Genomic DNA, 57,671 nt, shown 5'->3' on the forward strand with positions numbered 1-57,671 from the left:
TTTAAATTTTAAAAAGCGCGACATGGGGCAGATTTAAAAGCGAGAGAATTTTAGCGCTTCGCTTAGAATTTTATGTGTAAAGCTTACGTTTTAGCGCTTTGCCAGCGTTTTTGCTTATAAAACCGGCGCGCTAATCATCGCCGCTTTCATATACGCCGAGCTCTACGAGATTGCCTTCAGGATCGCGCAGATAGATACTTTGCATAGCGCCACGCGCGCCCATTCGAGGCACGACGCCAAGCTCTATTTGCGCCCCTTTGCTTTCCAGCTCCGTTTTGAGCTGCTGCGCACTTTGATCTTCGCAGATGAGGCAAAAATCCGCCGAGCCCGCGATAGGACGCGCTGCAAACGGCGCAAACTCGCCCGCGCGGGTGTGGATATTGATCTTTGAAGAGCCGAAACGCAGGCTGTGTTTGCCGCTCTCGCAAACATGCTCTAAGCCCAAAATCCCTTCGTAAAATTCCACACATTTTTGCAGATCTTCCGTAACTAGGACGAAGTGATCGATCTTCGTGATTTTCATCTCATCTCCTTGCGCGCTCACAAATCGCAAAATTTTTACGCCTCGCGGTGTAATTTTGGAATTTTACCGCGAAATTTTGTGACAAAATTCCAAATGCTCGTAGCGCGAAATCAAAATTTCGCAGCGACAATTTTACGCACGGAAAATTCTGCGTCGGTAATTTTAAAATTCTAAAAATTTAGCCTAAGTAAAATCGAATGCGCCGAAATTCCGTACCCCCGTAAAATAGAAGCGAAATTTAATCCCGCGATTTCAAAACTAGCGATTTTAAAATTCTCTTGCCTACCTCGACGCCCGGCTGATCGTAAGTGCTGACGCCCAGTATTGCTCCAGTAGCGCTGGTTAGCAGCTCGAAGTAGTAAAATAGCTCGCCCACGCTCTGTTCGCAAAGCTGTGGAACCTCGATTAGATCGACGCTGATACCCTCATTTAGCACGGCTTGCAGCGTAGCATCGCACTGAAGATTTAGCACCTCATCCAGTCGCATGCCATTTACGAAGTCGCAGCCCTCAAGACCTTGCAGACTGATACTAGGTACCGCGTCCGTAGTGCCGTTGTCCGTGAGCTTTAAGAAAGTCACGGTCTTATCCTTTACGCCGTCCATTATGAGCTGAAGGAAGCTGTGCTGATCGCGCGAGCCTACAAGCCCAACAGGAGTAAGTCCCTCGCGGCTAAAGCCGATCTTTTTACCTAGGCTTTCCGCCCAGAGCTGCACGTACCACTCGCCCAATGCGCGCAGCGCGTCGCCATAGCTAAAAAGGACATTGATTTTCGCACTTTTGTGCGTGGCGTAGTGATGGGCTTTTCGCAGAATTTTATTCTCCGCGATTTTAGCGGGATCGCCTGCTAAAATTTCATCCAGATACCGCTCTTTTGCGACGGCAGCCCCGCGCAACATCGCGCTTGCATCAAGACCTAACCCAACTGCGGGCACTAGCCCTACTGCACTTAACACGCTAAAACGACCGCCTACGTTAGCGGGCATATTTATCACGCAGGTGCCGTGCTCGCGCGCGAAGATATCAAGCGGCGAGCCTGCATCGGTGATGAAGATGAAATTTTTCGCTAGCGCTTTTAAATTTGAAATTCCAAAACGCTGCAAAACGACCTTAAAAAGCGAGATCGTTTCAATCGTGCCGCCCGATTTGGAGGATACTATGAAGATAGTGCGAGCAAAATTTAACCCTTCAAGCGCGCGGTTTACACTGTGCCCGTCGAGATTATCCAAAATTTCAAAGCGCAAATTCTTTCTTACGCGCGGACGCAGCATCTCATAAAGCGCTCGCACGCCTACGCTGGAGCCACCGATGCCCAAAAGCACGACCCCGTCGTAGCTTCGTGCGCTAAAAAATTCCTGCGCCCGCGCTATTTCGTCTGCGCCTTGCTGCGGCAGGCGGTAGTAGCCTATCTCGCCGCTTTCGTATTCGGCGCGGATCTTTGCCGCTACTTCTTCTAGCGCGCCCTCTTTTGCCAGCGGGAAAAACAGCTCATTTTTTACCATCGCCGAATTCTCGCTCGTAGAAATATTTGATCGCCTCCACGTAGCCTTTTACTGAGCCGCAGTCGAAGCGAGTGCCTTTAAATTTATACGCGATCACCACGCCGTTTTGAGCCTGTTTCAAAAGCGCGTCGGTGATCTGCACCTCGCCGTTTTTACCGGGTGCCGTCTGCTCGATGAGATCGAAAATATTAGGCGTTAGGATGTAGCGCCCGATGATGGCTAAGCTCGACGGAGCCTCGCCGGGCTCGGGTTTTTCGATCATATCCGAGACCATTATCAGATCGTCGCTGATGCTCTTTCCCGCGACGATGCCGTATTTGTTTACGTCTTGCGGCGGCACTTCCATCACAGCAACGACGCTGCAGCGGTATTTTTCGTAAATTTTAACCATCTGCGCAAGCACGCCTTGCCCGTTTTCGTTCACGCACAGATCGTCTGCGAGCACCACGCCGAAAGGCTCGTCGCGGATTAAAATTTTACCCGTATAAATCGCGTTGCCGAGCCCCTTCATCTGCTCTTGGCGCGTGAAAGAGAAGGTGCAGCGCTTCATAAGCGTCCTGATCTCGTCAAGCAGATACTCCTTGCTGCTGCCTGAAATTTGATCCTCCAGCTCGTAGCTGCGGTCAAAATAATCCTCCAGCGCGCGTTTGCCGCGACCCGTGACGAAAGCCATATTGTCCATGCCCGCCTCCAACGCCTCGTCCACGCCGTAGTGAATGAGCGGCTTGGTAAGGATCGGAAGCATCTCTTTAGGTAGCGATTTGGTCGCGGGCAAAAAGCGCGTGCCGTAGCCCGCCGCGGGGAATAAACAAGTCTGGATCATGAAGCTCCTTTGATCTTTTTTTGAACTTTTATTATAATGCAAAAAAGATAAAATTCCGCAAAGGAAAGCCTTGAAAACGATTGAAAAAGAGATCAGCGCCGCGCAGGAGATTAAAAAATCAAGCTTCATCGCCTATCTAGCGCCGCTAGCGAGCTTTGAGGCGCTGCGTGCGCGGCTGCGGCAGCAGCATCCCAAGGCGCGCCATATCGTCTGGGCGTATCGCGCGCTGAACGAGCCCGGGCAGATCGTAGAAAACTCAAGCGACGACGGCGAACCCAAATCGACTGCGGGCGCGCCGTGCCTAAACGCGCTTCGCGGTGCCGAGTTAATTAACGCCGGAGTGCTCGTGGTGCGTTACTTCGGCGGCATCAAGCTAGGCACCGGCGGGCTAGTGCGGGCATACGCCAGTAGCGCGAATCTCGCTATCGAGGCTGCCGCAGACGCCGCAGAGCTAGTGGAATTCGTGCTGCGTAAGAAGTGCATATTTTTCGTGCCGTTTGCGGCGGTGGCTAAATTTGAACATTTTTTTAAAAAATCGGGTTTCGTTTATGAGGCGAGCTTCGGTGCTGCAGGAGCGGAGTTTAGCGCAGAGCTTAGCGCGGAGGAATTTGAAAAATTTAAAGGCTTTGCAGATGCTCTCGCGCCGGCTCTTAAAATGCTGCACGAGCCGAAATTTTAAAATTTCAAAATTCTATAAAATTTAAAAGCTCGTCTCGGCTAAATTTGAAAGTATAAGCGGATTTTGCATTTTATCGTAGCGGAATTTTAAAGCTAAAGTGAAATTTCATCGTGCGAAACATAAAATCCGATAAATTTTAGAATTTTCAAAATTCTGTCGTAATTTAGCTTGCAAAATTTCGCGAAAATTCCGTCCGTAAATTTCAAAATCCCATAAAATTTTTAAAATTTCACGTGCTTTATCTTAGCTTCACGCACAGGCAGGCTTAGCAGAGCTGCAATAGCCGCTAGCGTCATATCCAAATACCACATATAATCATACGCGCCGTATGCTCGCACCGCAAGACCTCCGATATATGCGCCAAAAAATCCGCCGATTTGATGCGAAAGCATCGTAAATCCAAATAGGCTTGCTAAATATCGCGTCCCTAATAGCTTACCGACGGCAGCCGCAGTAGGCGGTACGGTCGCTAACCAGGTAAATCCTAATCCCACACTGAAGATATAAAACGTAAGGCTATCTTTGGGCGAGAGTACATAAGCACCAATAAGAGCGATACGCAGGGCATATATGCAAAATAAAATGACTTTACATCGCATTTTGGAAACACACCAGCCTACGAATAAGCTGCCTACGATGTTTGCGATGCCAATCAGTGCGAGCGAAAAGGACGCTACCTGCGCGCCATGCCCGCTTAGTGCTACTTCGCTAGGCAGATGCGTCACTAAAAATGCTACGTGAAAACCGCACGTAGCAAAGCTTAAATTTATCAAAATATAGCTTTTATCGCGCAGTGCTAAACGCAGCACTTCGCCTAAGCTGCGCTTATCTTCTTCATGCAGGCTGGTTTGCTCGCCAAATAAAATTTTACCGCCTGCTAAAAGCCTCGCAAGCGGCAGAATTAGCAAGCTAAGCCCTGCGAGCGTAAAAAATGCGCCGCCGTATCCCAAGGCAGGCGTTGCGATACAAAACCCAATCATCGGCGCAAATAAAAACTGCCCGAACGAGCCGCCTGCATTTAGCACTCCGCTAGCAACCGAGCGGATAGAAAATGGCAGGCGCTTTGCCATTAGGCTCATTAGAATCGGAAAACTACCCGCGCCAAGCCCCAGTGCAAGCCCAAAACCCATCGTTAATACAAGCGCGCTTCCACTACTAAATAACGGCACAAGAGTGCAACTAATCGCCAAAAGCACGCTGCCCCAAAATAGCACGACGTAGGCACCGAGCTTGTCTGCAAGTATCCCGCTAAGCGGTTGCGAAAAGCCCCATACCAGCTGCGTAGTCGCCATCGCGAAGCTTACTTGTGCGATGGATAGGGAATTTGCTTGCATTATAGGCTGCACGAAAAGACCTAATGACATACGAATACCCATCGTAATCATCAAAATCGCCGCGGCGCATAGGATCATTATCCAAACTGATTTCATATATATTCCTTTTAAAAAATAGAATTATAGCATAAAAATCGCGAATATATCGAGATTTTATAGATATATTTAATTGATGTATTTTAGTATATTATTTATGTAAGAGGAATTTACCGAGCTTTAATGGGCTTTGCATTAAAATTCCTTTTTCAAGGAGAAGCGATGATTTACGAAGATGAGATGATTTACGTGGAGCGTGAGGAGCATGAAGTGCCGTGGGTGAAGGTCTTTACGAAGGCAAAATTTAAGGAGCTTAGCGACTGCGACGAAGCGACGCTGGCGCATCTGTGGCGCGCCGTGCTTCAGTGCGAAAAGAGCCTGCGGGAGTTTTACGCGCCCGATAAAATAAATATCGCAAGCTTTGCCAACTACGTGCCGCGCGTGCATTTTCACGTCCAAGCGCGCTTTAAAAACGACAGCTTTTTCCCTGAGTCCGTCTGGGGTAAAAAAATGCGAAATGGCAAGCTCCATCTGCCGGAATTTAGCGAATTTGCAGAAATTTTAGCGGCAAATTTAAAGATGGAATTCAGATGATAGGCGCGCGATCCAAAAAATACCTAAGCCTTTTCGCGCTTGCTTGCTGCGTCGCCACCTTTGCGTTTTACCTGCGCTTTAAAAGCGAGGAAAACGAGATAAAAATCAAGCAGCAGTTCGATTTTAGCGCGAGTTTATTTGAAAAGATCGTGGACGAAGAGAAGTTAAACGCCTTTGCGATCTCGCTGATTTTGTCGCAGAATAGCGACGTGGTTCGCTGCTTTGAGAGCGGCAAACACGGCGAGTGCATGGACGTGACGAAAAAATATAAAGATATTTTGAGCGCAGTGCCCTTCTACACGGGCGTGAAGATACATTTTCATACGCAAAACACCAGAAGCCTGGCTAGGAGCTGGAGCGACGAATTTTACGACGACGATCTGAGCTCGTTTCGCCATTCGCTTTTGCAGATCCGCCATAGTCTGCTTCCAAAAGCGCTCGTCGAGATGGGACGGTGCGGGGTTTTCATGCGCGGAATTTCGCCGGTTTTTAGCGACGGTAAATTTATCGGAAGCGCCGAGATAATGCTCGATTTCGAGCACGTCATCGCGCAGATCAACCGCATGGGAAACGATATTTTTATCCTCGTAGATAAGAGGTTTGAGACCGACTGCTTCTACGATAAAATAGGCGTTATCAAGGACTTTATCGTCGTAAATAGCGCGCCGGATTACGACGTTTTGTCGATTTTGGCGACGCTTGATTTTGGGGCGCAGAGCTTTATCAAAAAGGACGGGCATTATTTTTACGTGAGGGCGTTTTCGGACGAAAACGGCACGAAACTGGGCTATATAATTTTGCACCGCGAAGGCTAGCGGCGGGATTTAAATTTAGGCGTTTTGCAGCTTGTCTGCTTTGTCGCAGCGGCGCAGCGTTTTAAATTTAATCGCAAGATCGCGGGAATTTACGCTGAAATTTTAAATTTCAAAAGGAGCGGCGGTATGAAATTTTATAAATCCGTTAAATTTAAAGCGCTAGCTGGAGCGCTGCTTCTTATAATAATACTTTGCGCCGCATTTATCCGTATAATTCCCGATTACTCCACTTCGCGAGGCTTCGCTTTAGTTACTATTTTTGGCTACAACAAATACAAGCAAGGATACTGCCTCAAAGAGGATAGAATTTTGCCGAAAGAGGAGCTGTATAGGCGCGCCGTCGGAGAATTTTTAGATAAAGAAATTATTGTGTTAAAAAAGATAGCGAGTTATAGAGAAAACGATGATATAAAACATAAGTATTCCACTGATTATTATGAAATGCAAGACTTGAACTTTGAGAATTATCTTAAAATTTTAAAAAACAGCAGCAATAAAGTAAAAACTATTGAGGATTTCTATATTACAGAACTAAAGGTGACCGTAACGGATCCGAAACAATATTTGAAAGTTGATGCTGTCGATAAAATAGTCGGTTTTACGAAGCCTTTGGTTTTGTGTTTTGAAGATAGTGTGTTTCTTATGTTGGATAAAAATTTTATAATTGGAGACAACTTTTTGCAATCCAAATCTATTTTGCTATTTGATAAAATTCCAACTGAATATAATTTAAGAACATACTATGAAAAATCTAGCAATTCGCCCAAATATTATTTCGATAATTGCGGCAACGTAAAATACGATGTAGAAAAAGAATACCTGGAAGGCAGGGAGCTTAAAGGCGGTTGAAAGACCACGCTAAAACAAAATTTTAAAAAGCCCTAGCCGCGCGAATTCTACTTCTAAATTTTAAAATTTACGCCTAAATTTCGCGTGCCGTTTTAGTCCAAAAGCTTCTGCTTAAACAGCGGGATTTTGTAGCAAAAGGTACTGCCTTCGTTCGGTTTTGAGCTGACGCTTTTTGCGATTCCGTAGCGCTTGCAAATTTTATCGATTATGTTTAGCCCCAGGCCGAATCCGCCAAGAGCCGCATTTTCGCGCGAGTATCTCTCCCAGATCGCGCTCGTATCCTTTATGCCGATGCCGAAGTCCTGCACGCTAAAGACCGCTATGCTCACCCCAATTTCTAGCGCGATGATGACCTTGCCGCCGGGGCGAGAGTATTTTATGGCGTTGCTTAGCGTGTTGTCGATGAGGCGCATCAGCGAGGTTTCGTCCATAAAAACGCTAACGTCGGGCGCTATTCGCGATTGCAGGCTTATGTTTTTGCTTTTTGCGACCAGATAGATGAAATTTATCCTAGCGCCCAAAAACTCGCTCATATCGATGCAGCGGCTTTTTAGGCTCATTTTGCCGCTTTTGATGAAATACTCCACGTCCTCGTAAGTAATGACCATCTGCTTGAGCGCGGATTTTATGCGCGCGGTGTGTTTGTCGCGCAGCCCAAGCATCTCGGTATTGATGAGCGCGACGCCCAGAGGGGTCTTTAGCTCGTGCATCGCGTCGTTGAAAAACGCCTTGATGAGGTTGCTTTGCTGCGCGTAGAAATTTTTAATGATTTTGTAGTTAAACAGCGCGATGATGAGCGCTACGAAAATCGTGATAAAGATCGTAGAGATCGCGATAAATTCTATCTTGGCATAGCTTATCTTTTTTGAGATGACGAAAAAATGCAGCTTGCCCTCATGTAGAAAATGGCGCTTAAAAAATACCCGCCCGCCGAATTTAAGCGTAATAAACGCAAAATCGGGCGGCTGGACGCTTAGGTTTGATCTTAAAATTTCGCCGTTTGCATTTAGGATCGCGTAGTCGTAGATTAGCTCGTCTTTTAGATTCAGATCCGCACCGGCTAGGGCTTCGCCGCTTTTTTGTATCAGCTCGGCGACGTCGGCGCTTTCCTCGATTTTGGAGTTTAAATAGATGATATAAAGACTCTCGCTTATAAAAGCGCCGATGATGAAGATCGCGCTAAAAAGCGTAAATTTAAACCCTTTAAGCATTGATCTTATATCCGAGTCCGCGGCTGGAGAGGATGAAGTCGTTACTCGTTTTGGAGCGGAGGTTACTGATATGCACGCGCACATCGACGCTGCCCGCCTCGCCGTCCCACACGTCAGCGATGAGCTCATCGACGCTTACGAATCTTTTGATATTGGCGAGCAGAAATTCTATGATTTTGATCTCTTTGGCGCTTAGCGATATCTCTTCGTCTGCGCGCTTTAAAATTTTTAAATTTGCGAAATAGTGAAATTTATCCGCGATCTTGACGGCGCCCTTTTCATCGCCGAAGTACTTTCGCATCAGCTCGCTTACTCTAAATTTAAGTTCGGCTAGGTGGAAGGGCTTTTTTAGGTATTCGTTGCAGCCTAGCTCGTAGCACTGGCTTAAATCGTCGATGTCGCCAAGCGAGGTCATCATCATCACGGGGGTGTTAAGGCCGAGGCTTCGCGCATATTTTAGCACCTCTTCGCCCGAAACCTCCGGTACTTTGATGTCTAAAATCAGCAGATGGTAGGCGCCCCCGGCGATCTTATCGCAGGCCGCGTCGCCGCTGGCGCATTCGTCCACTTCGTAGCCAAGCTCCTGCAGATACTCGCTTACGCTGATTCTATATTCAAAATCGTCTTCTAAAAGTAAAATTTTCAAACTCACTCCCTAAATCGGGAGCGAGGCTACGCTCCCGTGCAAATTTGCCCCGCATATACAACGAAGTAGCGAAGCAGAATGACGCCGCAAAGCACGACGAAAGAATTTAAAACTATAAACGCAGGCTTGTAGGCGTGGTTTTTCAGTGCCGTAAAGGCGATGATGATCGGAGCGATGAGCCCCGTGCCTAAAACGCCGATCCAGAAAATTTTGCCGTAAACCTCGTGCGTCAAAGCCTGCTGTGCCGCAAGCGCGCTCGTGCCGCCCTCAAAATACATCCCAACAAACAGAATGAATAAAAGCGGAATCTCAAAGAGTATCGCGCGCAGATCAAGCACCAAAAGGTATTTTATGCTATCTTTGTTTAACGAGCCTTTAAAAAATAGAAGCCCCACTAAAATGCTCGCCGCAATGCCGCTGGAAAAGCCGGATAGCAGAAATAAAATCGGCAGCACCGGAGTATTCCAAAGCGGAATTTTCATTACCGCGCTTAACAAAAAGCCCGTATATGCGCCCACGCAAAGAGCAAGGATAAATAAAGCTCGCTCGAAAGCTTTGGAGGCTTTGGCGAATGAGCTTAGTAAATTTACGATAGGGCGTAGGAACGCAAGTAGTTTAAATTTACAAATTTCCTCGCCGAATACGCATAGCGTAAATACAAAGCTAAACGGCACGTAGATCAAAAGCGCCAAAACACCGAGGCTCATCACCGAGCCAAAGTTAAATTTGATCAGCAAAAGATAAAAGCTAAATGGCTTGCCCAGATCAAAGATCAAGAGCAAAAGCCCCGCGCAGATCGCAAACGGCGCCGTGATCGCTCCCGCTCTAATCATCGCATCCCAGATGGAATTTTGCTCGCTTTCGTGGCGGTTCCATTTAACTAAAAGCGCCACCATCGTCGCTCCCGCGCTAAGACCCGCCAAAAATAGATAAATCGCAATCGGCCAAGGCCAGTAAATTTCAGAGTATTGGCTCATATCACCCCACATATTATTCATAGTGTCCTCCTTTTTTGTTTTTGATATTCGCTAGGCGCGGTTTGGTGTTTAGATACGCTTTGGGATATTCTACGCTTGTTTTGGCTAGCAGCTTACTTACCTCGGAATTTACGTCATTTACGTCGCCGAAAGTTAAAGCATCCGTTGGGCACACGCTTACGCAAGCGGGCTGCAAGCCTTTGTTTGTGCGGTTCGTGTAACAAAAGGTGCATTTGCCGATAGCGTGCGTGACGGGATCTACAAACCTTGCGTCGTAAGGACAGGCCAGGATGCAGTATTTGCAGCTGACGCAAAGCCTCTCGTCTATGAGCGTTACGCCGTCTTTGGTTTTAAAGCTCGCTCCCGTAGGGCAGACGTCCACGCAGGGGCTATCCTCGCACATAACGCAGCTGGCGCGCGAATAATCCAGCTTTAAATTTGGAAAAACGCCGCTTGTTTTGCCGTGCACTTGCAGCCTATAAACGCCGCTCGGCACGCCGTTTTCGTTTCTGCACGCAACCGAACAGGCTTGGCAACCTATACATAAATTTTCGTCGTGAATCATTATGAGTTTTTTCATAACCGCCCCTTTCAAATTTTAACTATATCGACGCCGACGTTGGTTACCATCGTGCTTACCACAGGACCCGCAGCGGGATCGAGAAGGACGCTTTGGTTCGTGCCTATGCCGTTCGTGCGCTTTAGCCCCGGGCTTACGTGCCCAAAGCCGTGGTATAAAAATAGGCAATCGTCCCTGATGCCTTGCGTGACGAAAATTTTAGCCTTTTGCTCGCCGAATTTATTTTTAAGCTTCACGATATCGCCCGTCTTTAGCCCCTCCGCTTTTGCAGAAGCTGGGCTGATCCAAACCGGCGATTCGCTCATCATATCGTTTAAAATTTTGACATTTTGAGTGTGTCCGTTGGTGTGAAGCGCGGTCTTGCCGGTCATTAGGCAGTATTTGTGTCCGCCAAATACGTCCATACCCTCGGTGTTTAAGCAGCCGTATCCCGCGAAAAGCTCCTCCACTTTCGGCGCGAAAAGCTCGATCTTGCCGCTCGGGGTTTTAAATTTCATCTGCGAGCTCATCTCGCCGTTTTCGTCCACGAACTCCGCCGCGGCAGGATATTTATCGATAAATTTAGCTACGAGCTTCGGCTCTCGGTAATACAGCTTCGGCACCTTGTAGCTTACGTAGCCGTTTTTGATTAAATTTGCGATTAGCTCGGCGTTGCCTTTGGCTTGCTGCATACGGTATTCGTCGATATTGTTCCAGGTGTAATCTTTATCGATCTTCATCACCCTTGCAAGCTCTCTAAAAATTTCATAGCCGCACTTTGTATCGCCCACCGGCTCGACGGCTTTGTTTCGCATCACAAATCCCGGCGCGGTGCCGCCTTTGTTTTGAATCGATTCATCGCGCTCCAAATAGGTGGATTCGGGCAAGATCACGTCGGCTAGGCACGCGAAGTCGCTCATATACACGTCGATTGCGAGCACGAAGTCTAGCTTTTTGATCGCTTCTACGCTCTTATCCACGCCCGCAACGTTGATGAGGTGGTTAAAGCGCGTGCTGACCCAACCTTTTACCGGATATGGTTTTTCGCTTAAAATCGTAGGCGCGATCTGCATCAAAACGCCGTGTTTGCGCGGCACGAAGAAATTTTCGCTACCTTCTTCGCCGCAGCCGTCGATGCGCGCGGTCTTTGGAATTTTAAAATTTTTATCCGGGTTCGAGATGGTAGGAAAAAGATCCTCTTTGCAAAGCGCGTTGAAGGTTTTGGAATCTTTAGAGAAGTAAATTCCGCCCTTTTTCTCGACGTTTCCCATTAGCGCGTTTGCGATCGCGATGGCGCGCGTGCGGATATATTCGGCTTTGGCTGTCGTGGTTTTGTGACCCCAGTCGATTACGACGGCTGGAGCCGCGGCGTAAATTTCATTTGCGATGCGTTCGACCTTATCCGCTTTGATCCCGGTAATGGCCTCTTGCCAAAGCGGCGTCGTATCCTTCACGGACTGCCTTAGCTCCTCTAACCCCACGGCGTATTGTTCGATAAATTTTTTGTCGTATTTGTTATCGCGCAACCAGACGTGAATCAGCGCCATCAAAAACGCCGCGTCGGTTCCCGGCTTTATCGGCAGCCACTCGTCGGCTTTGGAAGCTACGACGCTAAAGCGCGGATCGAGGACCAAAAGCTTTACATCCTCTCTACTTGCGGCTTTTGCGAGCTTTTTGGTTTTTGAGATGTCGATGCCCTCAAAGAGATTGTGGCCGAAATTTACGATGTATTTTGCGTCGCCGTAGTCTCTTTGCATATTGGCGCCGAAAGTGTGTGGCACGGCGATATTGTAAGTGACCGGGCAACAGGACCAGTGCGAGTAGATGTTCGGACTGCCGTAGGCACAGGCGAAATTCATCATCTGTGTGTGGTGCTCGCCCGTTTTAGAGGTGAAAACTACGCTTTGCGGGCCGTATTTTTGCGAAATCTCGCCAAGCTTCTGCGCGCAAATTTTAAGCGCCTCGTCCCAGCTCGCCTCTTTAAATTTGCCCTCGCCGCGCTCGCCCACGCGAATGAGCGGCTTAATGAGTCTTTGATCGTCGTAGAGCTGATTTATGCCCGCGCCTCCGCGCGCACAGACCGAGGTTTTGTTTGAAAAGCGATAGTTGCCCTCGATGAGAGCGCCGCGACCGTCTTTGACGGTCACTTCGATAGGACAGCGCGAGGAGCACATCTCGCAAACGCTGGCGACTTTCTTTTCCATCCCGCCGGTAACCGCGCTAGCGTTTAAATTTAGATTTAGCGTCGCTAGCGTGCCGATTGCGGTGGTGCTTTTTAAGAAATTTCGTCTATTCATAAAAACTCCTTACCTTTAAATTTTGGTAGGAATTCTAAGGCTTCATCGTAAAAATAAGGTTAATTTTGATAATGCAGCTTTTGGCTTAGACTTTTTCTCGAAAGATAAAATGCGTCCTGCGCCGTATTTTAAAGCCATAAAATAGCGCCAGCAGTAGCAAAATGCTAATTGCACCGCAGATCGCAAGGGCTACGCGAGCGCCCAGTAGCTCGGTAAAAAAGCCCGATATGAGCGCTCCAAATGGCGTACTACCTATTAGAAATAGCGCGTATAAGCTAAGCACACGCCCGCGAAATTCGTTGCTTACGTGCATCTGCACGGTGGAGTTGATGCTTGAGTTTGTGATTACGAAAAGAAACCCTGTCACGGCAAGCCCTGCCGCAGCCCATGCGAAGGAATTCGCAGCCCCAGTAAGAGCTAAGCTCACCCCCATAGCGATCGCGCACGATCTGATTTTGCGGATGCCAAGTTTATCAAAGACTGCTACGAAAAACGCGCCGCAAAAGGCCCCCACGCCCAGAGCCGACATCAAATATCCAAAGCTTCGCTCATCCGCACCCAGGCTAAGCTTAACAAGTGCCGAGATCGTTACATTATAATTTGGCACCAGCGTCGCTACTATAAGCACTATTATCATTAGCTCGCTTAGAATTTTTTTGTGCAAGACATACGAAATTCCAGCACCGATCGAGGCAAAAACGCCTCCGCTTCTGCTAGATAGCGCAGTAACGGATGGCGGAATTTTTATGAAAAACAGCGAAACGATGATGCCTAAAAAGCTAAGCGCGTTGAATAAAAAGCAAAAGCCCACGCCCCACAGCGCCATCACGATCCCCGCAAGTGCGGGTCCTGCAATACGAGCGACGTTGAAGGACATAGAATTTAACGCTATGGCGTTGGCTAGATCGCGGGGCGAGTCGATGAGGTCTTTTACCATCGACTGACGGCTCGGGGCGTCCATGCTGGTAAAGATGCCACTTGCAAAAGCGCAAAATAAAATTTTGCCGAAAGAATATAGCTCGCAAAAGCTCATAACCGCGAAAATTGAGGCGGTCACCGCCATGCCTATTTGAGCGAGCAAAAGGATCTTTTTGCGATTAAACTTATCGAGCAGTACACCGGAAAACGGCGTGAAAAGTAGCGCGGGCAAGAACCTCGCCGCAGCTACGAGGCTGACCTTAAAAGCGTCTGCGGTGATGCTTAGCACTAGCCACGGCAGCGCGACGCTTTGCATCCAAGAACCGATCAGCGAGAGGTTCATCCCGATCCAATAAATTCTAAAATTCGAGTATTTAAGCGATAGGAAGGGATTTTTCAACGCACTGCCTTTTGAAATTTTGATTTGAGATTATACATTAAATTTTAAAAATTCACTTAAAGATTTAATATTTATAAAAATTTAACGAAAATTTAATATTTCTGAAAAGAAAAATTTTATATACTCTGCAATAAATTTTTAAGCAAAGGATTAAAAATGCAAAGACCGACTCCGATTAATCAGGAAATCAAACTCGATGAGAAGCGCTATATCGTTTCCAAAACCGATCCGAAGGGCATTATCACGTTTGCAAATCCGTATTTTTGTATGATTTGTGGCTATAGTGAGCTTGAGCTTTTGGGGCAGCCGCATAACATCATCCGACATCCGGATATGCCGCGAATAGCGTTTAAGCTTATGTGGGATACGATACAACAAGGCAAGGATTTTACCGCCGTGGTTAAAAATTTAGCCAAAGACGGGCGCTTTTATTGGGTCATTACGGAATTTACTTCTAAAAAAGATCCCGTGACAGGGCAGATCACCGAATACACGGCATTTCGCAAGGCTCCACCAAGATCTGCGATCGAAACTATAGAGCCAATTTATAGGGCGTTGCTGGATGCTGAAAGAAACGGCGGTATGCAGGCTAGCCAGAAGGCGCTCGTGGACTTTTTAAAAAGCAAAGGTGAGACCTACGAGAGCTGGATCGCAAAGGTCTCAGGCAAATCAAATCCGCTCACCGCAATGTTTTTTAAGGCGATGAAAAAGCTTTTTAGCTAGTCCAGTTAAAATTTAGTGCAAACCCCGCGCAATGCGGGATTATTCGGCTTTGTGCGAGTAAGGCAAATAAAGCAGCGCAAAGCCATCCATTCATAAAATTTTGAAATTCTATGAAATTTTAAATTTAGCACCCAAGCTTTGAAATTTTACGTCCACATCAAACGCGCTACAGATCAAAGCCCCTCAAGCGTTATGTCGTAGAGCCTCTCGACAGTTTCATCGTTTAAATTTAGCGTCTTTTTGCTTCGTAAAAATTCTAAAATTTCATCCTGCGCAAAGCCCGCTCTTTGTGCGCAATGCTCGTGCGCAGGCAAAAAGCCGCGGCATAGCGCGATATTTTCTAAAATTTCTTCGTCGCATAAAAAACAATATGGCTCGTCGTGCAAGCGCCCCTCAAATTTTAAAATTTCGGCGTAGCTTTCTACGATTATGCGGCGCGGGTTTTGTTTTCCGAAGTGCGCAGCAGCGTGGTTTAGCAGCTCGTAATAGAATTTATCCAGATGCTCGGCATCTTTTAGATGTGCGTGCAAAAGCCGCATAAATTGCTGCCAAAATAGCAGCTTCTCGCGGTTTCCGAGCCACGCGTATCCTAGATGCATCACGCCGCTAAGGCGCGGCAGGAAGTTTTGATTTTGCGAGAGTTCGAAGTCGATTTTATAGCCCTGGATGATATTTGAATGGCGCGCGCCGTAAAAGCGATACGCACGCACGAGCGCGCTTTCGCTTAGCACGTCCACGATGCAGTCCTCGTCCCTAACCTTGGTCGTTTTTAATATAAATCCTTGCATTTTCCTATTTTATCGAAATTCACATATAAATTTAAATAAAGAATTTTAGGTTATAATCAGAAGTTTCATTTCATAGAATTTAAAGGAAATCATATGAATTTTGGAGATCTATTTTCAAAAATACGTAGAACGCAGCCCGCACCGAGCGAAGCTCCTACGCACTGGATAAAGTGCCCGGGATGTGGCGCACTGATGTATAGCAAAGAGGTCGAGCAAAATCATAGCGTTTGCCCCAAGTGTAACTATCACCTTCGTTTTGACGCGCAGGCTCGCATTGATCTGATCTGCGATGAAGGCTCTTTCGTGGAGTACGATCAAAATTTACAGCCCATAGATCCTCTAAAATTCGTCGATAAAAAATCCTACAAAAAGCGTATCTCCGAGAGCAAGGAAAAAACAGGCAGGTTTAGCGCGGTGATCGCAGGCGAGGGCGCTATAAGTCGCCAAAAAATTCAGCTCGTGGTGTTTGATTTTAACTTCATGGGCGGAAGCCTGGGCTCTGTGGAGGGCGAAAAGATCGTGCGCGCCGTAAAACGTAGTCTGGATAAAAACGAGCCGCTAATCATCGTAAGCGCAAGCGGCGGCGCTAGGATGCAAGAAAGCACCTTTTCGCTAATGCAGATGAGCAAAACCTCCGCCGCGCTTAAAATTTTATCCGAGCATAAAATTCCTTTCATCTCCGTTCTTACTGATCCTACGATGGGCGGCGTAAGCGCGTCGTTTGCATGGCTGGGAGATATCATCATCGCAGAGCCCGGCGCTCTCATCGGCTTTGCCGGGCAGCGCGTCATCAAGCAAACTATAGGCGCAGATCTGCCCGAGGGCTTTCAGAGATCGGAATTTCTGCTCGAACATGGATTAATTGATGCGATCGTGCCTAGAGCCGAGATGAGGCAGTATTTAAGCGATATAATCAACGTGCTTAGCAAAAACGCCGTGCAGATTGACGACACGAGTGACAAATCGCTACACGAAGAGGGAAGCGAAGAGTAGTGCAGATAACGGTAAATTCCATCCAAAAGGGCACGGACGAGTTCGCAGGCGCGATAAGTGATTATAAAAAAATGACGGCTAAATTTGCCGCGGTGCGAGATGAGACGTTTTTTAATGCTAATATCGCTCGCGCGCAAAGCACATCTGCTGAGCTAGCGCTTAAGGCGTATGATGAAGCTTATCTACCGCGCCTTAGCGGATACGTCGTAGCTTTGGATGAGCGCGGACAGGAGCTAGATAGCATGGAATTTGCGAGTATGCTAAAGGATAAAAGTAGCGTGTCATTTTTCATCGGTGGCGCTTATGGGCTTAGTGAAAATTTTAAGGCAAAAGCCGATAAAATAATCAGTCTTAGTAGGCTTACGTTAGCGCATAAAATCGCTAAACTTTTGCTCTTTGAGCAAATTTTTCGCGCGCTGTGCATTAACGCAAACCATCCATATCACAAATAAAGGGAAGTAATGAAGAAAAACGAGTTGAAATTTTACAAGAAAATTTTAGAAGAAAAAAGAGAGCAACTCATCGCCAATATTAATAGCTCTGTAAATGAAATTTCGGAATTGCGCGAAAATAAAGCTGCGGATGATTTTGACGTAGCGAGCATGAATACGGATTTAAGCATCGAATACTCGCTAAATGTTAATCAACAAAAGGCGTTTTTAGAGATCGAAAGCGCGCTTAAACGTATCGAAAACGGCACTTATGGGCTTTGCGAGAGCTGCGGCGAGCAGATAAGCTTAGAGCGTCTTAAGGTAAATCCGGAGGCGAGATTGTGCATTTCGTGCAAGGAACAGGCGGAAAAGCAAAATAGGAGTTAGCTATGAAAACCAAGCAATTCTTTTTATATTCGATCGTCTATATCGCAATCGTCGCGATTTTAGTTTTTACGCAGCAAAGCAGTAGTTATACACTGGGGCTTTTCGGTTTTACGCTTACGCTTCCTGTGGCGGTGTGGATCGTACTGCCGTTAATTTTATATATGATTTTGGCGATTTTTCATATCGTTTTTCATAGCTTTGCGTTTTACCGCACAAAAAGGGCGATTGCAAAGGATCTAAGTGCATACGATGCGATGAGTAAAGAGGTTTTGCTGGGTCTTGATACCAATAAAGACTTTAAAACCGAGTATTTTAAAGACCCGAGCGAGCTTACTAAAATTTTATCTCCGTGGTACGATAGCACCGGCATAGATGTCAAAAATGAGGATCTAAAAGAGGTCATAGGCGTTATCGAGAAGGTTAAAAACGGCGAAGTGGCGGATCTGCGAAAATATAAACTTCCTAAAGATAACGGACTATTTTTGCAAAACGAGCTCAATCGCCTCGACGCCGAGCCTGCGTATGCGTATGAAATTTTAAAAACTAAAGGCGTTTATAGCGAAAATATTACTAAAAAAGCCTATGCCGTAGCGCTTGCCAAAGGAAGCTACGATAAGATCAAAGCCTATAAAATTCCTCAAGATATAGCCGAGGTAAATATTTTAGTGGATCGCGCGGTGAATGACGCGAGCTTTGAGATCAGTAGCGAGGAACTTTTTGATCTCGTAAATAATGAAAAATTTAGCGAGCAGGATTTTATCGGCTTTGCTAAAAAGCTAAAAAATCATCTCGCTCCAGAGCAATACAAAGCCTTTTTCGAGCGGCTCAAAAACGAGAATCAAGAAGCGACCGAGGCATATCTGTACGCGCTATATGAGCTTGGCATGATCGACGAGTTTAGAGAGCAGCTAAGTCTTGCCGACGGCGACGAGTTTGAGAAGTTTAAAATTCTACTATTTTTGCGTGACAACGGCAAAAACGTCCCTGCGTCGCTGTTATTTTAGCTCGGTAATTTTACGAGTTCGTTTTATGCGGGTAAGAGAGGCTGCTTTTTACGATCTGCGCGGCTATCAAACACAGCCTGCGCGATAAAATTTAAAGTGCGGGTAAAATTCCAACTCGCGCAAATTTGAAATTTTAGAATTTATCGAAAGAATTAATGCGTACAAGCGGTAAAATTTAAAAGATTTGTTTGTGTAGTGCGCGCGTAAACGGATTTTGCATTTACGCGATGAAATTTAGAATTTAAACATAAAGCGCAAGACTTGCTAGCCAAATAAAAGTGCTGAAATTTTAAAATCCGCGCGGCGTTTTGCAAGCTGCTTGCTTCGTATCGCTACGCAAATAAAATTGGTGGCGATCATCCTTGCTGCCGTTTTGCCACCACTCAAATTAGCTAAGCTTAAAAATAAAATTCGCGCCTAAATGCGAATACGTAGCCTATGAAATTTAAAATTTTAAAGCTCGTGGCAAAACCCACTGCAAGCGTTGCGGCGTTAAATTTAAAGGTTTAAATTCAAACGAAATCAAAATAAGAAATTTAAAATGACGGAAGATTTTTTTAAAAGGGACCCCCTATTTTTGGCGCCTTTGGCGGGCTTTTCAGATCCGCCGCTGCGGGGCGTAGTGAAAAAATTCGGCTGCGACGCGACCGTAAGCGAGATGATAAGCGCAAATGCCCTTGTTTTCGAGGACGAAAAGACGCTAAAGATGCTCGAAAAAAACGCCGCCGAAACCCCTTTTTTCGTGCAGATTGCGGGTAGCGATGCTGAAATTATAAAAAAAGCGGTTTTGCTCATCAATAAATTTGACGGCATCGACGGCATCGATCTAAACTGCGGCTGCCCCGTCCCTAAAGTCGTAAAGCAGGGAGCTGGCTCGGCGCTGCTGCTTGATCTGCCCCGTCTATCGCTCCTGGTCGAGACTATCAAAAAGTATTCGAACAAAAAATTTACGAGCGCGAAGGTACGGCTGGGCTTCGGCGCCGTGGATATCGAAAATATCGCTCGCGCCGTACAAGGCGCAGGAGCCGATTTTATCGCGATTCACGGGCGCACCAGAGCGGGCGGATACAGCGCGGCGGTGGATTACGGCGCGATCGCAAGAGCCAAACGCGCGCTGCAAATCCCCGTGATCGCAAACGGCGACATAAACTCCGCCAATGCACCTGCAGTGCGAGACCTTAGCGGCGCAGACGCGCTGATGATCGGTCGCGCGGTCATCGGCAGGCCGTGGATCTTTCGCGAGATCAAAACGGGCGAACAGGCAAGTGACGCGCTAAAAAGGGAGGTCGTGCTCTATCATTTCGCTCAAATGCTAAGCCATTACGGTAGCCACGGCGTAGCGATATTTCGCAAGCATCTGCACGAATACTCCAAGGGGCGCGAAAATGCCGCAAGCTTTCGCGAGCAGATCAACCACGTCGCCGCCGAGAGCGAAATGACTCGGCTAATCGAGGAATTTTTTAGTTAAATTTAGAATTTTAGGAACTCTGATGATTATTTTAAAAATTATAGCCTGCGCGTTTTCGATGGGTTTTTGCTTGATGTGCATTTCAAGTTTAATGGGTTTTTTTATAGGGCAGATTTTTGACACATCTAGCGTCCGGTTTGACGATCCCTTGGAATGGCTACAGCAGAAGTGCGTATATTTCCTATTTTTGTGGATATTTTTCTGCGGGATTTGCGCAATACTTGCCGCAAAGTTAAAGGATTTTGGTAAGCTCACGGATTTTTTCGTAAATTTATTTTTGCCTACAGCAGCGGTTTGGATACTATCGCCATTTTTGGGGATGATGATTGTGGCGCTGATTGTTTCAGATTTGCATCTTGCCACGTTTTATTCCTCATTGCTTAGCGCATTAATATTTATCGTTCTTTTTATGATCGTCGTAGCCGAGGTCCTAAAGCAGATTTATCCGCCCAAGTCCTAACGCGCGAAATTTTAAAATTTAGCGCAGAGCTTTTATCTACCGCTTATATCGCAGCTCGCGCGTTAAAAGGCGAGGGCGTTAAAATTTAAGGAGAAATTATGCAAAATATCTACATCATCGGCGACGTGCACGGCTGCTACAGATCGCTTTTGGCGTTAATAGAGCAGCTGCCGCATAAATTTGATAGTAAAATTTGCTTCGTTGGCGATCTGATCGACCGAGGCCCTGCGAGCGCGGATGTGGTGGAGCTAGTGCGCACTCGCGGATATGACGCGGTGATGGGCAATCACGAAAAGCGCTTTGTGGGCAACGCAAAAACTGCATTAAGGTGCGCAAAGACGGGCAAATTTACGAGCTCAAATGACCTCTACGCATTTTTTAGCCTGGATGAAAGCTGGCTATTTAATAACGGCGGTGAGTCGACGCTAGCGTCGTATTATCGTCACGGAGGCGTGAAGCAATGCAAGGAGCATCTGCGGTTTGTCTCGCGGCTGCCGATTTACTTGGAGTATGATTTGCGTGATGAAAGCGGTCGCGCCCTCGTCGTATCGCACTCCGCAGTGGGTCGCGCGTGGGGGATCAGACACGATGCAGAGCGTGCGAAAAGCTTCACAGCTCACGTGCTAAGCGGACGCGGAGACGATAGCGCAAATGATGGAATTTTTAACGTCTACGGGCACACGCCGGTAAAAAAGCCCGTCATTACGGAATTTAGCGCAAATATCGATCTGGGCTGTGTTTATAAAAAGCATTGGGGCGAGAAGGCGAGGCTTTGCGCGCTGGAGTTTCCCTCAAAGAAAATTTTTACGCAGGAGTGCATAGATTTTTGAGTTTGTATCAGACCCATGCAGATTAAAATTTAAATTTAAGCGGGCTGTTTGAAAGCGAAATTTTAGAATTTAAAGGCGCGTTCTTGCAGCTCCCGTCGCGCAGTCAGGTCGCGTTGAAATTTTAAATAATATCCCTTAGCTTGCGTGCTTCATACATCCACGCCTCAAGCTCGTCCCAGCGCTCGTCACGAATCATCCCCACGCAAATTTCAAGCTCGTTTTTAAAAGCATCGATCGCGCCTAGCAGGTTTGTGCGGTTTTGCTTAAAAATATCGACCCACATCTGCGGCGAGCTTTTGGCGATACGGCTCATGCCCGAAAAGCTACCTCCGGCTAAATTTATGATATTGCGGCGATTTTCCTCTTTTAGCACGCTGTTTACGAGCGAATAGCTGATCGCGTGGGGCAGGTGCGAGATGAGCGCCACGTGGTGATCGTGGCTTTTTGCGTCCATAAATACGATCTTCATCCCCGCGAACGAAAAAATTTCGACCGCTCGTTTGATATGCACTTCATCCGCGCCGTGATCGTCGCAGATAACGACTACTGCGCCGTTTAAAAGCTCTTTAAACGCCGCTTGCGGGCCGGAGTTTTCGGTACCAGCCATTGGGTGAGCTGCGATGAAATTTCGTCTGATCTGCGGCGGGCAGTTTTGTAAAATTTTAAATTTCGTGCTTCCCAGATCGATGATCGTCGTTTCGCTTCTGCAGTCGCTTAGTTCTTGCAAGGTCTGTAAGATCGCCTCCACGGGGATTGCGAGAAAGATCGCATCGCAGCTTTGCTTCATCTGCTCCAGACTTAAAATTTCATGCACGAGCCCGAGTCGCAGAGCTTCTTTTTCGTTTTCGCGGCTGATGTCGCAGCCGTAGACGGCGCTAATGATTTTGGTGCTTTTTAGACATAGCCCAAGAGAGCCGCCGATGAGACCCAGACCGATAATTCCTATCTTCATAAAATTCCTTTTTGATATATGCAAGTTTTAATTTTAATGTGGTATTATACGCAAATTATTTTCGTTTTTAGGTAAAATTTTATGAAAAAAAGCGTTTTTTTACTCTTAGTAGGCGGGATTTCCGTGGCGTGCGCCGCACAGATCAAATCCATTAAATTTGAAGGTCTTAGACATCTCTCTCCACAGGTCGCACAGCAAATTTCGGGGCTTAAGGTGGGCGATGAGCTTAACGGCGAAAACACCAATGCTGCGATTTCGAAGCTATTTGAGCAGGGCTATTTCAGCGACGTTTATATCAGCGAACAAGGCGGCGCGGTCACTATCAACGTAACCGAAAAGCCGACTATCGCCAAGGTCGAGATCAAAAACGTAGTGACCAATGATCGCGATAAGATCAATGAGCTCATCGGCTTGCGTCCGGGTCAGGTTTACGACGAAGTGGCTGCTAAAAAAGCAGAGACCCGCATCAAGCAATACTACGAAGTCAAGGGCTTTTTCGACACCGTGGTGGAATTTTATCCAAAGCCGATAAACGACGATAAATCGGTCATCTTGCTAACGATCGAGGTAAATCGCGGCGAAAATATCATCATCGATAAGGTAAATTTAGTAGGCGCAGACAAGCTCGACTATGATGATATAGAGCCATCCGTTGCCAATAAAGAACGCGAGATGCTGGGCTGGATGTGGGGCTTTAACGATGGCAAGGTAAAAACCGCCGAGCTTCCTAACGACGCAAATAGAATTCAAGAAGAATATTATAAAAAAGGCTACTTAGATGCGCAGGTTTCTGCGCCGCTACTTAATGCCGATATGGATAATTACACTGCTGATCTTACCTACTATATCAGCGAGGGCGAGCAATACACCGTAAGCTCCGTAGATATCGAGTATCCTGCAGATATAATCAAGCTTGATAAAGAAAAGGTTTTGGACGATTTCAAGCTTCAGAAGGGCGATACAATGAATTCCGAGCGTTTGCGCCGCGATATGAATACGCTAGAGACTTTAGTCGCGGATCAGGGATACGCCTATGTGCGTATCGTGCCTAAGACTAAGCAGGACAAAGAAGCTCGCACGGTCGCTATCACGTATCAAGTCATCCCTGAGGATAAAGTCTATATTAGAAACGTAACGATCTCGGGTAACGATAAGACCGAGGATAAGGTCATTCGCCGCGAGATGTATCTGACCGAGGGAAATTTATATAGCAAAACCGACTACAACGATTCGTTAAATTCTTTAAAACGCACGGGGTATTTCGATGAGGTGGAGATTAAAGAAAACCGCGTTTCTAACGATCAGATCGATCTTGAAGTCGCAGTCAAAGAAGCTCCTACAGGCTCTATCACGGGTGGTATCGGATATGGCAGCGAGGATGGAATTTTACTTAGCGGTGGTATCAGCGATCGTAATGTATTCGGCACCGGCCTTCACGGCGCGTTCTCGGTTGAAAAGAGCGACGATCAGTTAAGCGGACGCTTGAGCTTAACTAATCCTAGAGTGTTTGATTCTGAGTATAGCTTGGGCGGATCGATCTTTGCCAACGATTACGACTGGGACGATTACGATGAGAAATCTTACGGATTTTCAATCACGGGCGGTCGCAAGATTGGGCGCAATACCGATGTAAGCCTTACATATTATCTAGAAAAAAGCGAGATTAAGGGCTTAAACGAATATTACGCCAAAGCGGGCTATCTGGATGGCAAGAATTTAAAAAGCTCGATTATCCCGTCTATCACATACAACAGCACCGATGATTATTACTTGCCAAGAAGCGGTATGATCGCAAGTGCTAGTTTAGAATACGCGGGTCTTGGCGGCGATATGGACTACACCAAGGCGCGAGGATCGTTTAACTACTACTTTGGCTTGCGAGATTATATCGATCACGACATTATCTTTAGATACAAAGCTGCAACGGGCTATATGTGGGAAGGTAATAAAAAGATCCCGATCAACGAAAAGCTATTCCTAGGCGGAATGAAAAGCATTAGAGGCTACGAAGGTCGCAGTATCCCGAAAAAAGAGATTTGCTTAAATGCAAATAATTGCCGCTATATCGAGACGGGTGGTATGCAGAGCTTCAATAACTCCTTTGAGCTAAGCTTTCCGGTGGTCGATAGGCTTAAAATGCGCTTTGTAACGTTTTTTGACTACGGAATGATCGGCGATCATGACTGGAATGAAGAGGAGCGCTACAGCACGGGTGCTGGTATCGAGTGGATGACGCCGATGGGGCCTTTGCAGTTATACTTCGTCAAGCCGCTTAATAAAAAACCGCACGACGACACAAATAGCTTCGAATTTAGCATCGGCGCTAGATTTAATTAAACGCGGCGACTTGCGAACGCTGTGGCGTGCGTAGAATTTTCTACTGCACGCCTTAAAATTTAGTAACGCTGCAATTTTGACTTTTCTTGTCGCGCTAATTTGCAGCCGAATTATTGTAGGCGGGTTGAGCTAAATTTTAATTGGAATTCCGCTCGGCTTAGGATGAAATTTAAACGCGTAGCTTGCTTTGAATTTTTTAGAATTTTATTTATCAAGATAGTTTAGAATTTCATTCGTATGGTAAAATTTTAAGCACAAGAGTTCTAAAAAATCAATACAAGCCATTAGCATAATTTAAAGAAATTCTATATTGAAATTTTAAAGATTACGATATAGACGATAAACTCCGCTTTGTTGTGCGCGGAATTTCACTGCATAGGATTTAGCGCGCCACTGAATTTTAAAGCTCATAAATTTTGAGATTCTAAAATCGCTAGAATTTAAAATTTTAAATCGCCTCGTAAATCGCTAAAGATTTGCGTTAAATTTTGCCTCGCTTTACCGATAATTTAAGTTAAGCTTGTAAAATCGCGCTCTAAAATCATATCAAAGGCTCTTTTATGCGTAGAAATGGCAATGGAACGAAGCTTAAAATTTTAATATTTCTTATTATAATATGCGCTTTGGTTTATGGAATCTTTAGAATTTTTACCTCGCCTAAATTTGAAAAAAATCCTCCGCAAATTGCGCTGGAAAATGAAATTTATTGGAATTTAACCTCGCCCTTGAAGATTAAAATTTCAGACGATACCGGCATTAAGCTCGTTCGCGTTAATTTAAACGACGGAGCCAGCACGATACCGCTACTAAATGAGGAGCTGAACGTTCCGCAAACGACGCTAGAGCTTGCCGTGCAATTTCCTAAAAATTTGATGCTTAATAAAGACAAAAACTACAAGCTCGAGGTTTTTGCAAACGACATTAGCTCGTGGAATTTTGCGCAAGGAAATAAGAGCGTAAAAACGGCAAATATAATAATAGACGACAAAAAGCCCCTCATAAATATCATCAATCAATCCTATAAAATCACCAAAGGCGGTAGCGCTGTAGTTGTATTTTCGGCAAAAGACGAGCGCCTAAACGAAGTCTATATCAAAACCAACTATGGCAAAATTTTCAAAGCGATTCCTTTTGTAAAAGAGGGCTATTATGCATCTCTCGTAGCGTGGCCTGCAAATTTAGACGAATTTCGCGCAGAAGCGGTCGCCACCGATCGTGCAGGCAACGAAAGCATTTCGCAGATCAAATATTTTTATCAAGACAAAAAATATAAGGTCTCTACTATCAAGCTAAATCCAGGTTTTATTAACGGCAAAGTAAGCGATCTGGCTAGCCAATATGCGCAGAATTTTAACTCTATGAGCGATCTGGAGAAATTTAAGTTCGTAAACGAGACTCTGCGTAAGAAAAACGGAGATGATCTGCACGCTGCTACTAGCGCGGTGCACGAGGATAAAATAAATGGATTTGAGCTAAAGCCTTTTTATCCGCTTGCTAAAGGCGCAGCGGTAGCAAGCTTTGCCGATCATCGGATATTTTTTATGAACGACGAACAAGTAAGCGAGTCATGGCATATGGGGCTCGATCTAGCAAGCGTCGCAAATGCCGATATCAAAGAGAGTAACTACGGTAAGGTAGTTTTCGCGCAGGAAAACGGAATTTTCGGATTAAATTTAGGAATTTACTATGGCTTTGGATTATACGGCATCTACGGACACTGCTCGGCGACGCAGTTAAGTGTGGGCAGCGACGTAAAGCCGGGCGACATTCTAGCACAGACGGGCTCAAGCGGCTTTGCTTTTGGAGATCATCTGCATTTTGGCATCGTAGTTCAGGGTGTGGACGTAAGACCCGAGGAGTGGATGGATCCTAAGTGGATGAAAGATAACATTACCGATGTCTTAGAATCGTCCAAAAAAGTAATAGAAAAAGGTAAGTAAATTTTAAAATTTTCGCTATAATGCGCGGGTTAATGAAAACGAGGATAGAAATGAGACAGACAACGATAGCTAAGAAAGTCCATAACGTCGGCATCGGGCTACACAAAGGTGAGCCTATCAGACTTACGTTAGAGCCTTTAGAGGCAGGCAGTGGAATCGTATTTTATAGAAGTGATCTTGGCGTTAGTTTTAAAGCCGAGCCGAAAAACGTCATAAATACGCAGATGGCAACCGTCGTAGGAAATGAGAAGGGCTATATATCAACAATAGAGCATCTAATGAGCGCCATTAATGCCTATGGTATTGATAATATCCGTATTATCGTCGATGCTAACGAAATTCCTGTGATGGACGGAAGTTCGGCGAGCTTTTGTATGCTTTTGGACGAAGCGGGGGTAAGAGAGCTTGACTCGAATAAAAAAGCCTTCATCATCAAGCGAGCTGTAGAAATTCGCGAGGGAGATAAGCTCGTGCGCCTAAGTCCTAGCAAGAGCCCTAAATTTGATTATACGATTAAATTTAGCCATCCGCTCATCGGTACTCAGCACCATGTTTTTGAATTTAGCAAAAAAAATTATCTCAAAGAAATTTCGCGCGCTAGAACTTTTGGGTTTTTGAAAGATGTGCAAGCGCTGCGCTCTATGGGGCTAGCTCTAGGCGGCAGCTTAGAAAACGCCGTCGTAATCGATGAGAATAAAATTTTAAACCCCGAGGGTTTGCGCTTTGAAAACGAGTTCGTCCGCCATAAAATTTTAGATGCGATCGGCGATCTTGCGCTCGTGGGCGCTCCGATTTTGGGCGATTATACGGCGTTTGCGGGAAGCCACGATCTAAATCATAAACTAACTTTAGCGGTTTTAGCCGATGCGAAAAATTTCGAGCTAGTAGATCTTACCGCCGAGGTTGTGCGCGAATATCAAAAAGTCTTTGCTTAAGGCTGCAAAATCAAAGAGGTTGAAATTCTAATTGCCGCCCTTAGCGCTCCATGCTTGCTCGGCGTGTATGAAAGCGGCGCCAAGATAGCGGAATTTAAAAGCAATGAGGGCGAAAAAGCCGATAAATTTCTGGTCGCTAAATTTAGCGAAATTTTAAAAACTTATAAAATCAAAGAGCTCATCTACGCAAATACTCCCGGCAGCTTCATGGGCATGAAGGTAAGCTACGTGATATTGCGCACGCTTAGCATCGCTCTTGATGTGCCGCTGTATGCCATTAGTGGCTTTGAGCTAAGTGGCTTCGGGCCGATCAGAGCGAATAAAAACTTCAGCTACGTTTACGAGTGCGGCGAAATCAGGATGAAAAAATGCGCCCCTGCCACGCTATCTTTGCCGCAGGATTTATCGGTTTTAAATAAAAGCGATGATATACTTCCAAATTACATCATAGAAGCGGTTTAGGAGAAAGCTTGATTATAAGAATTCCTGCGACGAGCGCAAATTTGGGCCCCGGTTTCGACGCGCTCGGCCTTAGCCTAGGGCTATTTAACGAAGTAGAGATTACCGAGCAGAAGTTTTTTTGCGTATCGCTTAGCGGCGAGGGCAGCGACAGAGCGTGGCTAAAAAAGGGCAACGCTTTTTTGAACATTTTCAATGAAATTTACAGAAAACTAGGCGGCGGACAAGAGATAAATTTTAAATTTGCTTTTCACAACAACATCCCGTTTTCGCGCGGGCTGGGCAGTAGCTCGGCCGTGATCGTAGGCGCTATCGCAAGCGCTTATAAAATTTGCGGTTTTGAGATCGATCGCGCTAAAATTTTAAACACGGCGCTGGAATATGAAAATCACCCCGATAATATCGCGCCCGCGACGCTCGGCGGCTTTGTCAGCAGCGTCGTGGACGGCAAGACGGTTCGTACGCAAAAATGTGAAATTTCGCAAGATCTGCAAGCGGTCGTCGTCATCCCCGATACGCCGATGCCTACGAACGAATCTCGCGGCAAGCTGCCTAAGAGCTTTTCGATCAAGGATTGCGTTAGCAACCTCTCGCACGCGGCGTTTCTGACCGCTTGCTTTATGCGACGCGACTACGACAGCTTGCGCTACGCCTGTATCGATAAGATGCACGAGCAGATGCGCATGGGTGTGCTTCCGCAGCTTTTTGGGGTGCGCGAGATCGCCTATGATAACGGCGCGCTTATGAGTTCGCTCTCGGGAAGCGGCTCAAGCTTTTTAAATTTAGCCTATAGATCCGACGCTGCAAAGCTTAAAGCCTGCCTTAGCGAAAATTTTAAAAACTTCCGCGTCGAAATTTTAGATATCGACAACGGCGGCTTTAATATTGACTAAGAAAAATAAAGATATAATCGCATGAGCGAACCGATTAGGATGTGTGTTATTTGCAAGGGGCGCTTCGCCAAGCGCGAACTCCACGCCTTTTTGCAAAATTTTAAAAATATAAGCTCAAACAGACAATTTTATATTTGCGACGGTTGCATAAATCAAAAAGAGAAAATTTCAAAATATCTATCTAAATTTGCGTCTAGCGCAGATTTGGGACATATCAAAGAGAGGGTTTTAAATGGGTGTTCTGATTAAAGATATCGCGGACGAGCTTGGATACGCAAGCAAAGAGATAATCGAAAAGGCGCAGGAGATGGGCTTTAAAAAGGTAAAAACCGCGTCGAATAAAGTAAGCGAAGAGGAAGCTGCAGCTATTTACGATTATATTCAGACGGGAATTTTGCCGGGGAAAAAGTCAAAGCCTGCGAAAAAAAGCTCTGAAAAAGCGCAAGAAGACGAGAATAAGCCCGCTAAAAAACAGAGCGAAACTAAAAAAACCGCTAAAAAAGAGAGCCCTAAAAAGGCGGAAAGCTTAAAAGCTTCCGAATCCAAAGAGTCTGCGCAGAGCGCCAAAGAGCCTAGCAAAGAAAAAGCGCGTACGCAAGAGCCCGAGGCAAAAACCGAAAAATCTCAAAATCAAAAAGAAGAAATTTCCTCCGCCCCGCAGGAGAAAGAGGAGAAGCAAAACGCCGCTTCAAAGCCCGCTTCGGTGCAGATAAATAGCGGCGATAGTATCGCTAGCGAGAGCTTGCAAAAGCGCCGTGGCTTAGTCATCGTAAAAAAGAAAAAGAAAGTTCAAGCCCCTGCGACACAAGATAGAATCGAGCCTAGGCGCGAAAAGATAAGTGCGAGTTTGGAGGCGATCTTTTCAAATGCTGAACTAAATTTGAAAAAGAAAAAGATCGAAAAGAAAAAAGCTCCCGCGGCTAAAAAAGAGGACGCCCTTAAAATCGACATCATTCCTGATCACGAGATGGCGGATATCGTCATCGAGGACGAAGACGTCGTGGTAATGCCCGATTTCACTGTCAAACCAATTCAGACCGAAAATCGCACCAAAAGTAAAAACCAACCTAATATTTATCGCGCCTCGCAGAATCAAATTTTTAGTAGCGAAGGCGGCATAAGTCGCGGCGGTCGCAAAAAGCATAAAAAGGCCCCTCGCGAGCGTGATAGCGAAATCGTAAGCTCGGTAAATATCCCGAAAGAGATTCGCGTTTACGAGTTCGCCGATAAGATCAAAAAGCAGCCTAGCGAGATCATCGGCAAGCTATTTGCGCTTGGAATGATGACGACGAAAAACGACTTTTTGGACGAGGACGCGATAGAAATTTTAGCAAGCGAATTCGGCATTGAGGTAAATATCATCGATGAGGCGCAGGAGTTTGACTATATTAAAGCTTACGAGGACAGCGAAGGCGAAGAAAATTTAATCGCTAGAGCGCCTGTCATCACCATTATGGGACACGTCGATCACGGCAAAACGAGCCTGCTTGATTATATACGAAACTCGCGCGTCGCAAGCGGCGAAGCGGGCGGCATCACGCAGCACGTAGGCGCGTATATGGTCGAGAAAAACGGCAGGAAGATCACCTTCATAGACACTCCTGGTCACGAGGCCTTTACTTCGATGCGCGCGCGCGGAGCCGAGGTTACTGATATCGTAATCATCGTAGTGGCCGCAGACGACGGCGTTAAGCCTCAGACTAAGGAGGCTATAGCGCACGCCAAGGCTGCAAACGTGCCGATCATCATCGCGATAAACAAGATGGACAAGCCTAACGCCAATCCCGATCTCGTAAAAACTGGGCTTGCAGAGCTTGATATCATGCCTACCGAGTGGGGCGGCAGCTACGAGTTCGTGCCGATCTCCGCAAAAACAGGCGACGGGATCGAAAATTTATTAGAGATCGTGCTTTTGCAAGCCGATCTTTTGGAGCTCAAAGCCGATCCTAGCAAGCAGGCTAAGGCAACCATCATAGAAAGTTCCCTTCAAAAAGGGCGCGGCGCCGTTGCCACCGTCATCGTGCAAAACGGCACCCTACGCGTCGGCGATACCGTCGTAGCGGGTATCGCATACGGCAAGGTGCGCGCGCTTAGCGACGATAAGGGTAGAGCGCTAAAGCAAATTTTACCGGGCGAATGCGGCGTCATCATAGGCCTTAGCGAGGTTCCGGGCGCGGGCGAGACACTGATCGGCGTTTCAAGCGATAAGGAAGCGCGCGAGTACGCGAGTAAAATTTACGAGCATCAGCGCCAAAAAGAGCTTAGCAAATCGACCAAGGTCACCATCGACGAGCTAAGCGCCAAGATCGCCGAAGGCTCGCTAAAAAGTCTGCCCGTGATTGTCAAAGCCGACGTCGCGGGCTCGCTGGAGGCTATCAAAGCAAGCCTTGAGAAGCTTCGCAACGACGAGGTCAAGGTCGATATCATCCACAGCGGCATCGGCGGTATCACGCAAAACGACATCGCCTTAGCAAGCGCTAGCGAAAACTGCGTGATCTTGGGCTTCAACGTCCGTCCTACGGGCGAGATCAAAGAGCTTGCCAAGGAGCGCGGCGCGCAGATTAAGACCTACAACGTCATCTACAATCTCATCGACGACATCAAGGCGCTTTTGGGCGGCCTTATGAGCCCGATCATCAGCGAGGAGGCCTTGGGCCAAGCCGAGATCAGGCAGGTCATCAATGTGCCCAAGATCGGGCAGATCGCAGGCTGCATGGTTACCGACGGGCTCATCGCTCGCGGCGCGAAGATCCGCGTCATCAGAGAGGGCGTCATCGTTTTCGAGGGCAACGTCAGCTCGCTCAAGCGCTTCAAAGACGACGCCAAGGAAGTCGCCAAGGGCTTCGAGTGCGGCGTAGGCATCGAGGGCTACGACGATATGCGCGTGGGCGATTTTATCGAAAGCTACAAGCAAAAAGAGGAGCAGGCTACGATCGACTAGCGCTCGCGAAATCCGCATGAGCATTCGCTTCGTTTGCACGGCTTGCGGCTAAATTTTAAGCCTCAATTGCGCTTTGAAATTTTATGCTCGTAGAATTTAAGCGTGAAATTTCGCCTTTTAAATTTAGCGGTGGAGCGCGTGAGCAAGGCTTTAAATTTTGTCGTTTTCTGCGTGAGGCTTTGTCGCGTAGCGTCAGTTTTGAAATTTTAATGTTTAGACTTTTTGCGGCGCGGCTTTGCGATCAAATTTTAAATTTACGCCGCTTACAGGTTGCGAATTTTTCGCGCGACTTAAATTTTAAATTTAATCGCAAAGTTGAAATTTTAAAGCGGCAAAATTTAGATTTCGCGCGGCATTGAAGCGCTTTTAAAATTTAAGATAAATTCTAAAGCGACGCAGTGTGGGAAAAACAGCAGCGCGAAGAATAGCGCGGCGCAGGCGGCACAAAATGACGCCGCAACGGCGCACGGAACTGTGCGGCGCCAAGACGGGCAGCGTGGCAGCGAATATAAGGAGCCATAACTAGCAGAGCACGGCGCAGAATAGCATCGTGTCTTGGCGCGGAAATATTTCTGCGGTAGCGGTGCAATTACGCGACGAGCTTTTGTATGCGAGCCATGAAATTCTCGCGTGATCTGCGTTTAAAATTTAAGCGCGGAGCACCGGGCTAAATTTAAAAGCAAAATTTTAAAAAGCGCGGCGCCGCTTGCAATATCTGCGTGCAGCAAACCGCTCAGAATTTAAACGGACGTTCCGGCGCATCGCAAGCCGCGTCAAATTTAAACAGACCGCGTCGCCGCGAGACGGACGCTCCGCTGCGACAAAGCAATAAAATTCCGTCATCGCAAGACGCAAAATAAAATTTCATCGCCGCGCAATCTGCGGCGATTTAAGATAGCGAGGTAAAGATGAATCCGACCGAACTCAGAAGACTGCGCACGCAAAGCGTACTAAAGCAGCTCATCCCCGAAGCGCTCGCGAGCCTTGAGGACGAGCTTTTGCGCGGGCTGTGCGTCACCGACGTGGAGTGCAAGCGCGGGCGCTACGACGCGTTCGTCTATCTGGACAAAAACGCCTTCGACGAGCGTGAGCAGGAATTTGTGCTCGAAAAGCTCGGCCGCGTGGCGAGATATTTGCAAAACTTCTGCGCCGAGGCGGAGGGCTGGTACCGCTGCCCCGCGTTTCACTTCAAATTTGACGACCGCTTGGAGTATCAAAACAAAATGGACGATCTTTTTGACAAAATAGAGGAGGAGCTGCGCAAAAATGGTTGATTTAGAGGCTTTGGCGCGCGAGTGCGGCGTGCAGCTTTACGACGTGGAGACGGTGAGCGAAAACGGCAGAACGATCTATCGCATCAGTATCACGAAAGCGGGCGGCGTGGGGCTGGATGACTGCGAGCGGCTATCGCGGCTGCTTTCGCCGATTTTTGACGTGGAGCCGCCGCTTGAGGGCGAGTGGACGCTGGAGGTCGGCTCGCCCGGGCTTGAGCGCAAGCTAAGCAAGCCGCAGCATTTCGCAAACTCCGTGGGCGAGCTGGTGCGCCTAAGCTGCACGGACGGGCAGAAGCTAAGCGGCGAGGTGCTAGGCTGCGAAGGCGGCGTGCTTAGGCTGCGCACGGACGACGGCGAGGTAAGCGTGCGACTTGACGAGATCAAAAAGGCGCGAACCTACGTGCAGTGGTAGTGGCGGAGTTTTTAAAATTTTGCATGTAGGGCTTTGGGGTGTGGTGTTTGAGAAGCATAGACTTAAATTTCAAGCTAAAGCGGCGAGGCTAATTTGGATTTGCATTGCTTTTTGCGCGCTTTTAAATATTGCGTCTATCGCGAGCGATGCACGGCTCGCGGCATCTTGCCTCGCTTTTTAATTTGGCGCGCGATATTCGGTGCGTCTTTCAAAAACACATACCGCGCGCAAGCCTTTTGCGGCTTAGGTTTGCGATTGTCGGCATCGGTACGAATGTGTCGCTACGGACAGAGTGAAATTCGATAAGTATTAGCCTTTCGCGCGGATGTGCCCGCAGCACCACCGCCTTGTTGCGTCGCATGGGCACACGGCGCGTTAAATTTTTAGATTTCTTTAAAATTTGCCGCTACCGGTCGCTCTTGATCTCTCGCGGCGCTCGGCGCAAAATTTTAAAATTCCGGCGCCGCTTGTTTGTTTTGAAATTTCAGATTGCACCGACAAGAAATAAATTTCACGCCACCGAGTGGTGCTTTGAAATTTCGGATTGTACCGCTAAAAAGCAAGCTTCGCGGCGATTTCTGCTGCGTAAATTTTAATTCACATGCCGCGCGTGCCGTTTTTGAAATTTCATGTTGCGTCGCTAAATGATAAGTTTTGCGCGATATTTGCACGTTGCTTTAGAATTTTACGTCGCACCCGAAAGCGGCTAAATTTAAAATTTACGCGCTGTTTTGACGGGGTAAAATTTCAAACCTTTTGCTGCAAAGCAGAATTTTAAATTTTACGCTTTGTCGTAAATTTAGATTTTACCGCTCGCGACAAATACTGCCTCTGCGAGTTTTGCAGCGCCTACATTACGAATTACATCTGCAAGCACGGTTTAATCGCAAAATCGGCTAAGCGATCACGGCGGAGCGGGATAATTTAAATTTTGGATTTTGTATGAACGACGAATTTTACATGGATTTGGCGCTGCGGGCTGCGTGGCGCTATCAGGCTCTGACGCTGCCCAACCCCGCCGTGGGCTGCGTGCTTCTGGATAAGAGCGGCAGGGTTCTTGGCATAGGCGCACACAAAAAGGCGGGCTTTTTGCATGCCGAGGCAAACGCCGTTTTCGCCGCGCTGTGCGATCTGGATGCAAATTTCGCGCAGGATTTCGCTTGCGAATACGCCCATAAATTCGGCGTTAAATTTCAAAATTTAGAAGCCCTAAAAAGCGCGCTTTTGCAGCCGAGCTTCACCTATGATTTTATCTTAAACCGCCACGGCGGGCTTTTGCGCGGCGCTTGCGCCTACGTCACGCTCGAGCCCTGCGCGCACCGCGGCAAGACCCCGTCTTGCGCCGAGCTTTTGGCACAGCTCGGGCTATCGCGCGTGGTAATCGGCGCGTGCGATACGAACGCGCAGGCTGCGGGCGGCGCGGAAATTTTACGCCGTGGAGGCATAGAGGTGAAATTTGACGTTTGCCATGCCGCGGCAGCGGAGCTTGCGGAGCCGTTTTATTTGGCGCGCGAGGGCGGCTTTTGCTTCATCAAAATCAACGCCACGCTAAACGGCGCAGTACATGGGCGGATCGGTAGCGAGAAGCAGCGCGCGTTCGTGCACGAGCTACGTGGCGTGTGCGATTACGTAGGCGTGGGTGGGCAGACCGTGCGCGCCGACAGACCGACGCTGGACGTGCGCGCGGCTAAATTTGATGAAATTAGCGCCTTGGTGGGCAGTGCTGATATGTTGACGCTAGACGCGTGCGCCGCGCCGCAAAATCTAAAGCTGCGCGCGCCCGACGTTTGGATATACTCGCGCCGCGCACTTTCGGATTTTGATGCGAGCATTCCGCTTTTCGGCGTCGAAGGGCGCAAGGTGGAGGTCTCGCGCTCGCTGCCCGCGGACGCGAAAATCACGATGATAGAGGCGGGGGCGAGTTCGTTTGACGAGTTTGCGCAGTTTGCGAGCCACGCGCTTATTTTTTACAGCGCGCAGATGAGGGACGCGGGAAATTTTAGAGCAAATGCCGCGCTACGGCCGCTTTTCATCTCTAGTGCGGGTGATCCGCATCTGGAAACGAACGAATTCTACGGCTGGTTTAAAATTTTAAAGTAGAGCAAGATAGTACTGTAGCTGCAGAAATAGTATTTTAATCAAAATCTTGTGTTTGCCTGGTAAAAAGCAGTAGCGACTTTAATACCTAAAAACTCTTTGCTATTATCGGTATAATTACTAAGAGCGCGATTATAAGCAGTACTATCAATAGTGCTTTGTCAATTTTGTAGTGTCTTTTGCTACTGCAATTTTGCAAAAATTTCCCCAGCTCATATTCGCTGCTCTTGAATAGCCAAGCTGTCCAAATTATCCCTAAAAATAGACACATTGCTGAAAATGCCGCATTTGACTTTTGCCATACGATCGTACCGAAAATCATAAATAAAGATAGTATGTTTACGATGAATATACCTATCGTCGCAAATGCGATGAAAAATATGAAATTTAGCTTGCGATCGATACCTTTGACGTAAAAATCGCTCAAACTACTGCTGATGTAAAAGGCGAATAGCTCAAGAATCGCCGTCGTAAAAGGCAGGCGAATATCGCCCGGAAATAAAAAATAGCCCTTCAAAAAACCTATTACATCGAGGCCCGAGAGCATTGTAAGGTGCCACGAAGCAACGTAAAATGAAATCAAAAAAACTGCCAAAAAGACATTGCCTAAAAGAAACTTGTAAATTAGGTATTTTATGTTTTTGCGCACCTTGGCTCCCTGAAATTTCGCGAGATTATACGGCAAATTTGCTTTTAACAGGCTCAAATCGGCAGGAAAATTTGATGAGTGAAATTTAGCCAAAATTTTGATGCGTAGTTTAAATTTGCGGCTCTATTTACAGCTCAATTCGCGGTGCGAAATTTTAAATTTTAGCGGCGCGATGCACTTGGCTAAATTTAAAAATGTAGCGCGCGTTGTGTCGTTTCCACGCTATTAAAATAGAAGGCGTTTGGCTAAATTTAAAACCACTCCGTGTGTTCGATAAATTTCGTCGCATTTGCCAGCGCAGGTATGTTATAAGTCCAAAGCTTGGGCTTTTCAAAAGGGGTGTAGATATTATTCAAATACAAAGCTAAATTTACGACAAGCAGTAGAAAAAATATATAATTCTTTTTCATAAAAGGAAAAGTGGCGCAAACCAAGACTACTATCAAATTTAATGCGATAAGAAAACTAATGTAATTAATATCTATAAAGGCGCAAAGTAAGCCTAAAATCGCGATTAATATATCTCTTTTCATAACCGATTGCCGTCCTTTTTAATTCTTGCAATTATAGTGCATAGGTTTAAATTTTGATAAAAAGTATTCCGTGCTTAAAATTCCGTCGCGCTGCGCGAACGATATACGCCTATTAAATTTAGCGCAGACGGACGAAATTTAAACGGCGCGCTTAGCTTTATTTGGATTCAAAAACGATAAAGTTTAGCCATATTATTACGCCTATAAGCAATAAAATAGACGATAGTGCTTCGTTGGCATTCCAGCGCCTTTTTAGACTAACGATTTGTAAAAATTTGCCGAGCTCGTAATTACTTTTGCGAAATGAAAATGCCGTAGAATAGGTGCCTATGAATAATATCGCGGCAGATAATATCGCTACTAGTTTTTTATCCAGATCCAGACCGAATAGCATAAAACCGAATACTATGATATAAGTAACGGCGGTAAGCGCCAAAATTCCTATCGTCGCAAAGGCGATGAAAAATATAAAATTTAGCTTGCGATCAACCTCTTTGACGTAAAAATCGCTCAAACTGCTGCTGACGTAAAAGGCGAATAGCTCAAGAATCGCCGTCGTAAAAGGCAGGCGAATATCGCCCGGAAATAAAAAATATCCCTTCAAAAGGCTCATAACATCAATATTTGAAATATTTTCAATATGCCACGAAACAACGTAAAATGAAATCACAAAAATGGCTAAAAATACGTTACCCAAAAGAAACTTGTAAATTAGGTATTTTATGTTTTTGCGCACCTTGGCCCCCTGAAATTTCGCGAGATTATACGTCAAATTTGCTTTTAACCGGCTCAAATCGGCAGGCAAATAATGAGTAAAATTTAGCCAAAATTTTAATGCGTAGTTTAAATTTATGGCTCTATTTACAGCTCAATTCGCACGTGGAATTTTAAAATTTAGAAGCGTGGTATGCTGGCTAAATTAAAAATGTAGCGCGCTGTGTCATTTCAGTGCTATTAAAATGAAAGGTGTTTGGCTAAATTTAAAACCACTCCGTGCGTCCGATAAATTTCGCTGCATTTGCCAGCCTGCCTTTTCTGTCAAATTTAAAATTCCATAAACGCGTATAGGCGCCGTTTTGAATGATGCGGCGATCTGCTACGTAAAATTCTACTATTTTGCACGTACAGCGCCTGATTTTGAAATGGCGTCCGCAGGGCGAAATTTTAAAATTCCGCTATGCGAATGGATTTAAAATTTCATAACAGACACAGAATTTTAAAATTTAAAATCTCAAAATTCTAAAATTCCGAAATTTCGCGGTGCGGGCAAATTTAAAATTTAAAACTCAAGCCAAATTTTAAATTTTAAACCGAGCGGAATTCCAAATCCAAAAATTTAATGACTATGCCCCAAATGCCCGCCATCGCCGCTTGATCTTACTTCGCAGATGAGCTCGCCGTCGCATTCGTTCTCGCTGCTTTCAAGCTGTAGCGTCGTGTGCGTGATGCCCAGATGTTCCATTTCGTGCGATATTTCGCGCAAGATCCGCTCCGCCTCGTGCACGCTTAGCTCGCCGCTGACCACGATGTGAGCCGTGAGCGCGTTTGCGCCGCTCGTGATACTCCAGACATGCAGGTCGTGCACCGAAAGCACGCCGTCCACGCCCCTGATCTGCGCGACGAGCCCGTCTAGGCACACGCCCTTTGGCGAGCCCTCCATCAGGATGTTTAGGCTGTCTTTTAGCACGCCCCAGCCGCTTTTTACGATTAGCGCGGCCACGAGCACGCTAGCCGCCGCGTCCGCCCAGCCCCAGCCAAAGCACATCATCAGCAGTGCCGCCGTGATCGCGCCCACCGAGCCCAGGGCATCGCCCAGTACGTGTAGGTAGGCGCCGCGCATATTGATGTTTTCTCTCACGTCGCCGCCGTGCAGCATGTAAAGCGCCACAACGATGTTTACGGCAAGACCCAGCGTGCCGATGGCGAGCATGCCCGCGGTGGCTACTTCGGGCGGGTTTTGAAAGCGCCGCGTCGCTTCAATGACGATCAAAACGGCGATCACGACGAGGACGAGAGCGTTTATCGTCGCGGCTAAAATTTCGATCCGCCTGTAGCCGAAGGTCTTTTGCAGGTTGCCTTTGCGTTCGCCGAATTTAAACGCAAACAGCGAAAGCCCGAGCGCTGCGGCGTCTGATAGCATGTGCCCGGCGTCCGAGAGCAGGGCGAGCGAGTTCGTCGCCAAGCCGCCCGCGACCTCAACCAGCATAAAAGCGGATATCATAAGGAAGGAATTTCTCAAAACGGTTTTATTTGACGCGTGTGAATGCGCGCAATGGGCGTGGTTTTCGTGCATTTTAAACCTCGTTTTTCGGCAAATTTTAGGTACATTATACCCCAAAAAAGCGCTTAAATTTTATCTATATCGCCTTCTGGCTCGGCGCTTGTGCGCTTTCGATGTCTTTAGCTTGTTAAACTTCCCCTATCAGCTTCGGCGCGTCATTTAAGCTAATTGCGAGCGTTTTAAATGCGCTATTTTGCATAAAAATCCTTCGGTTAAAATCGCGCGGATTTTAGCTGATTTTAAAATTCGCGTCAAGTTTTTTGAAAATTTTTGCTGTAACTCTTGACATTACAACAAAATTTGACTATACTTCGCTCATCAGTTGTAAGTTATAGCATTACAACAAAAAAAATCTAAGGAGACAAAGATGTCAAACTACAAGATCGTTTCAACGAAAAGCGAACCGAGAGTCGAGCTAAAAGAAGCTCTAGGCTTAAGCGGCTGTGAGCTTTCTATCAATGAGCTTCCTGCAAACGTAAGCGTGCCTTTCGTGCATTCGCACAAGCAAAACGAGGAGCTTTATTTGGTGCTAAAAGGCGGCGGCACGCTCTTTATTGACGGCGAGGAAAAGGCGGTCAAAGAGGGCGACGCGATCCGCATCGATCCGGCGGGCAAAAGATGCTTCAAGGCGGGCGCGCAGGGGATGAAATTTATCTGTATCCAAACTAAACGCGGCAGCCTGGAGCAGTACACTAACGGCGACGGCGTGATAAACGACGATGTAAAGCCAAGCTGGCTGTAAAATTTCGCAAGACAAGCGCGTGGCAAAGCGCGGGCGTAAAATTTAAACTGCGTAGCGCGGCAAGACGCACTCTGCGTGGCGGGCGCATCGGCTGCAACGACGGCGATAAATGGTCGTATGAGAGAGTGTATCGGCTGCGGCGGCAACTAAATTAGCTTGCAGCAGCGATAGGTGGCTGCGTCAGCAAACAAAAATCTAAATTTAAAGGATAGAAAATGAAAAAAGTAGCAATCATCGGAGCAAACGGAAAATCAGGCAGCGCGCTAGTCGCGGAGGCGCTAAAGCAGGGCTACGACGTAACGGGCTTCGCGCGAAACAAAGAGTATAAAAACGGCGCCATCAAGCTCGTGCACAAGGACGTTTTTTGAGCTTAGCAAAGCCGATTTGGCGGGCTTTGACGTCGTCATCAGCGCGATCGCTGTATGGACGCCGCAGACCTTCCCGCTTCACGCGAAAATGACGCAGCACATCGCAGAGCTGCTAAGCGGCACGCAGACTAGATTTTTCGTCATCGGCGGCGCGGGCGTGTTATACACAGACGCTTCACGCAAGACGCGCCTGATGGATACTCCGAGCTTTCCGGCTGAGTATATGGGCGTAGCCGAGGCGACTGCGGCGAGCTACGAGGTGCTAAAAGCGAGCAAAGATTTGATCTGGACCTACGTGATCCCTGCCGCGGAATACGACGCAAACGCCGCTCGCACAGGCTCATACGTCCTCGGAGGCGACGAGCTGATCCTAAACGGCAAGGGCAAAAGCTATATCAGCTACGCAGACCTCACACTCGCCGTAATAGATGAGATTGGGGCGCAAAAATTTATCGGCAAACCGTTCACGGCGGTCGGCGAATAATGCGGCTTTGCCGCGCGTAAATTTTAAACCGCGCGGCACGGCAAAATTCTAACGTAAATTTTAAATCGTATAGCGCGGTAAAATTCGAACGCAAATTTAAAATTTAGTGGCGGAGCTGAACTCGAACTAGAATTTAAAATTTAACGGCGACGGTAGCGGTGACCGCGGTGCTAATGACGGCGGCGATTGTGTTTGCGATAACATCGGCAGCGATTGTATTCAAATAATAGCGGCGGTGGCGATAGCAGCGATTGTATTCGCGACAACGGCAGCAGTGGTAGCGGCTGCAATGATGGTAGGCGACAGCGGCACGGGTGGCATTAGTAGCAGTCGTATCACAGCGGGCGGCAGTAAGAATATAATGAACGACGTCGCGGCGATTGCAATAACGGCTGCAAAGATAATGAGCGATGGTAGCGTAGCGGCAAGCGGCAATAGCGTTCGGCTGTAAATATAATGAATGGTAGCGGCGAAGTAGCAACGACGGCGACAATAGCGACAAAGATAATGCAATGGTAGTAGCGACGATAGTGGTAGTGGCGGCGACGAGACGGGGATGATTGCGCTATCGGTATAGGCAACGCGCGGTTCGCTATGTCGCGGATGAAATTTAGGCGTGATTAAATTAATATCTAAATTTTAAAAAATCGCCTAGCGAATGGAATTTCGGAACGATTAAAATTTAATATCCGAATTTTGGAAAGATCGTTTGGCTGATAAAATTTAGACACGATTAAATTTGAGATTAGAATTTTAAGGAAATCGCCTAGCGGATGAAATTTTAGCGCGATCTGAAATTTAGCGCCCGAGTTTAAGGAAAATTTCGCTTAAATTCTAAAACTCAGATTCAAATCAAGGAGCGAAATGCAAGTAGGTATCAAATTTTCACTCGCCGTTCACATCATGCTTTGCGTCGCGTATTTTCGCAAGGAGAAGGTCACGGGCGATTTCGTCGCCGCAAGCTCGGGGATAAACCCCGCCATCGCGCGCAAGCTGATTTCGCAGCTGAAAAACGCAGCCTTGGTGCTCACGACCGCGGGCGTGGGCGGCATCACGCTGGCTCGCGACGCACGGCTCATCACGCTTTTAGACATTTACGAGGCGGTGAGCGAGGAGGACGCGATGTTTCGCCTGCACAAAGGCTCGCCTAGCGCCTGCCCCGTAGGCGGCAAGATCGAGGCGGTACTCGCGCCGCGCTTTGCTCGCATTCAGAATGATTTTAAAAAATCCCTATCCAGCGTGAGCTTGGCGGATCTGCTGCAAGATCTGGGATAGCCTTTTTAAATTTCAAACGCATTTAGCTTTGGAATTTACTTAAAATTTAAGCCCTTTAAGTTTTAAGGTCGCAGGCTAAATTTATAAAATTCCGTTCCGCTCTCCACGTAAAATTTTGCTTTAATTTAACCTAAGTTATAATGCGTTTCAAAAATTTCAAAAGGAAGAAGATGGCAAAAATCCAAAGCGTAGAACCAAACGTAGCAGACGCGATAAATTTACAATTAAAATCATATAAACTTGATTACAAATTGGAGCAAGAGCCGCTAAATAGCGAAATAGATAACGCTTTACAAGAGTATTTCACTAAAAGTGGAGGTAAAGGCGGCAACCGCCCAGATGTTAAACTGCTTTTGCAAGACGACGGCTTAAATTTTTATCCCGTATTGATTGAATATAAAGGCTATGAAGATAAGTTAGAAAAGTTAGACGCCGATGGTAATGTAGAAAATCGCACCGCCAAAAATGAACCAAATTTTAAAAACATTAAAGATTATGCGGTTAACGGCGCAGTGCATTATGCAAATGCGCTTTTGCACCATACGAGTTACACTGACATAATCGCTATAGGAGTTACAGGATATAAAGACGGCAAGGATAAATTACAAACTAAAATTAGTGTTTATTATGTTTCAAAATCAAATTTAGGAGTGGGGCGCAAAGTAGGCGAATTTTGCGATTTATCGTTTTTAAATAAGAGGAATTTTAGCGATTTTACTGATAGGCTTAAAAATTTAAATTTAACTCCCGACGAGCTAGAAAAAATCAAACAAAAGCGCGAAAAAGAGATCGATGCGAGTTTAGTAAAACTAAATAATGACATTTATAGTAATGAAAAAGGGCTTGGCGAAAACGATAGAGTTTATCTGGTCGCAGCTTCCATTATTGCCACTCTTGGTATTCCAAACAAAGTAGCTCCGCTAGAAAAATCAGAGCTAAAATCATCAAGCGAAGGAGGCAATACCGACGGCGAAATTTTAATGCGAAAGATAAGAGCGTTTTTAAATGAGAAAAATTTGCCTGTCAAAAAGAAAGACCTCATAATACGCACCCTTTCAAACACGATACTAACCGATAATATAAATAAAATTTCAAACGGCGAGACTCAGCTAAAACGCGTTTTTTCAAAAATAGTCGATGATTTGGGGATTTATTACAAAATCGGGCTAACGACGGATTTTACGGGCAAGCTTTTTAACGAGATGTATTCGTGGTTAGGTTTTACGCAGGATAAGCTAAACGACGTAGTGCTTACGCCATCATACGTCGCCACGCTTTTAGTAAGGCTTGCGAGGGTTAATAAAGATAGCTACGTTTGGGATTTTGCTACCGGTTCGGCGGGACTTTTAGTTGCGGCAATGAATGAAATGCTAAAGGATGCTAAAAATAGCATAAGCTCTCCCGACGAGCTAGCTAAAAAAGAGGCGCACATAAAGGTCTATCAGCTTTTGGGCTTGGAGTTACTATCAAGCATTTATATGCTCGCGGTTTTAAATATGATAATGATGGGCGACGGAAGCTCAAATATCTTAAATAAAGATAGTTTGACCGATTTTGAGGGCGCTTACGGCTTTAATGAAGACAACGAGCCGTTTCCTGCGAACGCTTTCGTGCTAAATCCTCCCTACTCAGCCGAGGGCAATGGTATGGTATTTGTTGAAGCGGCGCTAAATATGATGAAAAGCGGCTATGCAGCGATAATCATTCAAAACTCGGCAGGTAGTGGCAAGGCAAAAGAGATAAATAAAAGGATTTTAGCTCGCAATACTCTAATCGCAAGCATAAAAATGCCGATTGATCTTTTCGTTGGCAAATCAAGCGTGCAGACGAATATCTATGTCTTTAAAGTCGGCGAAAAGCACGAAAAAGACGAAATAGTAAAATTTATAGACTTTTCAAACGATGGCTATACGCGCTCAAACCGCAAAAAAGCTAGTAATAATCTAAGGGATACAGATAGAGCCAAAGAGCGTTACGAGGAGCTTGTAAATTTGGTTCGTTTCGGTGCAAGCAAACTTGAAATTTTCACGCAAAACGAATATTACGAAGCGACAATTGATCCGAGCAATGGTGCCGACTGGAATAAATCTCGCCCCGTAGATACCATGCCGACACTAGCCAATTTTAAAAAGACCGTGAGCGACTACCTAAGCTGGGAAGTGGCGCAAATTTTAAAAAAGGATAGTCCCAAGCAAAGCTTAATTAGCGAAAGGATTACAAATTTAGAGCGAGAATTTGAAGCAGGCGGCGGAAAATTCGGGGAATTTCGGATAGGGGATTTGTTTTGCATTCAAACGCCAAAACGTAAATTTGATGCAAATAAAATTCAGTTTGGCGGACAATATCCCTACGTGGCTCGCGGGGATAAAAACAATGGAATTCGTGGCTACATAAATGAAAATACGCAGTATTTAAATGATGAAAATACGATTAGCTTTGGTCAAGATACGGCTACAATGTTTTTTCAAAGAGATAAGTATTTTACCGGCGATAAGATTAAAATTTTAAAGCCTATAAATTTTGGTTTAAATAGTCGCTTGGCAAATTATATTATTGCTTCAATGAGGCGCGGATTTTCAAATTTTGCTTGGGGGAGCAGTTCTTTTAATGTGGAAATTTTAAAAGACGTAAAAATCATCTTGCCGACGCTAGGCGGCAAGATAAATTTTTCCTTTATGGAAAAATTTATCGAAGAGCTCGAGCGCGAACGCGTCGAAGAGCTCGACGCGTATCTTGCGGTAACCGGACTTAAAGATTATAAACTTACCGATAAAGAGCAAGCCGCGTTAGTTAAATTTGAAGAATTTAGCCGACGAGGAGAGGTAGTGAAGGAATTTAGGATGGGAGATTTGTTTGAGAAAATTAAAACAAAAAAATTGCCATACAAGGCGCTTGATTTACCAAAATACGCCTATAATGAGTATATTTTGCCTTGTCTTACTTCAAGTTTTAACAATCAAGGGCTTAATTATTATGCTCCAAAAAAGGGTGCAACAATTTTAAGGAACGTAATATCAATTCCTTCAAATAGCGATGTTTATAGGGCATATTTTCAATCACAAGAATTCACTGTGCTCTCTGATGCTTATGCGATTGTTTGGAAAAATAACAAAATAATGCTAACAAATCAAATTTATTTGTTTATGGTTGTATGCATTAATAAAGTAACGGATTTACCTATCTATTCCTATAAAAATAAGTTAGGTGGCTGGAATAATGTAAAAAATAAATTTATTTCACTTCCTATCATAAACAATCAAATCGACTACGAATTTATGGAAAATTTCATAAAAGCTATCGAAAAGCTAGTCATAAAAGACATTGTGTTGTGGACAGAGCGAAAGATCGCCGCTACAAAGCAAGTCATAGAGGCTTAAAATTTCGCGAAAAGTAGTGTGCTAAGCGAGAGGCAACGTTTTAAAAACGGGGAAATTTTAGAAATTTTCTATGGCGCTTTGCTTATAAGATACATTTGAGTGCAAATTTTTAAATTATATATTTTTGGCTCGAGCGCGTAAATTAAAATTTTGTCCGAACGCACAGAACGTTTAAATCCACCGCATTTATTCACCCGCAACAGAAATCAAGAGAAGATAAAGTAAAGAGGCGTTAAGCGCAAGGTTGGATCAGGGCAGAAACTGTGTAAGTCTGCGCGTCAAGCTACAACCTTATCTTCCTAACTTCCAGTTCGCCGCCGAAAAAGTTCGCGTAGTAAAGCAGGTCTTTTTCGACCTCAAGCCCCGCTAGGTAGCGCAGAGCGAGGTTTGCCTCAAAGCTTGCCGCAAACATCACGATCGCAGCCGTTATGCCCGCAGGCGTCGCGTTTAGGCTCGGGAAAAATTTAAAATCCGCATTCTGCACGAAGCAGACTTGGCACTGCCAGCTGTCCACCGACGCAAACACCCACGGCACGCCTATTTGCTTAGCAAACGCATCGATCTGCGCGCGCGTAGCGAGATTGTCGGTCGCATCCAAAATGAGATCAAATTTCTCGCCCGCGCCTATCGCGCTAGCAAAAAATTCCTCCGCGCGGATTTTGTGCACCTCCACGTTCATGCCGTCGTAGCGGCTTTCCGTGCGGCTTTTAAAAACGTCCGCTTTAAATTTACCCTCGTCTGCGAGCGTGAATAAAATTTGCCTGTGGATGTTGTGAAGCGCCACCGTGTCGAAATCCACGACGCTGATCCGACCGATACCGCTTGCGCCCAGAGCGTAAGCAAGGCTGCTTCCAAGCCCGCCCGCGCCGATGATTAGGATGCGCTTATCCGCAAGCGCGCGCTGCGTCTGCTCGCCCCAAAGCTGGACCTGCCTGTGAAAATAGTTCATAAAAGCCCCCTACTGACTAGATTTTTTCGGAATTTCCACAACCCGCGCGCCGCAGCGATCTCGTCCGCGTCCACTTCGCACATCAGCACGCCCTCTTCGTTTTTCAGCTCGTTTGCGATCTCGCCGCCGGGGGTTACGACGAAGCTCTCGCCGTAAAATTTAAACTCGCTCTCGCCGAATTTCGCCTCGCCGATGCGGTTGGCGCGAATGACGTAGAGCGAGTTCGTAAACGCTCGCATCTTCAAAAGCTCGCGCCAGCGCCCGCCGCTTTCGAAGGTCGAGGCGCACGGCACGAGCACGCAGCCGACGTTTTTCTGCATAAAATAGCGCCAAAATACGTCAAAATGCGCCTCATAGCCGAAGCAGACGCCGAATTTCACGCCACCCTCGCTAAAGATCATCGGCGAAATTTTACCGATTTTGCGGCTTTTACGGTTGGCGAAAAAGCCCTCCTCGTTCCAGTGCGGATAGTCCATCAGGATATTTTGATCGTAAAATTTTACCTCCGAGGGCGAAAATTTCGCGCAGGATTTCACCCAGATGGGCTCGTTTTCGCTCGCGCAAAAGATCTCCTCTTCGCTCGCATCTTTTTGGCTTTCGGCTTTTAAATTTGAAGCGTTCGAGTTACTTGGGATCGAAGCGCTTAAATTTAAACCGTCTGCGGAATTTGCGGCTTTGAAATTTAAAGCGCCTTTAGAATTTGAACCGCCGTTGGAATTTAAATCGCTCTTGGAATTTAGCTCGCCCTTGCAATCAGGCTCGCCTTTAAGGCTTAAGGAATTTTCGCCGCAGCGTGCGCTTTTTTGAGCCGCGCCGCTGAAAATGCCCGCCTGCCTCAAAATCGCACCGCTAGCGGCTCTGATTATCGGTGCTACGATATGTAGGTCGTATTTGGCGGCCAGCCGCGCCATCAACTCCTGCTTGTGCTCGCTCTGTTCGCAGGCGATAGAGCGGGGCATCTTTTTAAGCTCGCTAAAGAAGGAATTTAGCTCATATTCGCCCAGCAGCACGATCCGCGCGCCGTTGTCTTTGGCGACCTTCATATAGTAATCGATCCGATTTTCGCTCATCGAAAGCGTCGGTAGCTGTAAAACGCATACGTTTATCATCGCCGCCTCCTAAGCCTGCTCGGGTGCGTTTATTTCGGCAACCTCGAGTTTGGCGTTTTCTAAAATTTCCTTCGCCTCTTTTAGCAGCGCGACGCCCTGCTTATACAGCTTCACGCTCTCCTCTAGGCTTAGATCCTTGTCGTTTAGGCTTTTTAAAAGCGCGTTAATCTTTTCCATTTTTTCCTCAAAACTCATCCAAAATCCTTTTTATGATGTAATCAAATTTTTCTATCTCGACCAAAAACGCGTCGTGTCCGTAGCCGCTGTCGATCTGCGCGTAGCTCGTGCGATCCTTTTTGCCCAGATCGCTCATCGCATCGTAAATTTCTTTCATTAGCCCCGGCGGAAAGAGCACGTCGCCTTTGAAAGAGATGAGGTGCAGGCGCGATCTGATCTGTGCGCAGGCGTTTTTGAGATTGCCGTAGTGGCGCGTGCAATCAAATATATTCATCATCTTGGCGATGTAGAGATAGCACAGCGGATCGAACCTGCGCGCGAAATTTTCGCCGTTGTATTCAAGGTAGCGATCGACCTGAAAGCGCCCGCTAATCTCGTAAAGACCGTCGGTTTCGACGTAGTTGCGCCCGAATTTATCCTGCATAGAGCTTGGGCTTAAAAAACTTATATGCCCCGCCATGCGCCCCACCGCCATGCCGTCAAGTCCGTGCTCGGCGATCAGATTTTTATCGTAGTTACCGTTTTTAAAGCTCGGATCGCGCAAGATGGCCTCGGTTGCGATCTTATTAAATGCGATCGCCCAAGGCTGCGTAGCGTATGTGCTTGCGAGCACGAAAATTTCATCCGCAAATTCCGGATATTCGATCGCATAGCATAGCGCCTGCATGCCGCCCAGACTGCCGCCGATAACGGCGCGGGCGCGAGCGATGCCTAGGCGCTTTAAAAGCATCATCTGCGCGCGCACGACGTCTGAGACGACCACTACCGGAAAGCGCAAGCGGTACTCGCGGCCGCTGCTTTCATCGACATCAAGCGGGCATGTCGAGCCGAACGGCGAAGCTAAAATGTTTATGCAGATGACGAAAAATTTCGTAGTATCGACCGCTTTATTATCGCCGATGAGCCCGTCCCACCAGCCGGGCTTAACGTCGCCCTCGTAAAGTCCCGCGGCGTGCGCGGAACCGGTTAAGGCGTGGCAGATGATGATGACGTTTGATTTGTCCGGGTTTAGCTCGCCGTAGGTTTCATAGGCGAGCTTGAAGTTAGAAAAGACGCGGCCGCTCTCCAGATAGAGCGGCTCGTCGAAATTTTGAATTTTGCTTTGAAGGATCACTGATTTACTCGGTAATTCGGCGCTTCCTGCGTGATGATGACGTCGTGGACGTGGCTTTCTTTAAGACCTGCGCTTGTGATCTCGACGAATTCCGCCTTTTGCTGAAAGGTCGCGATATCCTTGCTGCCGCAGTATCCCATCGAGCTTCGCAAGCCGCCTAGCAGCTGAAAGATCACGTCTTTTAACATGCCCGCGTAAGGCACGCGTCCCTCGACGCCCTCGGGCACGAGCTTTTCTTTTGCGGTGCCGTCTTGAAAGTAGCGATCCGAGCTTCCCTTCTGCATCGCCGCCAAAGAGCCCATACCGCGGTAGGTTTTGTACTGGCGGCCCTGAAACGTAATGAGCTCGCCCGGGGTTTCGTAGCAGCCCGCAAGCAGGCTTCCCATCATCACCGAGCTTGCGCCCGCGGCTAGGGCTTTAGCGATGTCGCCCGAGTATTTGATGCCGCCGTCTGCGATGATCGGAATTCCAAATTTAGCCGCCTCGATCGCGCAATCGTTGATCGCGGTAAACTGCGGCACGCCCACGCCCGCTACGATACGCGTAGTGCAGATCGAGCCCGGGCCGATACCTACTTTAATCGCGTCCGCTCCTGCGTTTGCGATATCTTTTATGCTGGCGGGGTTTGCGACGTTTCCGACCACTACGTCCACGTCAAAATTTCGCTTCAGCTCCTTAAGCGTGTCGATAATGCCTTTGGAGTGTCCGTGCGCAGAGTCCATCACAAGCGCATCTACGCCCGCTTTTACGAGTGCTTCGGCTCTTTGCAGATGGCCTACGCTGATCGCCGCGGCGACGCGAAGGCGGCCGAATTTGTCTTTATTAGCGCTTGGATATTCGATACGCTTTTTAAGGTCTTTAATTGTAATAAGCCCCTCTAAGTGGCCGTTTGCGTCGATTATCGGAAGCTTTTCTACCTTATTGTTTCTAAAAATTTTCTCCGCATCATCAAGCGTGCAGCCTTTTGGAGCGGTAATTAGCGGAGCCTTAGTCATCTTCTCGCCTACTAGCGCGGCGGTGTCTGTTTCAAAGCGCAGATCGCGATTGGTTAAAATTCCAATCAGCACGCCGTTGTCGTCGATAACGGGAATGCCGCTGATGTGATACTCGCCCATCAGATCGAGAGCGTCTTTGATCGTGGCATCCGCCTTGATCGAGATAGGATCGATTATGACGCCGCTTTCGCTCTTTTTTACGCGGCGAACCATCTTGGCTTGGGAGTCCTCGTCCATATTTTTATGGATCACGCCGATGCCGCCGAGGCGCGCCATCATTATCGCGGTGCGATACTCGGTGACCGTATCCATCGCAGCGCTCACAAGAGGGGTATTTAGCGTGATATTTTTCGTAAAACTCGTGCTGATATCGACCTCTTTGGGTAAAATTTCAGAGTATTGCGGTACCAACAAAACATCCTCGAAAGTCAGAGCCTTTTTGACGATCTTCATACTTATCCTTTCACGATTTTTTCTAAACTCAAGCCGCCGTCCAGCACCGTTTGTTCATCGTAGGCGCGCCCGATAAGCTGCGCGCTGATATTAAGAGCCTCTTTGTTTTTCGCCACCGGCACGGAGATCGCGGGAAGCCCCGCTAAATTTACGCCGATCGTGTAGATGTCGCTAAGATACGCACGCAGCGGATCGCTAAGCTCGCCGAATTTATATGCCACGCCCGGCGCAATCGGCATAAAGATCAAATCGGCGTCTTTTAAAATTTCCTCATATTCGCTTTTGATGAAAGCCCTTGCCTTCTGCGCTTTGATGTAATACGCGTCGTAGTAGCCGCTGCTTAGCACGAAGGTGCCTAGAAGCATACGGCGCTTGACCTCGTCGCCAAATCCTTCGCCGCGGGTGTTGGCGTAGAGTTCTTTTAAATTTAGAGCCTTCGCGCGGTTTCCATAGCGCACGCCGTCGTAGCGGCTTAAATTTGCGCTAGCCTCGGCGGTTGCGATGATGTAGTAGGTCGCGATGTCGTATTTGGAGCTGCAAAGATCGCGGTAAACGATCTCGTGTCCGAACGATTTTAGCTTTTCTATAGTTAAATTCAGAGCCTCTTTGACCTGCTGCGAAGCCTCGTCCACGTAGTTTTTTATAATGGCAATCTTAAGCTTGCGATCCGCGTTTAACTTATCTGCGGTGCTTTCGTAAGCGCCTGCGTAACTCGTGCTGTCGATCTCGTCGCGGCCTGCGATGATGTCGTATAAAATCGCCGCGTCCTCAACACTGCGCGTGATCGGTCCTATCTGATCGAGACTGCTTGAATACGCCGCAAGCCCGTAGCGACTGACCCTGCCGTAGCTCGGTTTAAAGCCTACGCAGCCGCAAAATGCCGCCGGCTGGCGGATAGAGCCGCCCGTATCGCTTCCGAGTGCGGCTACGGCGATATTCGCCGCTACGGCAGCTGCGCTTCCGCCGCTACTGCCGCCTGGTACGCGCGAGTGGTCGGTCGGATTGAGAGTTTTGCCGTAGAATGAGCTCTCGGTCGTGCTTCCCATCGCAAACTCATCCATATTCGTTCGCCCAAACGGCGCCAAACCGCGCTCGCGTAGCTTTTTAATCACCGTCGCGTCGTATGGCGCGACGTAGCCTTGCAGAATTTTACTCGCCGAGGTGACGCTCCAATCTTTTACCTGAATGTTGTCTTTGATCGCGATCGGCACGCCCTCGCCGCTGATGTTTAGAGCCTCGCCCGTGAGCTGCTCGACGTAGGCACCGAGCTCTTTGGTTTTTAAAATTTTATCCTTTAGCTCCGCTCTAAGCGCCGAAATTTCATCCGCATTCAGCTTTAGAGCCTCTTTCAAACTTATCATCTGCCATCCTTAAATTTATTCACGAAATAGATCCCCACGCCCGTTGCTACGCAGATCAGCGCGATCGTAAAAAATACGAAGCCGAGACTTATGGGGCTAGCGAGCATGCATGACCTTTGCGCAGCGCGGGCAGAGCTCATCAGGTTCTTTTGCGTTAAATTTCCAGCATCTCGGGCATTTATGTTTAGAGGATTTTACGAGGCGGAAAATTTCGTCGTTTATCTTAAACTCCGCCAGAGCTTCTCCGCTTTGCAGAGTGTCTACGTCGCTTACCATGAACCAATCCGCTACGCCCAGGATGTCGTTTGATAAAATTTCGTTCGAGCTCGTCTGCAAAACCAGCTCAAGCGTCGATTTGATGATCTTGTCTTTTTTCAGCGCGTCTATGAGTTCGAAAAATTTCTCTCTCGATCTGATTAAAATTTCGTCGAATTCTAGAAAATCGTCAAATTCTATCGGCTTATATGTCAGATCGAAAACGTCCTCCTTGCCCTCTTTAATGATTTGCGGCGCGAACTGCATTACTTCGTCGATTGTGTAAGTTAGCGTAGGCGCGATCAGAGGCAGTAGCGCTCGCGTAATTAGAGCGATCGCGCTTTGTGCGCTTCTGCGGCGCGGCTCGTCGGGTGCGTCGCAGTAGAGCCTGTCTTTGCAGATATCAAGATAAATTCCGCTCAGATCGGCGCTTAAGAAATTTAGTAGCTGATTGAAGCCCTTTGAAAAATCGTAGTTTTTAAACGCCGTTTCCGCGCCCGCAAAGGCGTTTGCCGCGCGCGTTAGGATCCAGCGGTCGAGCCGCGTAAAATTGCTCGTCTCGATCTCGCCCAGATCGCTGGTGCTTGCGAGCAGAAATCTTATCGTATTGCGGATCTTGCGGTACTGCTCGCTTACCTGCTTTAGGATATTGTCGCTGATCTTTAGATCGGTCGAATAATCGCTCATCGCGACCCACAGGCGTAAAATTTCCACGCCGTGGCTCTTTGCGACCTCTTGCGGATAGACGACGTTTCCGACGGACTTGCTCATCTTTTGACCCTTCTCATCGACGGTAAATCCGTGCGTGAGGATGCTTTTATACGGCGCACATTCGTTGATCGCGCAGCTTAGAAGTAGCGAGCTTTGAAACCAGCCGCGGTGTTGGTCGCTGCCCTCAAGATACATATCCGCGGGGAATTTGCCCGCATCGTAAGCGCCGCTTTGCAGCACTGCTTTCCACGTAGAGCCGCTATCGAACCAAACGTCTAAGATGTCCATCACCTTTTCTAAATTTTCAGGCTTATAGCCGCTGTCCTGAGGCAAAAGCTCCGAAATTTCCATCTGCCACCAAGCATCCGCGCCCTTAGCCTTAAAAATTTCGTAGATATTATTTAAAATTTTCTCATCAAAAATCGGCTCTTTGGTGTTTTTATCGCGGAAAAATGCTATCGGCACGCCCCAGTCCCTCTGGCGGGAAATACACCAATCGGGGCGGTTCTCTATCATCGAGGTAAGGCGGTTGATGCCGCTTTGCGGATAAAATTTAACCTTGCCGATCTGCTCTAGCGCCACTTGGCGCAGCGTCTTACCGTCAGGCATTGGCTCGTCCATCGCGATAAACCACTGCTTCGTTGCGCGGTAGATCACCGGCTTGTGCGTGCGCCAGCAGTGCGGATAGGAGTGGACGAATTTGCCGGATTTGATAAGCGCGGGGCCTAGAAGCTCTAAAATTTTCTCGTTTGCTTTGAAAATATGCATCCCCACGAGCTCGTCTACGACGTCTGCGCGGAAGAGTTTTTTGGTTTTAAGAGTTTGATCGAAACAGCCGCCCTCATCCACAGGCATAATCACTTCGATGCCGTATTTAAGCCCTACGAAATAATCGTCCTCGCCGTGTCCCGGAGCCGTATGCACGAGCCCGGTGCCGCCGTCCATTAAAACGTGCTCGCCGAGGATAAATTTCGAAGCTCTATCGTTTAACGGATTGATCGCGTTTAAGCCTTCAAGCTCGGCAGCTTTAAATTCTTTTACGATCTCGCCCTTGGTGATGCCCAGGCTTACGAGGCTTTCGACCAGAGGTTTAGCAAGGATCAAATTTTCGCTCGTCAGCGCGTAAATTTCATTCGGGTTCAAAGATATCGCGCCGTTTGCGGGCAGCGTCCAAGGCGTAGTCGTCCAGATGACCGCTTTGGCGCCTTTTGCGCCGATTTTGGCGTTCGCTTCACCACTTAGATCAAACGCCACGAAGATCGAGTAGTCCTCTTTGTCTTTGTATTCGACCTCGGCTTCTGCGAGCGCACTTTTTGCCGCCCAGCTCCAAAATACGGGCTTACTTCGCTCGATTAGAATTCCTTTTTTTGCGATTTGGCAGAGCGCCTTGTAAATTTCAGCTTCAAACTCAAATTTTAGCGTCAGATACGGATCGTTCCAGTCGCCCAAAATCCCCATATCTTTAAATTCATTGCGCTGCACGTCGATGAACTCTTTGGCATGCTGTCTGCAAAGCTCGCGAATCTGCACTTTTGAAAGCGATTTTTTCCGCTCGCCTAGTTTGATCTCTACTTGCTGCTCGATCGGCAGACCGTGGCAGTCCCAGCCCGGCACGTAGCGGATCTCCTCGCCGAAGAAATAATGGGTTTTGGTGATGATGTCTTTTAAAATTTTATTCAGCGCGTGGCCGATGTGGAGGTGTCCGTTAGCGTACGGCGGACCGTCGTGGATATTGAAGCTGACGCTTGCGCCCTTGCGCTTAGCTTTCATCTTTTCGTAAATTTTACGCTCGTCGTACCATGCCTTAAACCGCGCAGGTTCGTTTTGCGGCAGCGCGCCTCGCATCGCAAAGTCTGTCGTAGGAAGAAAGAGAGTATCTTTGTAGTCCATATTTGTACCTTTTCGTGTCTTAAAAAATTTGTGAAGTTTATCCAAAACGCCATTAAAAAGCTCTGAAAGAGCAGTCCGCGTTTATGCTATAATGTGCGAAAATTTAATGAGGGTCTTTATGAAAAATATTATCCTTGTAATCGGCGAGGAGATCCGCTACGACGCGGCTTTGATGAGCTATATATCTCGCAGCTACGAGCAGGTTTTCGGGCGGATGGACGATCTGAAATTCTTAAGCGAAAACGATAAGGTTTTGCCCTTCGCGCTTGAAAAGATGATCGATTCGTACGATTTTATCACGATTTTTGCGGCAAACTCCGCCTACGCGGTCGTCGGTAAAATTTTATCGACGCTCTCTTTCGATTCGCTTGAGCTGAAAAACGGAGAGACCCTAGCGCCCTCGATGGCGCGCACGGTGGCGAAAAACAGCTTCCTGCTAAACGTCAGAGGCTGCTCGGTAAACGTGATCAAGGCACTTTGCTTGCAGAGCCTGCCGCCGATCCTTCAAGACGCGCCGAGCGCGGGCGAGAGCTTTTATCTATTCGATTGCGAATACGAAAGCGTAAAGCAGCGCCTAGAAAGCCTCGCGATCAGTTATAAAATTTCGCTTACGATCAGCAGGCCCTGCTCCTTTTTGTTGCTCGTGCGCGCCAGTGCGATGAAATTCGGAGCGCTGGATGCGTTTTTACAAAGCGTCGGCAAGTATTATGAGAGCTGCTACATCGAAGGCGGCGATTTTATGGGCTTTGTGGTGGATAGACTGCGCGAGATAGGCGCTAAGATCACCTTTGCAGAAAGCTGCACCGCAGGGCTCATCGCCGCAAAATTCGGCGCAGTTGCGGGCGTAAGCGACGTTTTTGACGGCTCGCTCGTAAGCTACGCCAACGAGATAAAAAATCTCTGGCTCAACGTAGGCGAAGATACGCTCGCACGCTACGGCGCGGTAAGCGCGCAGACCGTGGGCGAGATGCTGGAGGGCGCGCTGCAAAGCAGTGGAGCGAGCTTTGCCCTCGCGGTAAGCGGTATCGCAGGCCCCAGCGGCGGAAGCGCGCAAAAGCCCGTAGGGACGGTCTTTATCGGCGCAAAGGAGCAGGGCGGCAAACAGATCGTCGGGGAATTTCATCTAAAGGGCGATCGAAACTACATCCGCGAACAAAGCGCCGATATCGCTATCTGCTTGCTTTTAAAGCTTAGAAGCGATCTGTTTTTCGGGCGGCTCCCAAGCGCGCCTGCGAGAGATGAAATTTAAAGGAGCGGATTTTGAAAAGACGAATTTTGAAAGGGTGCGGAGGCGATTCGGCGCAGAATTTTATCCGAGCAAGCGGCGAGCGGGGCTTTGAACGATGGCAAAATTTCGATTCGGCGGACGGTGCGCGAAATTTTACTTCGACGCAGGGCGGGCAGAATTTTACTCGGGCTAGCGACGGGCGAAATTTTATCTCAGCGCAGGACGGACTAAATTTTATCTCGGCGGGTCGCGCTAGAAATTTTAGTTTTATAAATGACTTTAGCTTTTTGAACGCGGTGCGAAATTTTACTTTAGCGCTAGTCGCGGCGTGCGTTTTAAGCGGCTGCGACGGCGGATCGGACGGGCAAGATCGCGAGCAAAGCGCACGCTCGGAGCAGAATTTTAACGCGGGTAATCAAGGGCGAAATTTTAATAAAAGCGCGGATAGCTCGGGGCAAAATTCCGCTCAAAGCTCCACGCAAAATTCCACGCAAAGCTCCGTGCAAAATTCCATGTCGCAGGGCTTTAAGAGCAAGCAAAAATCCGATCTAAACTCCACTATAGACGAGCTTGCAAACGATGCTAAAGTTTTGGGCGAGACCTTGCAAAATTTGCAGAAAAAGGCGCCCGAAGCGCTGAGCGATTTCGCCGCTCGCAACGCGGACAGGACCAAGGATCTGCTAAAGCAGGGCGAGGCGGCGGCGCATGAGGCGGGTAAAAACCTTGATAAAATGGGGCAGAGCCTGCAAGGCATCATCAAGGACGCAAACGATAGCCTAGGCAAGGTCTTGGAGGGCTTTGGCGTGCAGCCCAGACAGGAGCCGCGCAGCGGGCGTTCGCAGGAGCGCGATGATAATTCAGATCCTGAAGAGGCGGTCGATAGGCAAAGTTTTAGAATTTAAGCGACGCTAAATTTTACTCAAATTTTTCGTTGCGATCGCCATCCGCGAGGAAGCGGCAAGTCTTCGCAGGAGCGTAACGAGCCTGCACGAAAGCGTGACGGACACTCATAAGAGCACGAGGATCGCTTGGAGTCTGATGACGGGAGCAGCGGGCAAAGCTTTAGAATTTAAACGCGGCTAAATTTCGCTTAAATTTTGTTTGTTGTGGCGAATACTCACAGAGAAACGATGCTAAATTTTATTAAATTTGCTCGGCACGGCGGTTTCCTTAAAATTTTACTCGCGCGAACCTCCGCAATGGAATATGAATATTTGCAAAGAAGTGGCAAACCTCCGTAAAACGCGACGAGTGCCCCGAGGGCGAGCATTTCTAAAATAAAGCGCGAGTAGTGAATGAAGTTTGGAATTCAAAGCTCGCACTCTTTGAAGTTGCTGTAAAGATAAGCAGGCAGCGGCTGGTAAAGCTTTAGAATTTAAGGCTGCTTGCGATAAAACAAGAAAAATTTTACGAAGTAGGGTTATAATGCGCCCCGCAATTTCAAATTTAAAGGATAGAAATGAAAACTCTCATTATTTTGGCTCACCCAAATATCGAAAACTCGCTCATAAACCGCCGCTGGAGGGATGCCGTGCTAGCTCATCCTGATAAGTTCGAGCTTCACGATCTTTACGCGCTTTATGCGGATTTTAAAATCGATGTGGAAAAGGAGCAAAAACTGCTCGAAAGCCACGATAAAATCGTGCTTCAGTTTCCGTTTCGTTTTTCAAACTGCACGCCGCTTCTTAAGCAGTGGTTTGAGGACGTTTTTACGCGCGGCTGGGCTTATGGCGGAGAGAGCGGCGGCAAGCTTAAAGGCAAAAAATTCGCGCTTGCGATCTCGCTTGGCGCGACCGAGGCAGACTATTCTAAAAACGGCATCGTGGGCTTTAGCGTGGATGAGGTGCTAGCGCCATTTAAAGCTACGTTTAATTTCGTCGGCGCGATTGCGCTACCAAATTTCGTCTCATACGGCTTTACTTACGATAAAAGCGAGCAAGCTGTAGAAAATAGCGCGAAAAATTATATAGAGTATTTAAATAAGCTTTAAATTCTTTGTTTTTAGCCGCTCGTTGCGCGTAAAGCTTTAAAATTTTACGTAAGCGACGCGGCGGATTTTTTAAAATTTTCGCTCAAGAAGCATAAATTTAATCTCAAAATTTTTAAATTTTACCATAAAATTCCGTCTGGCTTCGTATGCGAGCTCAAATGAAATTCCAAGCAAAATTCCGCGTCTAAATTTGAGCCCCGCTCTTAAATTTTAAAATTTTATCAGAGATTTTTTTATACAATTA

Annotated in this window: 54 protein-coding genes; 31 read left to right on the top strand and 23 right to left on the bottom strand. The window is 47.2% G+C overall.

Features of this window, described 5'->3' with window-relative positions:
• Nucleotides 1–130: 130 nt before the first annotated feature.
• The 3 genes from QZ176_RS06490 to galU all read right to left on the bottom strand — a co-directional run bounded on the left by QZ176_RS06490 (nt 131) and on the right by galU (nt 2,847).
• Nucleotides 131–523: a VOC family protein gene (locus QZ176_RS06490; protein ID WP_295152127.1), complete on the bottom strand. Its 393-nt coding sequence runs from the start codon at nt 521–523 to the stop codon at nt 131–133.
• 238 nt (nt 524–761) lie between these two features.
• Complete coding sequence (locus QZ176_RS06495) at nt 762–2,024, bottom strand: glucose-6-phosphate isomerase (protein ID WP_295152129.1); 1,263 nt, start codon at nt 2,022–2,024, stop codon at nt 762–764.
• Nucleotides 2,011–2,847, bottom strand: a complete 837-nt coding sequence (gene galU / locus QZ176_RS06500; RefSeq protein ID WP_295152130.1) for a UTP--glucose-1-phosphate uridylyltransferase GalU — start codon at nt 2,845–2,847, stop codon at nt 2,011–2,013. The genes QZ176_RS06495 and galU overlap by 14 nt, the downstream gene beginning before the upstream one ends.
• A 70-nt stretch (nt 2,848–2,917) precedes the next feature.
• Between galU and QZ176_RS06505 the strand changes: the two genes are divergently transcribed.
• The gene (locus QZ176_RS06505; protein WP_295152132.1) at nt 2,918–3,526 is read left to right on the top strand and encodes a YigZ family protein; all 609 of its coding nucleotides are present in this window, start codon (nt 2,918–2,920) and stop codon (nt 3,524–3,526) included.
• Nucleotides 3,527–3,747: 221 nt separating this feature from the next.
• Here QZ176_RS06505 and QZ176_RS06510 read toward each other — a convergent pair whose 3' ends face one another.
• Nucleotides 3,748–4,956 carry an MFS transporter gene (locus QZ176_RS06510; protein ID WP_295152134.1) on the bottom strand — a complete coding sequence of 403 codons (1,209 nt, stop codon included), beginning with the start codon at nt 4,954–4,956 and terminating at the stop codon, nt 3,748–3,750.
• A 162-nt stretch (nt 4,957–5,118) separates the two neighbouring features.
• On the opposite strand from QZ176_RS06510, the gene QZ176_RS06515 reads away from it, so the two are divergent.
• The 3 genes from QZ176_RS06515 to QZ176_RS06525 are packed head-to-tail and all read left to right on the top strand — an operon-like array spanning nt 5,119 to nt 7,154.
• Nucleotides 5,119–5,490, top strand: a complete 372-nt coding sequence (locus QZ176_RS06515; RefSeq protein WP_295152136.1) for an HIT family protein — start codon at nt 5,119–5,121, stop codon at nt 5,488–5,490.
• The gene (locus QZ176_RS06520) at nt 5,487–6,305 is read left to right on the top strand and encodes a cache domain-containing protein (protein ID WP_295152138.1); all 819 of its coding nucleotides are present in this window, start codon (nt 5,487–5,489) and stop codon (nt 6,303–6,305) included. The genes QZ176_RS06515 and QZ176_RS06520 overlap by 4 nt, the downstream gene beginning before the upstream one ends.
• Before the next feature lie 24 nt (nt 6,306–6,329).
• Nucleotides 6,330–7,154 (top strand): hypothetical protein, encoded by an 825-nt coding sequence (locus QZ176_RS06525; RefSeq protein WP_295152140.1) that lies wholly within the window; start codon nt 6,330–6,332, stop codon nt 7,152–7,154.
• Between the two features lie 92 nt (nt 7,155–7,246).
• Here QZ176_RS06525 and QZ176_RS06530 read toward each other — a convergent pair whose 3' ends face one another.
• The 6 genes from QZ176_RS06530 to QZ176_RS06555 form a co-directional block, all read right to left on the bottom strand.
• A complete protein-coding gene (locus QZ176_RS06530) occupies nt 7,247–8,365 on the bottom strand; it encodes an ATP-binding protein (RefSeq protein ID WP_295152141.1) in 1,119 nt (372 codons plus the stop codon).
• The gene (locus QZ176_RS06535; protein ID WP_295152143.1) at nt 8,358–9,011 is read right to left on the bottom strand and encodes a response regulator transcription factor; all 654 of its coding nucleotides are present in this window, start codon (nt 9,009–9,011) and stop codon (nt 8,358–8,360) included. The genes QZ176_RS06530 and QZ176_RS06535 overlap by 8 nt, the downstream gene beginning before the upstream one ends.
• 26 nt (nt 9,012–9,037) lie before the next feature.
• Nucleotides 9,038–10,009 (bottom strand): NrfD/PsrC family molybdoenzyme membrane anchor subunit, encoded by a 972-nt coding sequence (gene nrfD / locus QZ176_RS06540; RefSeq protein ID WP_295152145.1) that lies wholly within the window; start codon nt 10,007–10,009, stop codon nt 9,038–9,040.
• Nucleotides 10,002–10,568, bottom strand: a complete 567-nt coding sequence (locus QZ176_RS06545; RefSeq protein ID WP_295152147.1) for a 4Fe-4S dicluster domain-containing protein — start codon at nt 10,566–10,568, stop codon at nt 10,002–10,004. Before QZ176_RS06545 ends, nrfD begins: the two co-directional genes overlap by 8 nt.
• 11 nt (nt 10,569–10,579) lie before the next feature.
• Entirely contained in the window at nt 10,580–12,844 is a 2,265-nt protein-coding gene (gene phsA / locus QZ176_RS06550) for a thiosulfate reductase PhsA (protein ID WP_295152149.1), read from the bottom strand.
• Between the two features lie 85 nt (nt 12,845–12,929).
• Nucleotides 12,930–14,162, bottom strand: coding sequence for an MFS transporter (locus tag QZ176_RS06555; protein WP_295152151.1), 1,233 nt, complete (start codon nt 14,160–14,162; stop codon nt 12,930–12,932).
• A gap of 156 nt (nt 14,163–14,318) precedes the next feature.
• On the opposite strand from QZ176_RS06555, the gene QZ176_RS06560 reads away from it, so the two are divergent.
• Nucleotides 14,319–14,885, top strand: a complete 567-nt coding sequence (locus QZ176_RS06560; protein WP_005870765.1) for a PAS domain-containing protein — start codon at nt 14,319–14,321, stop codon at nt 14,883–14,885.
• Between the two features lie 173 nt (nt 14,886–15,058).
• On the opposite strand, the gene recO is transcribed toward QZ176_RS06560, so the two are convergent.
• Entirely contained in the window at nt 15,059–15,673 is a 615-nt protein-coding gene (gene recO / locus QZ176_RS06565; protein ID WP_295152153.1) for a recombination protein RecO, read from the bottom strand.
• 93 nt (nt 15,674–15,766) lie between these two features.
• Between recO and accD the strand changes: the two genes are divergently transcribed.
• The 7 genes from accD (at nt 15,767) to QZ176_RS06600 (ending at nt 21,246) form a co-directional block, all read left to right on the top strand.
• Nucleotides 15,767–16,666: an acetyl-CoA carboxylase, carboxyltransferase subunit beta gene (accD, locus tag QZ176_RS06570; protein WP_295152155.1), complete on the top strand. Its 900-nt coding sequence runs from the start codon at nt 15,767–15,769 to the stop codon at nt 16,664–16,666.
• The gene (locus tag QZ176_RS06575; protein ID WP_295152157.1) at nt 16,666–17,118 is read left to right on the top strand and encodes a 23S rRNA (pseudouridine(1915)-N(3))-methyltransferase RlmH; all 453 of its coding nucleotides are present in this window, start codon (nt 16,666–16,668) and stop codon (nt 17,116–17,118) included. Before accD ends, QZ176_RS06575 begins: the two co-directional genes overlap by 1 nt.
• Nucleotides 17,119–17,127: 9 nt before the next feature.
• Complete coding sequence (gene dksA / locus QZ176_RS06580) at nt 17,128–17,484, top strand: RNA polymerase-binding protein DksA (protein ID WP_005872423.1); 357 nt, start codon at nt 17,128–17,130, stop codon at nt 17,482–17,484.
• A gap of 2 nt (nt 17,485–17,486) precedes the next feature.
• The gene (locus QZ176_RS06585; protein WP_291935720.1) at nt 17,487–18,488 is read left to right on the top strand and encodes a LapA family protein; all 1,002 of its coding nucleotides are present in this window, start codon (nt 17,487–17,489) and stop codon (nt 18,486–18,488) included.
• 541 nt (nt 18,489–19,029) lie between these two features.
• The gene (locus tag QZ176_RS06590) at nt 19,030–19,956 is read left to right on the top strand and encodes a tRNA-dihydrouridine synthase (RefSeq protein WP_295152160.1); all 927 of its coding nucleotides are present in this window, start codon (nt 19,030–19,032) and stop codon (nt 19,954–19,956) included.
• 22 nt (nt 19,957–19,978) lie between these two features.
• Entirely contained in the window at nt 19,979–20,416 is a 438-nt protein-coding gene (locus QZ176_RS06595) for a hypothetical protein (RefSeq protein WP_295152162.1), read from the top strand.
• Nucleotides 20,417–20,514: 98 nt separating this feature from the next.
• Nucleotides 20,515–21,246, top strand: a complete 732-nt coding sequence (locus QZ176_RS06600; RefSeq protein WP_295152164.1) for a metallophosphoesterase — start codon at nt 20,515–20,517, stop codon at nt 21,244–21,246.
• Between the two features lie 121 nt (nt 21,247–21,367).
• On the opposite strand, the gene QZ176_RS06605 is transcribed toward QZ176_RS06600, so the two are convergent.
• A complete protein-coding gene (locus tag QZ176_RS06605; RefSeq protein ID WP_295152166.1) occupies nt 21,368–22,198 on the bottom strand; it encodes a prephenate dehydrogenase in 831 nt (276 codons plus the stop codon).
• A gap of 81 nt (nt 22,199–22,279) precedes the next feature.
• Between QZ176_RS06605 and bamA the strand changes: the two genes are divergently transcribed.
• The 10 genes from bamA (at nt 22,280) to ribD (ending at nt 35,489) form a co-directional block, all read left to right on the top strand.
• Nucleotides 22,280–24,535, top strand: coding sequence for an outer membrane protein assembly factor BamA (bamA, locus tag QZ176_RS06610; RefSeq protein ID WP_291935735.1), 2,256 nt, complete (start codon nt 22,280–22,282; stop codon nt 24,533–24,535).
• Nucleotides 24,536–25,095: 560 nt separating this feature from the next.
• A complete protein-coding gene (locus QZ176_RS06615; protein ID WP_295152168.1) occupies nt 25,096–26,475 on the top strand; it encodes a M23 family metallopeptidase in 1,380 nt (459 codons plus the stop codon).
• Between the two features lie 50 nt (nt 26,476–26,525).
• Nucleotides 26,526–27,410, top strand: coding sequence for a UDP-3-O-acyl-N-acetylglucosamine deacetylase (gene lpxC, locus QZ176_RS06620; RefSeq protein ID WP_295152170.1), 885 nt, complete (start codon nt 26,526–26,528; stop codon nt 27,408–27,410).
• Nucleotides 27,411–27,473: 63 nt separating this feature from the next.
• On the top strand, nt 27,474–27,872 hold the full coding sequence (locus tag QZ176_RS06625) for a glycoprotease (protein ID WP_295152172.1): 399 nt from the start codon (nt 27,474–27,476) through the stop codon (nt 27,870–27,872).
• Nucleotides 27,873–27,880: 8 nt separating this feature from the next.
• Nucleotides 27,881–28,762 carry a homoserine kinase gene (gene thrB, locus QZ176_RS06630; RefSeq protein WP_295152174.1) on the top strand — a complete coding sequence of 294 codons (882 nt, stop codon included), beginning with the start codon at nt 27,881–27,883 and terminating at the stop codon, nt 28,760–28,762.
• A gap of 21 nt (nt 28,763–28,783) precedes the next feature.
• Entirely contained in the window at nt 28,784–29,011 is a 228-nt protein-coding gene (locus QZ176_RS06635) for a hypothetical protein (RefSeq protein ID WP_040304108.1), read from the top strand.
• Nucleotides 28,995–31,703 carry a translation initiation factor IF-2 gene (gene infB / locus QZ176_RS06640; RefSeq protein ID WP_295152176.1) on the top strand — a complete coding sequence of 903 codons (2,709 nt, stop codon included), beginning with the start codon at nt 28,995–28,997 and terminating at the stop codon, nt 31,701–31,703. Before QZ176_RS06635 ends, infB begins: the two co-directional genes overlap by 17 nt.
• A 908-nt stretch (nt 31,704–32,611) precedes the next feature.
• Entirely contained in the window at nt 32,612–32,977 is a 366-nt protein-coding gene (gene rbfA, locus QZ176_RS06645) for a 30S ribosome-binding factor RbfA (RefSeq protein ID WP_005872391.1), read from the top strand.
• Nucleotides 32,970–33,389: a ribosome maturation factor RimP gene (locus tag QZ176_RS06650; RefSeq protein ID WP_295152178.1), complete on the top strand. Its 420-nt coding sequence runs from the start codon at nt 32,970–32,972 to the stop codon at nt 33,387–33,389. The genes rbfA and QZ176_RS06650 overlap by 8 nt, the downstream gene beginning before the upstream one ends.
• Before the next feature lie 942 nt (nt 33,390–34,331).
• A complete protein-coding gene (gene ribD / locus QZ176_RS06655; RefSeq protein WP_295152180.1) occupies nt 34,332–35,489 on the top strand; it encodes a bifunctional diaminohydroxyphosphoribosylaminopyrimidine deaminase/5-amino-6-(5-phosphoribosylamino)uracil reductase RibD in 1,158 nt (385 codons plus the stop codon).
• An 85-nt stretch (nt 35,490–35,574) separates the two neighbouring features.
• On the opposite strand, the gene QZ176_RS06660 is transcribed toward ribD, so the two are convergent.
• The 4 genes from QZ176_RS06660 to QZ176_RS06675 all read right to left on the bottom strand — a co-directional run bounded on the left by QZ176_RS06660 (nt 35,575) and on the right by QZ176_RS06675 (nt 38,961).
• On the bottom strand, nt 35,575–36,228 hold the full coding sequence (locus QZ176_RS06660) for a hypothetical protein (protein WP_005872386.1): 654 nt from the start codon (nt 36,226–36,228) through the stop codon (nt 35,575–35,577).
• A 158-nt stretch (nt 36,229–36,386) separates the two neighbouring features.
• Nucleotides 36,387–36,668 carry a hypothetical protein gene (locus QZ176_RS06665; protein ID WP_295152183.1) on the bottom strand — a complete coding sequence of 94 codons (282 nt, stop codon included), beginning with the start codon at nt 36,666–36,668 and terminating at the stop codon, nt 36,387–36,389.
• Nucleotides 36,669–36,825: 157 nt separating this feature from the next.
• A complete protein-coding gene (locus QZ176_RS06670; protein WP_295152185.1) occupies nt 36,826–37,440 on the bottom strand; it encodes a hypothetical protein in 615 nt (204 codons plus the stop codon).
• Between the two features lie 564 nt (nt 37,441–38,004).
• Complete coding sequence (locus QZ176_RS06675; RefSeq protein ID WP_295152186.1) at nt 38,005–38,961, bottom strand: cation diffusion facilitator family transporter; 957 nt, start codon at nt 38,959–38,961, stop codon at nt 38,005–38,007.
• Nucleotides 38,962–39,316: 355 nt separating this feature from the next.
• On the opposite strand from QZ176_RS06675, the gene QZ176_RS06680 reads away from it, so the two are divergent.
• The 6 genes from QZ176_RS06680 to QZ176_RS10440 all read left to right on the top strand — a co-directional run bounded on the left by QZ176_RS06680 (nt 39,317) and on the right by QZ176_RS10440 (nt 45,195).
• Nucleotides 39,317–39,691, top strand: coding sequence for a cupin domain-containing protein (locus tag QZ176_RS06680; RefSeq protein WP_295152188.1), 375 nt, complete (start codon nt 39,317–39,319; stop codon nt 39,689–39,691).
• Nucleotides 39,692–39,906: 215 nt separating this feature from the next.
• On the top strand, nt 39,907–40,059 hold the full coding sequence (locus tag QZ176_RS06685; protein ID WP_295152190.1) for an NAD(P)H-binding protein: 153 nt from the start codon (nt 39,907–39,909) through the stop codon (nt 40,057–40,059).
• Between the two features lie 16 nt (nt 40,060–40,075).
• A complete protein-coding gene (locus QZ176_RS06690) occupies nt 40,076–40,543 on the top strand; it encodes an NAD(P)H-binding protein (protein WP_295152192.1) in 468 nt (155 codons plus the stop codon).
• Between the two features lie 289 nt (nt 40,544–40,832).
• A complete protein-coding gene (locus QZ176_RS06695) occupies nt 40,833–40,994 on the top strand; it encodes a hypothetical protein (RefSeq protein WP_295152194.1) in 162 nt (53 codons plus the stop codon).
• A 413-nt stretch (nt 40,995–41,407) separates the two neighbouring features.
• Nucleotides 41,408–41,818, top strand: coding sequence for an Rrf2 family transcriptional regulator (locus QZ176_RS06700; protein WP_295152196.1), 411 nt, complete (start codon nt 41,408–41,410; stop codon nt 41,816–41,818).
• Between the two features lie 170 nt (nt 41,819–41,988).
• Nucleotides 41,989–45,195: a restriction endonuclease subunit S gene (locus QZ176_RS10440; RefSeq protein ID WP_365951670.1), complete on the top strand. Its 3,207-nt coding sequence runs from the start codon at nt 41,989–41,991 to the stop codon at nt 45,193–45,195.
• A gap of 283 nt (nt 45,196–45,478) precedes the next feature.
• Here QZ176_RS10440 and QZ176_RS06715 read toward each other — a convergent pair whose 3' ends face one another.
• The 7 genes from QZ176_RS06715 to ileS all read right to left on the bottom strand — a co-directional run bounded on the left by QZ176_RS06715 (nt 45,479) and on the right by ileS (nt 54,209).
• Nucleotides 45,479–46,144, bottom strand: a complete 666-nt coding sequence (locus QZ176_RS06715; RefSeq protein WP_295152198.1) for a ThiF family adenylyltransferase — start codon at nt 46,142–46,144, stop codon at nt 45,479–45,481.
• Nucleotides 46,141–47,253: a carbon-nitrogen hydrolase family protein gene (locus QZ176_RS06720; protein ID WP_295152200.1), complete on the bottom strand. Its 1,113-nt coding sequence runs from the start codon at nt 47,251–47,253 to the stop codon at nt 46,141–46,143. The genes QZ176_RS06715 and QZ176_RS06720 overlap by 4 nt, the downstream gene beginning before the upstream one ends.
• A gap of 9 nt (nt 47,254–47,262) precedes the next feature.
• Complete coding sequence (gene xseB / locus QZ176_RS06725) at nt 47,263–47,448, bottom strand: exodeoxyribonuclease VII small subunit (RefSeq protein WP_005872361.1); 186 nt, start codon at nt 47,446–47,448, stop codon at nt 47,263–47,265.
• The gene (locus QZ176_RS06730) at nt 47,438–48,544 is read right to left on the bottom strand and encodes a homoserine O-acetyltransferase (RefSeq protein WP_295152202.1); all 1,107 of its coding nucleotides are present in this window, start codon (nt 48,542–48,544) and stop codon (nt 47,438–47,440) included. Before QZ176_RS06730 ends, xseB begins: the two co-directional genes overlap by 11 nt.
• Complete coding sequence (gene guaB, locus QZ176_RS06735) at nt 48,541–49,992, bottom strand: IMP dehydrogenase (protein WP_295152204.1); 1,452 nt, start codon at nt 49,990–49,992, stop codon at nt 48,541–48,543. The genes QZ176_RS06730 and guaB overlap by 4 nt, the downstream gene beginning before the upstream one ends.
• A gap of 2 nt (nt 49,993–49,994) precedes the next feature.
• Nucleotides 49,995–51,353, bottom strand: coding sequence for an Asp-tRNA(Asn)/Glu-tRNA(Gln) amidotransferase subunit GatA (gatA, locus tag QZ176_RS06740; protein WP_295152206.1), 1,359 nt, complete (start codon nt 51,351–51,353; stop codon nt 49,995–49,997).
• Between the two features lie 96 nt (nt 51,354–51,449).
• Nucleotides 51,450–54,209, bottom strand: coding sequence for an isoleucine--tRNA ligase (gene ileS, locus QZ176_RS06745; protein ID WP_295152208.1), 2,760 nt, complete (start codon nt 54,207–54,209; stop codon nt 51,450–51,452).
• Between the two features lie 118 nt (nt 54,210–54,327).
• On the opposite strand from ileS, the gene QZ176_RS06750 reads away from it, so the two are divergent.
• The 3 genes from QZ176_RS06750 to QZ176_RS06760 all read left to right on the top strand — a co-directional run bounded on the left by QZ176_RS06750 (nt 54,328) and on the right by QZ176_RS06760 (nt 57,427).
• Entirely contained in the window at nt 54,328–55,458 is a 1,131-nt protein-coding gene (locus tag QZ176_RS06750; RefSeq protein ID WP_295152210.1) for a CinA family protein, read from the top strand.
• Nucleotides 55,459–55,469: 11 nt separating this feature from the next.
• Nucleotides 55,470–56,339, top strand: a complete 870-nt coding sequence (locus QZ176_RS06755; protein WP_295152212.1) for a hypothetical protein — start codon at nt 55,470–55,472, stop codon at nt 56,337–56,339.
• 557 nt (nt 56,340–56,896) lie between these two features.
• Nucleotides 56,897–57,427 (top strand): NAD(P)H-dependent oxidoreductase, encoded by a 531-nt coding sequence (locus tag QZ176_RS06760; protein WP_295152214.1) that lies wholly within the window; start codon nt 56,897–56,899, stop codon nt 57,425–57,427.
• The last annotated feature ends 244 nt before the right edge of the window (nt 57,428–57,671 follow it).

Source organism: uncultured Campylobacter sp. (assembly GCF_905373215.1).
GTDB lineage: Bacteria > Campylobacterota > Campylobacteria > Campylobacterales > Campylobacteraceae > Campylobacter_B.

Excerpts from the sequence above, each read along its gene's own strand:
- bamA (WP_291935735.1), top strand. The coding sequence starts at position 22,280 with ATGAAAAAAAGCGTTTTTTTACTCTTAGTAGGCGGGATTTCCGTGGCG.
- QZ176_RS06615 (WP_295152168.1), top strand. The coding sequence starts at position 25,096 with ATGCGTAGAAATGGCAATGGAACGAAGCTTAAAATTTTAATATTTCTT.
- QZ176_RS06530 (WP_295152141.1), bottom strand. The coding sequence starts at position 8,365 with ATGCTTAAAGGGTTTAAATTTACGCTTTTTAGCGCGATCTTCATCATC.
- QZ176_RS06590 (WP_295152160.1), top strand. The coding sequence starts at position 19,030 with ATGACGGAAGATTTTTTTAAAAGGGACCCCCTATTTTTGGCGCCTTTG.
- QZ176_RS06585 (WP_291935720.1), top strand. The coding sequence starts at position 17,487 with ATGAAAACCAAGCAATTCTTTTTATATTCGATCGTCTATATCGCAATC.
- galU (WP_295152130.1), bottom strand. The coding sequence starts at position 2,847 with ATGATCCAGACTTGTTTATTCCCCGCGGCGGGCTACGGCACGCGCTTT.
- QZ176_RS06490 (WP_295152127.1), bottom strand. The coding sequence starts at position 523 with ATGAAAATCACGAAGATCGATCACTTCGTCCTAGTTACGGAAGATCTG.
- QZ176_RS06520 (WP_295152138.1), top strand. The coding sequence starts at position 5,487 with ATGATAGGCGCGCGATCCAAAAAATACCTAAGCCTTTTCGCGCTTGCT.
- rbfA (WP_005872391.1), top strand. The coding sequence starts at position 32,612 with ATGAATCCGACCGAACTCAGAAGACTGCGCACGCAAAGCGTACTAAAG.
- recO (WP_295152153.1), bottom strand. The coding sequence starts at position 15,673 with ATGCAAGGATTTATATTAAAAACGACCAAGGTTAGGGACGAGGACTGC.
- phsA (WP_295152149.1), bottom strand. The coding sequence starts at position 12,844 with ATGAATAGACGAAATTTCTTAAAAAGCACCACCGCAATCGGCACGCTA.
- infB (WP_295152176.1), top strand. The coding sequence starts at position 28,995 with ATGGGTGTTCTGATTAAAGATATCGCGGACGAGCTTGGATACGCAAGC.
- QZ176_RS06685 (WP_295152190.1), top strand. The coding sequence starts at position 39,907 with ATGAAAAAAGTAGCAATCATCGGAGCAAACGGAAAATCAGGCAGCGCG.
- QZ176_RS06720 (WP_295152200.1), bottom strand. The coding sequence starts at position 47,253 with ATGATAAACGTATGCGTTTTACAGCTACCGACGCTTTCGATGAGCGAA.
- QZ176_RS06665 (WP_295152183.1), bottom strand. The coding sequence starts at position 36,668 with ATGAAAAGAGATATATTAATCGCGATTTTAGGCTTACTTTGCGCCTTT.
- dksA (WP_005872423.1), top strand. The coding sequence starts at position 17,128 with ATGAAGAAAAACGAGTTGAAATTTTACAAGAAAATTTTAGAAGAAAAA.
- ileS (WP_295152208.1), bottom strand. The coding sequence starts at position 54,209 with ATGGACTACAAAGATACTCTCTTTCTTCCTACGACAGACTTTGCGATG.
- xseB (WP_005872361.1), bottom strand. The coding sequence starts at position 47,448 with ATGAGTTTTGAGGAAAAAATGGAAAAGATTAACGCGCTTTTAAAAAGC.
- QZ176_RS06635 (WP_040304108.1), top strand. The coding sequence starts at position 28,784 with ATGAGCGAACCGATTAGGATGTGTGTTATTTGCAAGGGGCGCTTCGCC.
- lpxC (WP_295152170.1), top strand. The coding sequence starts at position 26,526 with ATGAGACAGACAACGATAGCTAAGAAAGTCCATAACGTCGGCATCGGG.
- nrfD (WP_295152145.1), bottom strand. The coding sequence starts at position 10,009 with ATGAATAATATGTGGGGTGATATGAGCCAATACTCTGAAATTTACTGG.
- gatA (WP_295152206.1), bottom strand. The coding sequence starts at position 51,353 with ATGATAAGTTTGAAAGAGGCTCTAAAGCTGAATGCGGATGAAATTTCG.
- QZ176_RS06560 (WP_005870765.1), top strand. The coding sequence starts at position 14,319 with ATGCAAAGACCGACTCCGATTAATCAGGAAATCAAACTCGATGAGAAG.
- QZ176_RS06515 (WP_295152136.1), top strand. The coding sequence starts at position 5,119 with ATGATTTACGAAGATGAGATGATTTACGTGGAGCGTGAGGAGCATGAA.
- QZ176_RS06700 (WP_295152196.1), top strand. The coding sequence starts at position 41,408 with ATGCAAGTAGGTATCAAATTTTCACTCGCCGTTCACATCATGCTTTGC.
- QZ176_RS06600 (WP_295152164.1), top strand. The coding sequence starts at position 20,515 with ATGCAAAATATCTACATCATCGGCGACGTGCACGGCTGCTACAGATCG.
- QZ176_RS06750 (WP_295152210.1), top strand. The coding sequence starts at position 54,328 with ATGAAAAATATTATCCTTGTAATCGGCGAGGAGATCCGCTACGACGCG.
- QZ176_RS06760 (WP_295152214.1), top strand. The coding sequence starts at position 56,897 with ATGAAAACTCTCATTATTTTGGCTCACCCAAATATCGAAAACTCGCTC.
- QZ176_RS06695 (WP_295152194.1), top strand. The coding sequence starts at position 40,833 with ATGATGGTAGGCGACAGCGGCACGGGTGGCATTAGTAGCAGTCGTATC.
- QZ176_RS06675 (WP_295152186.1), bottom strand. The coding sequence starts at position 38,961 with ATGCACGAAAACCACGCCCATTGCGCGCATTCACACGCGTCAAATAAA.
- QZ176_RS06605 (WP_295152166.1), bottom strand. The coding sequence starts at position 22,198 with ATGAAGATAGGAATTATCGGTCTGGGTCTCATCGGCGGCTCTCTTGGG.
- guaB (WP_295152204.1), bottom strand. The coding sequence starts at position 49,992 with ATGAAGATCGTCAAAAAGGCTCTGACTTTCGAGGATGTTTTGTTGGTA.
- QZ176_RS06545 (WP_295152147.1), bottom strand. The coding sequence starts at position 10,568 with ATGAAAAAACTCATAATGATTCACGACGAAAATTTATGTATAGGTTGC.
- QZ176_RS06510 (WP_295152134.1), bottom strand. The coding sequence starts at position 4,956 with ATGAAATCAGTTTGGATAATGATCCTATGCGCCGCGGCGATTTTGATG.
- QZ176_RS06595 (WP_295152162.1), top strand. The coding sequence starts at position 19,979 with ATGATTATTTTAAAAATTATAGCCTGCGCGTTTTCGATGGGTTTTTGC.
- ribD (WP_295152180.1), top strand. The coding sequence starts at position 34,332 with ATGAACGACGAATTTTACATGGATTTGGCGCTGCGGGCTGCGTGGCGC.
- QZ176_RS06495 (WP_295152129.1), bottom strand. The coding sequence starts at position 2,024 with ATGGTAAAAAATGAGCTGTTTTTCCCGCTGGCAAAAGAGGGCGCGCTA.
- QZ176_RS10440 (WP_365951670.1), top strand. The coding sequence starts at position 41,989 with ATGGCAAAAATCCAAAGCGTAGAACCAAACGTAGCAGACGCGATAAAT.
- accD (WP_295152155.1), top strand. The coding sequence starts at position 15,767 with ATGAATTTTGGAGATCTATTTTCAAAAATACGTAGAACGCAGCCCGCA.
- QZ176_RS06650 (WP_295152178.1), top strand. The coding sequence starts at position 32,970 with ATGGTTGATTTAGAGGCTTTGGCGCGCGAGTGCGGCGTGCAGCTTTAC.
- QZ176_RS06715 (WP_295152198.1), bottom strand. The coding sequence starts at position 46,144 with ATGAACTATTTTCACAGGCAGGTCCAGCTTTGGGGCGAGCAGACGCAG.
- QZ176_RS06680 (WP_295152188.1), top strand. The coding sequence starts at position 39,317 with ATGTCAAACTACAAGATCGTTTCAACGAAAAGCGAACCGAGAGTCGAG.